The organism is Paenilisteria portnoyi, from assembly GCF_014322795.1.
GTDB lineage: Bacteria > Bacillota > Bacilli > Lactobacillales > Listeriaceae > Listeria_A > Listeria_A portnoyi.
Genome location: NZ_JAASTT010000020.1, coordinates 1 through 57,671 on the forward strand (window position 1 = coordinate 1; position 57,671 = coordinate 57,671).

The window sequence follows — 57,671 nt, forward strand, 5'->3', positions numbered from 1 at the left end:
TACAAAAAACTCCCTTATAAAGTAGATTTGGAATTTTTGTTTTTTCCATTGTCTACTCTATAGGGAGCATATCATTTAGGCCTGTCTACTGTTTTTTGTCATTATAAATCGGTATATTTTCCCGAATAAGAACATCATAATTCTGTTCTTGAGCCAAAATACGATGCAAAATTACTTTCTGCGTGCCCTCGCAAACTTCATAGAATACAAGATACGCCTTGCCAATCCTCATTTTCCGGTATTCTCGCTTGTACTTAGGATCTCTGAGCGCTACTCCCATCAGAGGAAATATCCTCAAACGTGCTTCCAACTTTTCGAGTTTTTGATATAATTTATCCTTCTGGCTTACGCTACAATATTGATATTCGAAGTAATGAAGAATCGCTGCTATATCTTCTTTAAAAGCGTCTGACCACTCTATTCGCAACGTGCTGCTCATTGTTCATTAGTAAATCCTAGTTCTGCCCAACCAACGCTCGATGCTATTGTACGACCATTTTCCACATCTTCTTGTGATTCTCTTAGCTTCTCAAAAATTTCTAATTCATCGTAAACAGTGATTCTTTCAAGTATTGGAGGAACGGCATAATTATTATTTTTTGTCATTTTCATCTCTCCTCATAATTTTAACTTCGGCTCATTTCTTCTCTTCTATCTTAACACGTTTTGCATTCTTTCGCCATCTTTTACTCAAAAAGTGCTAAAAAGATGTTTTAAGCCTACTTCACTATTTTTTTAGGCCTGCTTTTAGTCCAAAAAACAAAAAAAAAGAGGAGAAATACATCCCCTCAAACAACTATAAATCAAATATATTCATCTGCATCGGAGCGAGTCCTTCATACGAAATATCTAGCGCCTTCTGAAGCTCCTTCGCATTATCCGCTGCATCTCCGCCAGAATTATTGTTAAAAATCACGATAATCTCTTTCGACTGCTTCTGCAAATAACGAATATTCTCAGCCCAATAGTTAATTTCCTCCGCGTTGTACCGATAAAGCGTCCGAACTTCTCGCCATTCAGGGCTGTTCGCCTTCATCCACCCAGCGCTATTCCGACCATGAAGCCGTATCAACGTCATATCCTCGTTCGTCGCCTTAAGCACAATCGGCACGCTCCCATTACCAACTTGTGGCTCATCCACAACAGTATGAATAAATCCTAACTCTTTTAACAAATCCAGCGTCTGATCTCTAGTAGTTTCGGTATACCACGTCTTATTACGAAATTCAATCGCAACAGGAAGGTCTCCCATTTTCGCACGCACAGCACGTAAATAACGTACATTTTCCTGCGTACAACTAAAATACGGCGGAAACTGAAATAATATCGCTTTTAGCCGTCCTCGCTCACTCATTGGAGCAATCGCATCCATAAACCGACGATACATTTCCGTTTCTGAGTCATAATATTGCTGCCACTCTTTATGTTTCGTCATCGCCTGAAATGCCTTCACCACAAATAAAAAATCATCTGGCGTACGTTCCACCCAGCGCTCCGTCGTAGAAGGCGCAGGAATCGCATAAAAACTCGTATCCACCTCCACCATCGGAAAATTCCCCGCATAATCCTCTAACTTATGCTTACTCGTTCCTGAATAAATGGTATCATGGTCACTCCAGCCCGTCAGCCCAATCGTAATCATTAAAAATCTCCCCCTATCGTTTCGATTTCATCGCTCGCGTAACGTTCAAGTCTTCCCGATTCGCTAATTCCCGATATTCTGGGCTTTCCACCGCAACCAATTTTACATAACCATCCTGATTAAAATGCAGGCCCCAACCATATCGCTTTCCAAGTGGAGACGTCCGCATACACGCCTGACTTTTCCCCCAGAAAGCTTCTTTTTCCGCTTCACGCGCAGTCTCAGGAATATTTTTATGCAACATATGCGTTTCAAAAAGCACCTCTTCTTGCGTATACTTATAATCATTCCCATTCAAAAGTTCAAACTGAATCTCGCCAATCGTCTTTTTTGGGCGTTTTACACTCGGAAACTCACCGTGATCAGCCTTACTATCCTCCGCAACCAAAATAAACGTATCATAATAGTTCACATTCATTACTTACACCTACTTCTCCATCTTATAGTACAATAGCCAAAAGGAGGAATCTAATCATGATTTTAGAAAGCGCTCTGCTACAAGTAACACTCGGGGATACAAAACTATTCGAGAACGATTTTGCTACTGCATCCAAGTTTATCAGTTCCATCCCAGGCTACATCAGCCATGAATTACACCATTGCATCGAGAATCCTACTGATTATTTACTGCTTGTTCGTTGGGAAACATTAGAAGATCATACAGAAGGTTTTCGGAAATCGGAAGCCTATGAAGAGTGGAAAAAACTTCTCCACCACTATTATAACCCTTTCCCGAAAGTGAAGCACTTTACACGAATTATCTAACTAAAAATGCAAACTAAAACCCGAAAAGATAGTCCATTTATCTCCGCGGGTTTTACTGATTTAATTCAAAATAATGACCTTGCCAAAACTATGGCTACTCTCTAGATACGCGTGCGCTTCAGCCGTGTCCTCTAATGAAAAAATCTTTTCAGGCTTCACGTGAATACCATATTTACTTATATAATCTAGCAATTCATTTGTGCACTGCTAACATCTGTCCACCTAGTTGACCAGTACTGCAAACTATTCCCGCTTCTCCACTTAACTTTTTTATCATTGATATCACAGTAACATATAAAACGCTTTCTCAGTTACTTTAAATATAGACTTGTTTCACTACAAAAAAACTTTTCCCATCTAGAGACCGCTCCTCGTTTATTCTTCTGTCTTCTCCGCATACTCCAACATTTTAAAATGAGCGTCGAGCGCACTTTTAGCATTCTCATGTATGAGTTCCGATAACGCTTTCTTTTCGCCATTTTTGGGTACTCGTACTTTTATCCCTAGCGCCTTTGCCATTAATTTCGTATCCAGTCGTTCAGGTACAAGCAATTCCTTGGGCAACAAATGATTCGGATGATTGTAAAATGCCATTACAAAACTCTCCACCATCTCCGTCACATCTCCAACAATCTCAAAAACTTTCGCACTCCTCCCAACAATAGCCCCATTTCGAATAAAAAAGATCTGAATCGCACAAAACTGATCTTGTTCTGCAAAATGGATCATATCTCGATGTCCGAAATCACGCGCCATCACTTTTTGCTTTTCGGTAACCCGTTCTAACACATTCAAAAGTTCGTGAGTTTCCTTCGCACGCTCAAATTCGAGATTGTTTATTTGCTCATCCATCCGATTTTCAATGTCGCGTTTTACTTCTTTTTGCCCGCCGTTTAAGAAGTCACTAATTTTCTTAATTTGCGCGTCATATTCTTCTTTCGTCACATCACGGGCGCACGGACCAATGCACATGCCTAAGTGGTAGTAAAAACAAGGACGCCCCCTTTTCCCGTTACAATGACAAAGTGGGTATATCTTTTGAAGCAGTTCTTGCGTGGCTGTTGCTGTATGACGACTAGCGTAAGGACCAAAATAAGAAGCGCCGTCTTTCTCGATTTCTTTCGTGGTCTCGAGGTGCGGATTCGTTTCATTGGTAATTTTAAGATACACGTAGCGGATTTCATCTTTTAGCATCACGTTATACGGTGGTTGATATTTCATAATCAGCGTCATTTCAAGGAGTAATGCTTCTTGCTCTGTACTGGTAATAATCAGCTCAAAATCGTGAATATGATGGACTAGGCGCGCGGTTTTTCCGATTTGTGTTTTCGTAAAATAAGACTTCACACGTTGCTTGAGGTTCTTGGATTTTCCAATGTATAAAATAGTGCCCTTTTTGTCACGATATATGTAGCAACCTGGTGATTCAGGCAATGTTTTTAACTTTTGTTTCAAATCGGCTTCCATGAATAGCACCTCCAAAAACGTGTATTTATCCTCTTATTTTAGGCTTTACTAGATGTTTTGTAAAGCTGTGTCAACATTAAAAAGCCGAAATTCCACATGATTAGGAATCTCGGCTTTCTATTCAACGCACTTAGTTTCTTCTAAGCAAGCGATACGCGATTGTTATTAATCCTGCACCAGGAATGATAACATGTCTTCGTTTTCCTGTTGTGACTGGTAGTGTTTCTTCTGGTTCTGATAGTGCGCTCATCGATTCATCTTGATCGCTTGCTGCCTTCACTGTCGTTTGTTGTGTTGTATCGGAAGTTTGGGTTGTATTATTATCGGCAGCCGCTACTTCTTGGTTCACCGTCGCTGTTTTTTGAGGTGTTGTAGTTTCAGTCTTGGTTGCTCCAGACTGCGCTGTCGTTGTAGTCGTATCAGTAGTTGGAGCCACATTCACACTTCCTTCAGCTACCGTTGTTCCCCGTTGCGTTTCTTGCGTTGTTGTTCCATCGCTTATGATCTCGCTATTAGTGGTATCATCACTTGCTGCTGTACCGTTATTTCCCGTTCCATCATCTACAATAACAGGAGCCTCCAAAACGGTAACTTCACGTGTAAATGTTGTGGTATTTCCATCCGAATCTGTGACTTGATATATGACTTCATAATCACCAGCCTTACTCGTATCCACATCATTTTGCGTCACATCTATCAATGAGGTGATATCCCCATCCTCTTTATCATTTGCCTGCATACCTACCCTCGGATCAAAATCAGCATTAGCGTCCACCGTGGTATTTTTTTCACCCGTTATCGTCGGTGCCTCGGTAACAATCACCTCACGTGTAAAAGTCGTTGTATTCCCATGTGAATCGGTTACTGCGTACACAACATCGTAGTTCCCTGGTTGACTCGTATCCACTGGGTTCGAAGTAACGACTATTTGGCCTGTGAGGTCGCCATCTTCTTTATCCGTCGCCTTCATCGTATCCATTGGATCAAAGGTACTTCCCGGATTAATTTCTGTCACGCTTTCACCTGTAATGACTGGATCTTCCGTTCCGATAACGGTTGTAGAAACTTGCAAGCCACCGCTCACTTGGCTATCATGAACTGTAATTTCATCTCCAACTTCAAGCGCTTGGTCGGGAGTAACTTGATAACTATAATTACCATTTTCATCAACTAATATATTATTCGCAACTGATTTATTTTGCGTTATGTCAAGAATGCTTACGTAATGCCCTGGAATCCCTGTCCCTGAAATGAACTGATCAACATCATTCACCGAATTAACCGTAAGTTGTGCGCTCACTGGTGTCGTCATCGCTGTTACTGCTGGCACTTCCGCTGCGTTAGCTTCCGCACTTTCCAAAGATAGTGGCGTGATAATTAAAAAACTAGCGATTAAAAAATAAGAAATGGACTTTTTAGCATTCATTATTAACCAACCTCTTTCGCTCTTTTATGTTTAAATAATATCACGGAACGAGGCAAGCAAATTGTATTTTTTATACACTTTTTCAATCTAATTATGACCTTTTGCTCATCTTTATAAATCTACTCTAATGGTGTGCTTTTTCACCCTTTTGGCTAGTCATACTTTCAAACTTACGCCAACTGCATTCATCGCCTTGGGTACACAAAAACAGAGTCTTCTTAGGGAAGCCCAATATATAACTTCCAAAAAATAGACTCTGCGTTTATTTTTCATTTTAAATTAGCTTTATTATATAACAAATTCCCACGGTCCCCATTCACCTGCACCAGGAACGTCTCCTTGTGTCCACCATTTGGCTTTGTAAGTCTTCCCTTGGTATATGGCAGTATCTCCTGCAACATAAATGGAATCAGCTTTCCATGTATCTCCGGCTGGTAATGCGTTTACTGTGACTGCCACGGCATTACTTGTTACTGTACTAGTTCCTGTAGCCGAATTATCCGTGTTGGTTACAATGCAATAGTAATAACTTGTACCTACTACGCTTGTTGGTGCATTATAGGTTGCACTAGTTGCGCCACTTATTGCTGTGCCGCCAGTGTTCACTTTACTAGAAGCTTTATACCACTGGTAACTAAGCGCTCCTTGTGGTACAGTTGCCCCTATTGTAAGACCCGCTGCTCCGCTCAAAGTAGTTGACTTATCAGTTGGTTGGCTTGTAATCGTAGGTGTTGCTGCACTACTTGCAGCACTAACAACTACGGATACCGCACTACTTGTCGTTGTGGCCGTCTTGATTCCTGTCGCTGTATTGTCCGTATTGGTAACAACGCAGTAATAGTAATTGGTACCTTCCGCATTTGTTGGTGCATTGTATGTTGCGCTTGTTGCACCACTTATTGCTGTACCGCCAGTGTTCACTTTGCTAGAAGCTTTATACCACTGGTAACTAAGTGTCCCTTTCGATACAGAGCTGACTACCGTTAAATCTGCTGCGCCGCCTACTTTTATCGTTTTATCAGTTGGTTGGCTAGAGATTGTTGGAGCTTTAGCATCTGGTGACGGTTGAGTGGAATCATTTGCTGCTTTAATAATTGGCGCAATCGTATTTACAAAATTGTTTCCGTTCGCTTCATCCCAACCAATGGACCATGTCATAATTCCGCGGTAAGTAGGATATTTGGTAAGCAAGGTATTTAGGGCTGAAGCATAGACTGAAACGCTTTGCGCTCCATTACCTGCACCGTTCGTGGAAGGTACTCCAAAAGCAACTTGATCTGGTCGTAACCCTGCAAAAGTCCCTTTATCCATCGTTACAAATCCTGTAATGAGCATCTCAGAAAGGCGAGTATATCCTTCCGCAGAGTAAACTTGTGCAAAAGGTGCACCGGCGTTTGCTGATGGCTGTAACCAAGCGAAGTCGCCATTAAAACCGTTATAGTATTGCGGGTGAATGTATGTCAAAATATCACGAGTAGCGTTGAGAACGGGTAGAAATGCTCCGCCATTACCTGTACTAATTGCGCCATTTTGGACATAATTATACTCAGGAGCCGCAGAAATAATGAAGTCAGATCCGTAAGTAGTTTTCAGATTGCGAAGTAAGTATTCAAGATTTATGGACTGCTGTGAGGTAAGTTGGCCAATTTTGTCAGTATTCATAACAGCTATGGAACTGCCCTCGAAATCAACATCAAAGCCGTCAAATCCGTATTCATTAATAATACTTTTAACCCCGCTCAAGAAAGTATCTCGCTGCGCAGCATTATCCATATGAACAACACCATTTTGTCCACCGCAAGAAATAACAATTTTCTTACCTTGCGCTTGTAACGTTTTAATATCTGCTTTAAAAGCTGCTATTTGCTGCGCCTCTGTACCTGGATAGACTGCCGAAAGATCCATTGATAAATTTGGCGTATAGTAGTTTCCTTTCGTCTCGATAAATGAAACGTTGATGACATCCCAGCCCGAACTTGCTTGAGCTAATGTTTTTTTCGATCCACCGTTGCCACCCAGCCAGTAGCCTATGTTCACATGCGGTTTAAGCTGTGTACTCGATGCAGCGGACACATGCGTTGTGAATGCCATCACGGCGGAGAGTACTAGAATAATAGCTAATCCTGCTGTCAGAATATTCCTTTTCAATGATACGTTCATGAAAAAATCCCCCTAATATAATCATTATTATTACCGTGGTGAGATACTCTGATGCTATTTCCCTCTAAAATAATTCCCAACCTTAATAAGTGACTAAACAATACATTTTGTCCAAATAGTAAAAATCAAATCCTTTTTACTTATTATTTCAAAAATCACCCTTTCGTATCATTCTATTTTTCACTAGATTTCTTCTAGGTTGATTGGGAATTATCTTTGTATTAATGAATTAGAAGATGGTCATTTATTCTTATTAAACAAAAAAGAATCCGCTTCCAAAAATGTTATTATCAAAAATTCCCATATGTTCATATTAAAATAAAGTTATATAAATGTCAATTTTAACTTCTAATTGCTAATATGATGATGTAACAATTCTTTCTCTCCATGCATTGATACTCACTCATGCTACCATTTATAAGAAACTGGTGCAACATGGACCGATACACATGCCTACTCAATAGTAAAAACATGGCTGATTAGACTCTGCTGGAAGTTCTGTAAAGATACATAAAAATAGAGCCCGCTTAGAAGATATATAACTTCTTCTATTATGGGCTCTGCTTATATTATGAATAATTATTGAACACTTACTGCAATTCGATGGACTTCTTCGTGCTGAGCATTATACCCAATGATACGAATACTTGCATCTTCATCTGGTACAAGTGATGACATATTTATCAACGTAAATTGTCTTGTTGTTTTATCTAATTTCGCTGTTTGAACAATATTTCCTCCCACAGATAGCTTAATTTCTACAATATCTTTACCATATGCGCCTGTGAGTATCTCGTCCCCAAATGAATAGGACTCGGCAGTTAATAGATAGTTGAATACTCCATTGCCTGTAATATCAACATCTACACGGTTAATTTCATTGTATTGTTTATCTACTGCAACAATTTGTACAACATCCAGTGGACTAGTAATATACGATGCGATATTAGCAAATGAGTAGCTCCCAGAAGAAGTGGCTGCTTGTGTTATCACTTTTCCATTCACCCATAGACGGACTTTGAACACATCCTTACCGAAGTCACCAGATAGCGTTCCGTCTCCAATTCTGAATGTTGTTGGCACTGTAATTATATTATCAAAAGTCGATGTTCCTGTTATGGAAACGGTAATACGGTTCATTTCGTTGTATTGCGCATCCACGCCGACAATTTCTACTTTATCACCTGTCATCTTGATAAAACTTGCGACATTCGCAAAGGTATAACTACCATCTGGATTCAGTGTCGCTTGTGAAACGGCTTTTCCATTGACCCACAACCTTACTTTCGCAATATTTTTACCAAATGTACCAGTTAGATTATTGCTCCCCATTTGATACGCGACTGCAGTTAGTTTATCATCAAAAATGGATGTGCCAGATACCTTAACTGTTATCCGGTTTTTCTCTACATATTTTGAATCAACACCAACAACCTCTACTTTGTCTGTAGCTTTAAAGATATAGCTTGTAGCATTTAAAAATTCATAGGTGCCATCTGGATTGACTGTTGCTTGCGTTACCGCCTTACCATTTATCCAAAGTCTGACTTTAGAAATTGCTGACCCAAATGTTCCGCTTAACTTCGCGTCGCCTATTTTATAAGGTTTTGCTGTCAAGCCGTCTGTCGATAGCGGTGTTGTGATGTTGACTGAGATCATTTTGACTAAGCTTGGATTATCAACCGAGGTTACCGTAATAACTGCTTCTCCATCGCCTACTGCCTTCCAATTGCCTAGTGCATCTACTGTTATTACATCTGTATTGCTAGAATGGTAAACAGCAGCTTGATTTGCTCTAGAAGGGAAAATAGTCGTCGTCACGTGACCCGTAGCTCCATTCTTGGCTTGAACTTGATTCGTGCTTACTGCAATGGATGTTGCAGCCTCTTTTGGCAATAAAGCCTCATATTTATCTAGAAGTGTCCCCTTTAATGGCTCAGTCAAAGTTTCAATGGCGAGAACTAAATCATCCTTTAACTCCACATAATCGCTATTTACTAAAATAGGATCCCCTTGAATTTTACTAGCCAAGGCATCAATTTTAACAGTTAGTTCTGCTTCTGCGTTATTCTTAAGTTTTTCATTCACTAAGCCTGATTTTGTGATAATAAATGTGTTCGTTTTTTGTGAGGTATCTACAATTGGTAAATTATCTACTTTCAATCTACCTGGTTCCGCATGATAAATTCTTAACTTGTAGCCTATTTTAATATCAGGCATATCTATACTAGGAAGCGCACCCGAACCAATCATTGACTTCGTGTACACAACATTATTGTTTAGATCCAGCACTTCTAATTTAGCATATTCTGTAGAACCGAAGTAAGAATGTGGGTCAGCATATTTTAATTCCATAGCCAATTTCCCCGTATTTAAATCAACAATAGCTGTCGCAAATTCACCATCACCTAAACCTAAAAAATGAACTGTCTGACTTGTTAACGGACTTGCTTTTTTTATTGTGTAGTTGATTGTTACATCATTTGTCGCTTCTTTCACACGTAAATAATGCGTATCAAAACTATATTTAGTCGTCTTTCCTGTTGGTAAACCAATCGTGTAAATACCATTTGGTAAACTGCCAATATTCATATCCTTCGATGTGATTTTCATACGCTTGATTTCTTTAGAACCATTCGTTAAGATTAAATCTTGCCCTTCTACTTGTGAAAAATCATCAATTTTCAGATGCATCGTCGTACTTCCAGAAAGTCCACTTGATGCTAATTGCTCTGTGTCCACTAGTGAAAAAGGAGTTGCCAGTCCAAGCTTATTTTGAATAGTTGTTAACTGGGAAGCTGGTACTAATTCTGTTAATGGTGCCACTGGTTTATAAAGATGTAAGCGATTATCATCTTGTTGTTGCGCGGACATTGTTCCCCCGAGTGATAAGATAGTAGGCGTGAAATCAAAGCCGCTAGCCTGTCCATAATATTGGGAGATTAAATCAAATAGGTAGTGATTACTTGGCACAAAACCTGGTTGATTCGCAATTTTTCGATATTCTTTATTGAAAAGCGTAAAACCTTTGTCTCCAGCTTTATCTTGCAATGTAACAAGAGCAAGAAGCCTTGAGCGATGATCCCATTTCGTAACAGGAGTATGTGTCGTTTGCCACAAATTTGTAACCGTTCTCTCCACACCAGATTTATCGCCATAAGCAAATAACCAGCCATTTTGATACATTCCTGTTCCCATTGTCTTTTTCTCATAAGCTGCTGCATAGAGATTGTTCCAAACCTCTCCCGCGTCAAAACTGCTGTCACTCATAAATACGCCCTGATATCCGTGACCGATTTCGTGGAGACCGCCCCAACCTTTAGATAAATAAAAACCTGCCAATGTATCTCCATTCTGTGCAGTATGGCTGCCAGAATAATAAGCAGCACCGGATCCATGCGCATTTGCTTTCATGAAGTACTTGTTCGGAATATTTTTATCAGTTGGATTTTCAGGGGCAAACGATAAACCATCCAACTCGTTATACGTTTCAAAAACATCTGTATAGTAATTAATAAGCGCATCAATAGAGGTGAAATCTTTCATATTTTTCATGAATGCTTTATCTTTTTTCGGTGCGAATGTTTGAAAATATGGGGTAGAGATTAAAGCAAATTCCGCATCGGAACTATCCCACTTTTGAAAGAACGCTGTTTCGTCATCTCCCTTATGGTATACTGGTAATTCTTTCATTACATCTGTCACTTTATATTCAATAACAGGTTTCTCTTTTCCAAATGTCGTATCAATGAAAGGTACAGCTGTATATCCATGACTAATCGTTTGCCATGTAGAGGTAACGTTCACTGATTTCTCTTTCTGGGAATCATCATTTAGCAACTCCATTGTTAAATTTTCTTTAAAATTCGGATTCGTTTGTCTAATCTCAAGTTGCACATTAGCTGGTAAAATAATACCTAGATCTTGTTTATCATGGTAAATACCTTTTGAAACACCTGCTATATCTAGCCATGTCGGCTTTTCTAGTACGTATAAAGGCTTCGTCTGTATAGAATCTGCATGTACTTGTTGTGCAAAACCTCCTAACACTAGTAAAAACATTAATAATAAGATTGCTTGAACTTTTTTCATTTTTTTCTCCTTTTTTGTAGTTCTCTAAAAACTACTTCCTTTATATTTAGTCCTATAATTATGCGACTACTTTAAGTTTAGCATTTTGATTGCTTTAGAAAATACATTATTTCCACATACCGTAAAAATAAAATGTAGATTTAATGACAGTTTATCTATTTAAACTTACTTCCGTTTTATGTAAATAAAAAAGTAGCCTCACATGCAGAGACTACTTTTCCTATAAGACAGGTATTAACCAATCGAACCTTCCATTTCAAACTTAATCAAACGGTTCATTTCGACGGCATATTCCATTGGTAATTCTTTTGTGAATGGTTCAATGAAGCCCATGACGATCATTTCTGTTGCTTCTTCTTCTGTTACGCCACGACTCATCAGATAGAATAGTTGTTCCTCAGATACTTTAGAAACTTTCGCTTCGTGCTCTAGGGAAATATCGCTATTCAGGATTTCATTGTACGGAATCGTATCAGATGTGGACGCGTTATCCATAATCAACGTGTCACACTCGATATTCGAGCGAGATCCTGCTGAGTTACGGCCAAAGTGAACGATACCACGGTACGTTACGTTACCACCTTGTTTGGAGATTGATTTTGAGACGATAGTTGATGATGTGTTTGGTGCCAAGTGAAGCATTTTTGCTCCGGCGTCTTGGCGTTGGCCTTTACCAGCAATCGCGATGGAAAGTGTCATACCACGTGCTCCTTCACCGCGCAGATGAACAGCTGGGTATTTCATCGTTAATTTCGAACCGATATTTCCATCAATCCATTCCATTGTCGCATTTTCATCACAGAAAGTACGCTTGGTTACGAGATTGTAGACGTTGTTGGCCCAGTTTTGGATCGTTGTGTAACGGCAATAAGCATCGCGTTTAACAATGATTTCAACAACCGCCGAGTGAAGGGAATTCGTCGTGTAAACGGGAGCGGTACAGCCTTCTACGTAGTTTACGCTTGCGCCTTCATCCACAATAATTAGTGTACGCTCAAATTGTCCCATGTTCTCCGAGTTAATGCGGAAATAGGCTTGTAGCGGTGTATCCACTTTTACGCCTTTTGGAACGTAGATGAACGAGCCACCTGACCAAACTGCTGAGTTAAGCGCTGCGAATTTATTGTCGGTTGGCGGGATAACTTTTGAGAAATACTCGCGGAAAATATCTTCGTTTTCTTTGAGTGCTGAATCTGTATCTTTAAAGACGATTCCGATGTCTTCTAAGTCTTTTTTCAGGTTATGGTAAACTACTTCGGATTCGTACTGCGCGGAAGCTCCGGCAAGATATTTCTGCTCTGCTTCGGGAATTCCGAGTTTGTCGAAGGTGCGTTTGATTTCGTCGGGAACCTCGTCCCAATCGTTTACCGTGTGGTCCGATGGCTTCACGTAATAGCGAATATCTTCAAATTTCAGTTCGGATAAGTCGCCACCCCATTGCGGCATCGGCATTTTATAAAATTGTTCTAAAGACTTCAAGCGGAAATCAAGCATCCACTGAGGTTCTTCTTTAATACTTGAAATTTCTCTCACGATATCTTCTGTCAAGCCGCGTTCACTACGGAAAACGGATGTATCTTTATCATGAAAACCGTATTTATACTCGCCCATTTCTGGAATTTCAGTCATAGTCAAGATCCTCCTTTAAACTTCTTATTTCTTCCCTTCGAATTCAAAAATGGCACGTTCCATGGCTTTCCATGAAAGAGTTGCGCATTTGATTCGAGCTGGGAATTTAGCAACGCCTGATAAAGCTTCGACATCACCATTTTCGTCGATCACATCATGTTCGTGACCTTGTACCATTTCTGAAAAGTCACGCGACATTTTGAGGGCTTCTTTTTCTGATTTTCCGATAATACTCTCGGTCATCATGGAAGCACTCGCCATCGAGATCGAACATCCGCTACCTGTAAATTTGGCGCCAGTAATGATTTCATTTTCCACTTTGAGATGGAGATGAATTTCGTCACCGCACGTCGGGTTATTCAGGTCAATCGTGACACTTTCATCGTCGAGCGTGCCGTTGTTGCGCGGATTTTTGTAGTGATCCATAATAACTTGGCGATATAATTGATCTAATTTGCGACCACTCATAATCCGAAATACTCCTTTGTTAGCTTGAGGCCAGCGATAAACTGGTCGACCTCCTGCTTGGTATTATATACGTAAAAACTTACTCTGGCTGTGGAGGACGTATCCAACCACTTCATGAGCGGCTGTGCGCAATGATGTCCAGCGCGAATTGCAACGCCTTCTTCATCAAGCACTGTCGCGATATCATGGGGATGTGCTCCTTCTAAATTAAACGTAATCAGTCCGCAACGCTTTGTCGCGTCTAGTGGACCATATATCGTAATGCCGTCCAGCTTCTGCATTTCTGCCATCGCATAGGCGGTTAATTCTTCTTCGTGATTGTGAATCAGGTCAAAGCCAATCGTTTCCAAATAGTCAATCGCAGCGCCAAGACCAATCGCTCCTGCAATATTCGGCGTCCCTGCTTCCATTTTCCACGGCAGCTCTTTCCATGTTGAGTCATGTAACTCGACAAAATCGATCATTTCACCGCCAAATTCCGTCGGGTTCATCGCGTCAAGCAATTCCCGTTTCCCATAAAGCGCACCGATTCCAGTCGGCGCCATCATTTTATGCCCCGAAAAAGCGTAAAAATCAGCGTCCAATGCGAGTACGTCGACCTTCATATGCGGCACAGCCTGCGCACCATCAACAACGATAACCGCGCCAACTGAATGCGCCAAATCCGCAATCTCGCGAACCGGTGCAATCGAGCCGATCACATTAGAAACGTGAGCAATCGCAACAATCTTGGTTTTTTCATTGATCACTTTTGCAGCGTTGGCAAGCGTAATCGTCGCGTCCGCGTCCAATTCAATATAAACTAGCGTCGCGCCTGTCCGTTTCGCTAACTGTTGCCACGGAATCAAGTTACTATGATGCTCCAAGTGGGAAATCACAATCTCGTCTCCCGCTTGCAAATTCGCGTCACCATAACCGTTTGCAATCATATTAATCGCCGTCGTCGTCCCGCGCGTGAAAATAATTTCCGCCGTCTCGCGTGCACCGATAAAGCGCGCCACCTTCGCCCGGCTTCCTTCATAAGCATCCGTCGCGCGAGCCGCCAGCGTATGAACACCGCGGTGAACATTCGCATTTTCCCACTCATAATACTTCATGACTGCATCTAAGACCTGCTTCGGTTTTTGGGAAGTAGCCGCATTATCCAAGTAAGCAAGCGTTTTTTCGTTAATCTCTTGCTTTAAAATCGGGAAATCAGCCTGAATTTTTTGGGTTAGCGTCATGTTAGCGCACTTTCCCTTCGATAACTTCCTTCAATTGAAGTTTCACGCTTTCGATTGGTAATTGGCGTACAACTGGATCAAGGAAACCGTGAATAACAAGGCGTTCTGCTTCTTGTTTCGAAATTCCGCGACTCATTAGATAGAAAAGTTGCAACGGATCCACACGACCAACTGACGCCGCGTGTCCAGCTACTACATCATTTTCGTCAATTAAAAGAATCGGATTGGCATCTCCACGCGCTTTTGGACTAAGCATCAGCACGCGAGATTCTTGTTGCGCATCCGATTTCGACGCACCATGCTTAATATGACCAATACCATTGAAAATTGTCGTCGCGCTATCTTTCATCACACCATGTGACAAAATCGTACCTAGCGAAGCCAAGCCGTAATGCGTCACGCGTGTCGTAATGTTTTGCGTTTGCTTACCACGACCAACCGTCACCGTTTTCACATCGCTAACAGAGCCATTGCCCATCAAGTTCGTCGTATTTTCATTAATCGTGTCACCATCGTTCATCAAACCAAGCGCCCACTCCACACGGCTATCGTTTCCAACATGTCCACGGCGGCTAACATAAGTCGTCGCGCCACTTCCCAAGTTGTCCACCGCACCGAATTTAATTTGCGCATTGTTCTTTGCAACAACCTCAGCGACAATATTCACAATACCTTTATTCTCCGCGTTAAGCGTCACATAGTTCTCCACGTAAGTCACAGCGCTGTTATCATCCGCAACTAGCAACACATGATTCACAAGTGGAGAGCTCGCATTTTCATGTGCAAAAACCGCTTGAATCGGCTCTTTCACTTCCACGTTTTTCGGTACATACAAGAACAATCCACCGTTCACAAGCGCCGTATGGAAGGCCGTCAAACGACTTTCATCCACTTTTACCGCTTCGGTCATGAAATATTTCTGTACCAGTTCCGGATGTTCCTTCGCCGCCGTGATGATATCCGTAAAAATAACACCCGCATCAGCCAGTTCTTTGCTCAAATGAAGTCGCGCTGGGCGATTATCAATTTGAACATACACATTCGCGTCCTCAGCAACTAAAGCCTGCACACTCTCCGGTAACGCCTCATTCGTCACACCCTCTTGAAAAGCCGCATAAGCCTCAAACTTCGTGAAATTCCAACGATCAATCTTTGTTTTATCTACAAATGGCAATGCTAATTCCGAAGCTTGTTGCCATGCATTTATCCGTAGCTCTGTTAACCAGCCAGGCTCGCCTAAATCGCCTGAAAAAGCACGGATAAAATCATCTTTTACAGCTAAATTTTCTGTCATGATTTATCCCTCACTCTCTTATTTTTGGTCAACGGTTTCTTCTTCTTCGTCAAACTCGATACCAAGTTCTTGCTTAATCCAGTCATAACCTTCGCCCTCTAAGCGCTTCGCAAGTTCAGATCCGCCACTTTTCACGACTTTACCTTGCATCATTACGTGTACAAAATCAGGCTCGATATAGTTCAACAAACGTTGGTAATGGGTAATAATCAAGCAACCAAAACCTTCGCCACGCATTTCGTTAATTCCTTTAGAAACGACTTTCAGTGCATCGATGTCGAGTCCTGAATCGATTTCATCTAAAATCGCAATCGTTGGCTCAATCATCAATAATTGCAGAATTTCGTTACGTTTTTTCTCCCCGCCAGAGAAACCTTCATTCAAATAACGCTCAGCCATCTCTTCGTCCATTTCTAAAATAGCCATTTTTTCGTCTAATTTGCGGATATATTGCATGAGCGGAATTTCTTTACCTTCTTCACGACGGCTATTAATCGCAGCACGCATGAATTCGGCGTTTGTAACCCCACTAATTTCACTCGGATATTGCATGGCTAAAAATAGACCAGCACGAGCGCGTTCGTCTACTTCCATTTCCAGAACATCTTCCCCATCAAGTTCGATTGTTCCTTGCGTTACTTCATATTTAGGATGCCCCATTATTGCTGAGGATAGCGTCGATTTACCAGTTCCGTTAGGTCCCATTATTGCGTGGATTTCCCCAGTCGAAATTTCTAGGTTAACCCCTTTTAGAATCTCTTTACCTTCTATTTCAACATGTAAATCTTGAATTTTCAACGTTGACATTAAAAATTACCTCCTAATTTTTTCGCATTATTTTTCAGTACGTATGATTCTAGTTTAGTATAATTCTAATCTAATTACAACTATCCGAGACACATTCTTTTTAAATGGCTCCTAACTTTGCGTTAAAGCCTTGCTTCTCCCTCCATCGTTCATATTATCACTCATGGAATGACACTTGAGAAAATCGCCAATTAGCGTTCCCTATTAGTGTACCAAATTGCCACACCGAAAACACTCAAAAAGGTTTAAAAAAGGATTGTCGAAATGAAGTCGATATGCTATGGTTGTGTTAGTGTAACAATTCTGGAATACCCAAGATTATGGGAGGCATATTTAATATGAAGAAAGCCATCGTCGCCTTAGCTTTGATTGTCCTGTCGGTAGCCTTATTTTTAACGGCTTGCACATCGCCAAAATCAGAGTTCATGTCATCTTTTCGAAACACCGTAAAAAACAAACAATTTACAACTCTAATAACGCTGCAACCAACGGCAATATCAGGTTTTGAGGAACTTAACCAACTGAATCCGGATGCCTTAGTAGCAAGCAATATAACCGTCAAAACATCGCGTGACAGTGAACGCGATTTAACCTATAATACATTTGGCGTTCATGTCGGCGGCGTTCCAACAATGGATGTAACCGCCCATTCGTTCCAAAACGGCAGCACTGGCAAAATTTTTGTACCTGTCAATGATTTTTTCCAAACAGCAACACCTGTCACGAACCTGCTAGATTTAGCGACCAATTCAGTATTTTCCAAAGTACTCGCTGAAAACGCAGACTTAAAAGACAAACAACTTGACCTATTACAAACGTGGCAAAATGTAACCAATCAAGTCATCGATGAAAAAACGGTGGACGAGCAAGCCGATCAACTTCAAGCAATCGAAGGAAAAACCGCTTTCCTAATCTATGAAAACTTGAATAAATTAGATAAAAGTCACTATCAAACAGAAAATGGGACGATTAAACTCACGCTTAGCAAAAAAGAACTCGCTGAATTGGCAAATGCATGGCTAGAAGAATTCCGCTCCAATCATGACTTTATAAGTTTTTACGCAAACGTGTCGGGACTAAAAGAATCGCAAGCAAAGGAATCATGGAATGCTACTAGTAGCGATTTACAAGAAACACTTAAGTCACTCATTCAAAATAAGAACATCCAGCTGAACACCGTGATGACCTTACATCCTGACGCAGACAAAGGTATTAAAAAACTTATCATGTCCGTAGATTATGCTAATCAGGAAAACCATCAGAAACTAAAATTCGACTTTACGATGGAGCTCCGCGATTTTGAGAAAATTCCAGAGTCTCCAAATAAATCAGATATTATTACAAAAAAAGAACTCGATACTGTGATGACAGATGTTATACAAGCACAACGGAAATGATGGGATTAAATATATCCGCTTTCTTGATTTTCATGAAATTCTTAGATTCCCTTCCTTTTGTTTTCATCCGTTTTCTGTAATATAGTCTTTGTAAACAAGATAGCTTTTACGTTTCCCCCTTTTTTCGTAATTGACTATCCTATCCTTTTTTCAAGCTAGTTCCCCTGCTAGCTTGTTTTTTTATTTCTGGAACGATAAAAAATGCGTATCGAAAATCTGTAACTAGATTTTCGATACGCATTTTTCTCTTTTCACCGTCTCGCAATATTCACCGTCGTAAACACAAATTTATCATACCGATGACGCGACTTCGAATACTCAAACGCCATCCCATTATTCAAATAAACTGTCTGCTCGACTTCAATCACAGGATCCGTCTCCGAACAATCAAGATACTCAAAATCCAATTGTCCTGGCTTATCCGCCCGAATTTGCTTATAAGAACTCGCGATTTTCAAGTTCAAGCGTTCGCGAATATACGTATAAATCGAATGCTCCAATACTTCCTGCGTCACACCAGGAATCAACGCTACAGGCATGCACGTATGCTCCAAAACGTAAGGCTCTCCGTCCACAAGCCGCGCGCGAACAATATCATAGACCGGTGTTTCCAAATCAATATTTAATCGTTCCGCTACATATTTATCAGGAAATGTCACCTGGAACTGCACGATTTTACTTTCCACATCGCGCCCCTCTAGCAGCTTCGTAAAGCCGTTCACTTCCTGACTATGAATATTCAACCGATCCATATCGAGCGCCGACTTAATGATAAACGTTCCGTGCCCACGTTTCCGATACAGCAACCCTTCCAAAACAAGAACCTCAAGTGCCTTCTTCATCGTCATACGGCTACAATCAAATTCTTTTGCAAGTGTCATTTCATCTGGAATTGGTTTATCAAGCGGATATTCCTTTGCGAAAATACGCTTTTTCAACTCTTCCGCGATAAAACTATATTTTGTCTGATTATTTGCCATGACGCTAAACACCTCTTTTTTCTTCCTATTCTATCACAAAAATTACTCGGCGAAACCATGATTATCGGAAAGCTCTTTATACCAGCGCCCTGAGGACTTGACCGTACGTTTGTAATCTTGATCTAGATTAACTTCAACCAAGCCATAACGATTTTTGTATGCATTGGCCCACGACCAGCAATCCATGAATGTCCACAAATGGTATCCTTTACAGTTCGCGCCTTCTTCCATTGCCTTATGCAACCATTTCAAATGATCTTTAATAAATGCGATCCGGTAATGGTCATCAATGTAGCCATCCGCCGTACGATAACGATCTTCACCCTCAACGCCCATCCCATTTTCAGAAATGAAGAACGGAATGTTACCGTAATTATCACGCAGATTAATCGCAATATCATAAATCGCCTTCTCAAAAATTTCCCAACCCCGATACGGATTCATTTTGCGATAGGGCATTTCATAGTTATCAAATAAATGCTCTGGCATGAGTGGCGCATCTGGATGAGCCGCATACTCCTTCGCTTTTACACGACGCGGCTGATAATAATTCACGCCAAGAATATCGATAATATTGTTTTTAATAACCGCCAAATCTTCCTCCGTATACGTCGGCAAAATAGCATGTTCCTTCAAAATATCTACCAAATCAGCTGGAAATTCGCCTTTTGTCACAGGATCTAGGAAACTGCGATTAAAAATCAAATCGGCAATATGTGCTGCGCGAATGTCAGCTGGATTTTGGCTACGTGGATAAGATGGCGTCAAGTTCAAGATAATACCAATCTCCCCGCCTTGTTCAAGCGCATGATATTCCTTCACCGCAAGCGAATGCGCAACCGTCGTGTGATACGCCACTTGCACCGCCCGTTTGAAATCAACAACATTCGGATAATGCGCATCATATAAATAGCCCATCTCAACAGGAACAATCGGCTCGTTAAACGTAAACCAATGCTTCACTCGATTACCAAACAGCTCAAAACACGTTTTTGCAAAAGTAGCGTAGGCACTCACAACTTCCCGGTTTTCCCAGCCACCGATTTCCTGCATCGACATCGGCATGTCAAAATGATACAAGTTCATAAACGGCTCGACACCATTCGCTAGCATTTCGTCAATCACACGGTTATAAAAATCAACAGCTTTCGGGTTTACCGCTCCAATCCCATCAGGAATCAAGCGCGACCACTGAATCGATGTCCGGAACGAATTATGTCCCGTTTCCTTCATTAACTGGATATCCTCTTTATATTGATAATAGAAATTAGACGTGTTCGCAGGTCCGACATCATTGAAAAAACGACCCGGTTCAATGTCATACCAATGATCCCAAATGCTCGGTTTTCTGCCATCCACATCAGCAGCACCTTCCGTTTGTGGACCCGAAGCCGCACTACCCCACCAAAAATCTTGCGGAAATTCATATTTCATCATTTCTACCTCCAAGAGACGAGCATCAAACGCCCGTTTAATATCTTTATTATACCCTATTCATTTAAAAGTATAAACTTATAACTTGTCAAAGGTATATTTGATATGAAAGTAAAGTAAAAACACTCATTTGGACTAAATACAAACACCCAAATCGAGTGTTTTATTATATTTCAATTCGATTAGAGATATACATACTTCATCTTTCTTGTTATAATAAAATCAGTAGAGACGTAAAGATGGTGGCTATCAACATGAAGGTGGTGATGCTTATGAACATGAGCGCTAACCCTTTGGAAAGGATCAGCAATGTCTTTTGCAGAAGCACTCGCGCTCATGATCGGCTTTGGAAGCTTTTTAGTTTCCTTAATCGGTCTAGTAGTCAAGATTGCTAAAGCAGTACAACAAGACAAAGAATAGCCATCTACCTCAACTTTGACGGGTTGATAGATGGCTATTCTAGCATTTATAAATAAGTCACTGTTCTTGGAAATCTCTACTTGCGAAGAGGGTTGTGTTACTAGCACGACTCTCTTTTCATATTCATTATAACAAAATTCCTATTCCCACGCAACATTTCTTCTCCTCCCCTCTTGCTAACCGCCCCCAACTAGGCTAAAATATAAACATGTCGTATATGTCTAGGAATATGGCCCAGACGTTTCTACTTAGCTACCGTAAATGGCTAAACTACGAGCAATAGCATACTCGATTTCTGCTTTTTAGGCAGGGTCGGTTCTTTTTTGCGATGGCTCATCTTTGAAAAATGTGCGACAACACAATTCAGGGAGGCTTTTTTTAATGGAAAAATTGTTTAGACTGCGAGAAAATAAGACAACGATTAAAACAGAAATTTTGGCGGGGTTAACGACGTTTTTGTCAATGGCTTACATATTATTTGTGAATCCGTCCGCGTTAGCAACAACAGGGATGGACATGAGCGCGGTGTTCGTAGCTACGGCTCTTGCGGCTGTCGTCGGATCGTTACTCATGGGACTTATCGCGAACTATCCAATCGGGTTAGCGCCTGGAATCGGTCTTAGTTCCTTTTTTGCGTACACGGTTTGTGCACAGTGGGGCATTCCTTGGGAGACCGCACTATCTGGCGTTTTGGTTTCAGGTTGTGTATTTATCGTCCTAACTGTTACAGGAATTCGTGAAAAAATTATCAACGCAATTCCAACCGAGTTAAAATTCGCCGTGGGTGCAGGGATTGGTTTTTTCATCGCCTTTCTCGGTTTGAAAAACGCGGGGATTATCGTGGGGAATAAGGCGACACTCGTGGCACTGGGCGATTTGCATAATAGCGCTGTCCTGCTCGCCGTTTTTGGTATCGTTATTACCATTATTCTCATGACTTTAAATATAAATGGCGCGATATTCATCGGGATGGCAGCGACTGTCATTGTCGGTATGATTTGCCAACTAATCGATGTTCCGACTCAGGTCTTGGCACCGATTCCAGATATTTCACCTACTTTTGGACAAGCGCTCTTTCATCTCGGCGATATTTTCACACCACAGATGTTGATCGTCATTTTGACATTCTTCTTCATTGATTTCTTTGATACAGCTGGAACACTGGTGGCTGTTGCGAATCAAGCAGGATTCATGAAAGATAACAAAATACCGCGTGCTAGTCGTGCTTTGTTCGCCGATTCTTCTGCGACGATTGTTGGTTCAATTCTGGGGACTTCCACAACAACTTCTTATGTGGAATCGACGGCTGGCGTTGCGGTTGGTGGTAGGACTGGGTTAACTGCGATCGTCATTGCGATTTGTTTCGCATTATCGATGTTCTTCTCCCCACTTCTCGGCGTTATCACTAGCGCTGTAACGACTCCTGCACTGGTGATTGTCGGGATTTTAATGATTGGTAATGTTGCGCATATTGACTGGTCCAAATTCGAAATCGCTGTTCCATGTTTTATGGTTATTTTGATGATGGTTCTTAGCTTTTCAATTGCATCAGGGATTGCGTTAGGCTTTATTTTCTATCCAATTACGATGTTCTTCAAAGGCCGGTACAAAGAAGTCCACCCGATTATGTATCTATTAATGGTCTTATTTATTTGCTATTTCATATTTGTTGTTTAAAAAAGTTGGGCGCCGAGACGCCCAACTTTTTTAATGGTTTTCATAGTAGTCATAACCGCGTCCAACATCTGCCAAACTATGTGCGTCGGAACCATATACCAATTCAATCCCCAGCTCACGCGCCTCGTTCACCACATCAAGCGGTGGATACGTTTCTCCGCAAAACTCCTTGTAAAGTCCCGCCGTGTTCCAATCCAACTGGTATTCCCGCGCCTTGACATCCCTCAGTAAATCCAAAATCTGGCGTCGCGTACCCTTTTTCATTCCAGTCTCTTCATTTACAAAAAAGCGCTGAAACTTCTGGCAAAGTGAAATATGCCCCAGTCGCGTCGGCTTCGCTGGCCCCAAGTCGGCAAACAGCGATTCCCGAATCAATCCATAATATGCCTTCTGAACCGCCTCAAAACTGCCATAATGCCTCAAAATTCCCGCCTCAAAATCCTCCGCTGAAAAATCAATAAAGCGCCAACCACCGATACCTGGCATAAAGTGTAGCGACAAAACACCATCATCCATCTGCGAACCATACTCCCTAAGCAACGCCCGCGTATCCTGCTCAAACCCCGGCAAAAAATCCACTTCCAAACCGACATGAATCCGAATCTGATCTTTATATTTACGCTTCATAGCCTGCGCACGCTCAAAATAAGCATCTAATTGATCCCACCGAATTGCTGCTGTCGCAATGTCCTCCATCGAATTCGCAATATCTTCCTCAAACGCAGCCGGCATTGGTGGATGCTCCGTTATCGAATAATCCGTGAACCCCAGCCCAATTGCTTTTTCAATCATAGCCTCCACCTTGTCCCCTGAACCGTGTGGACAAAATTCCGTATGCGTATGCCCATCCCATTTTTTCATCCTGCATCGCTCCTTTTTTGTCCATTGTATCAAAAAAAGCCATGATAGTAACTACCATGACTTGATTTATTCTAATTCATTGTAACTGGTATCCGCTTGATCTCTTTAAAATTCGCATCTACCGCTACAATCTCTAATTTATCCGCATTGCTCGTAATTTTTTTGATAATCTCTGTACATGTGTAGGTTCCTGTTATTGGGTCCAAATCAGCTTGTTTCGCGACTTCACCATTCACAAAAAGGCGCACATATTTAATATCTTTACCGTATGTTCCTGTTAGTGTGAGGCTACCAAATGCATAGTCATCCGCTGTTAACGTAAGATCTAGCACAATCGGCTTCATTACAACTGTTGCGCGACCAACTTCTACATAAGCATCGTCTACTCCAACAACTTCCACCAAATCGCTATCTTTCAAAATGCTTTTCTTAGCATTCGCAAAAATATAGCTACGATCTTCGTTTATTGTGGCTTCTTGTACAGCTTTACCGTTGACCCAAAGACGTACTTTACTGATATTCTTACCAATCGTCCCGGTAAGTGGCAACATACCAAATTGATATGTGTCCGCTTTTATCCAGTTCTCTAGTGGGGAGCTCGTAACGGTTACTCTCACACGTTTCACTTCCGCGTTTTGTGCGTCAACACCAACGACTTCCACAAGGTCTTTCTTCGATGTTACAAATTGCGTGATGTTCTTTGCTTGATAAGTTCCATCTGGATTTGTTGTCGCTTGAGCCACTGATACACCATTGACCCAAAGAGAAACTTTTGCGATGTCTTTGCCGTAAGTGCCTTCGATGTTCGCCGCGTCCACCTGATATCCATTGGCTGTTAGTGCATAATCTTTGACGATGGAACCTGTAATTTTCACAGGAACGCGCATTAGTTCGACAAATTTAGAATCAACGGCTACGATTTCGACTTTGTCTGTTGGTGCCTTGACGTAATTCGCTGCCTTTTCGATCGTGAATGTGCCATCTGTGTTTAATGTGGCTTGTGTTACCGCAACCCCATTGACCCAAAGACGAACACGCGGGATATTTTTGCCGTATGTTCCTGTTATGGTTGCTTCGCCTAACTTGTAATCATTCGCAGAAAGTGTGATGTCAGCGCCTTTTGTCACATAAATGCTCGCCACATTCGCTTTACCATTTAGTGGTTTTGTGATGTATACGGTTAGACTCGTGTTAGCTGTTTGTTGTGGTATCGAGACACTATATTCTCCGTTCGCGTCCACCGTACTTGAGCCTAAAACAAGGGAACCATTTCGTACGACCACACCTGCATTCGGTTCACCAGTCCCTGTTACTTCTGTTGTGTTTGTTGTCACTGGATTAATCGTGATTGGCGCAATGACATTGAATTCACTTTTTGCCTTATCCAAATCTTTCTGGATCCTCGTTCTCGTTGTGTAGTCTATTATCAAATTAACCTGTGCCTGCGCTTTATTCAAGTCTGTTTGGTTTGTTGTTGGTTTGACATGGTTTGCAGGATTATTATCGATGAACAATTCATCCACCAACTGGCGTGCAAGTTCTTCTGGGGTTGGAACTGCTGTTACCCACAAGTCCGCGATTAAGTAGGATACGTTCTCTACTTGTGCCCAAATCGCAACCGTATCGCCAACTGCTAATGTGCTCGGCGATACAACATTTTTCGTATTTCCGCTTACCGTACTTGTTGTTGTCATCGCGTTATTATTTAATGTAAACTTGTAGGCATATTTCGCCTGTTCCGTATTATCTAACGCAAAAGTTGCCGCTTGATGATCGTCACTTAATGTGATTCCTTGGAACGCATCGCGCGCTCCAACTAGCGTTTCGGCTTTATTCAAGTAGCCCTGTAGCGTATCTTTTTCTGGAGATGCTTGTAGAATAGCTACTTTCATTTGCGCCTCCGTTACACTTGCTTTGCTGGCCGTTGTTGCTACCATTTTAGTCGGATTGCTATCCACAAACAAGCCTAAAACTGCCGCTTCTGCTTCTTCATACGGTATTCCGATGACATCCTGCGTTAAATCCGCAGCCATGAAACGTTGTCCTTTCGAATTCAGTAAATTCACGTAAATTTTGACTTTCATGCCTTTTTCTAAAGTCACCGCCCCCATATCGATCCATGAGCCGTCTTCATCGTACCGATTCACACGATTTAGCGCTACCTTGTATGTATTGTCTGCTGATGCCATGCCTGTTGTCATCGCGATTCTCGTGCCAGTCGCATTATAAACCTCTGCGATGAAAACCGTCTGTGATTCGAGTCTTCCAGTGATTCCCGTTGCTCCTTTTAAAGCGCTATCGATGGTTAAAGTGGATTGGATTTTCGTGGTTAGTTGGCTGATCGCCTTATCCAGAATCAATCGTAACTCGGCTTGCTGGATTGGATCTTCTAAACGGGCCACATCTGCAATCGCATCGTTGACTGGCGTTTGATCTAGTCCCGCTCTGATATCATTTTTTGGGTCTTTCCCTACAAACAATGCGTTGACTTCCGCTTTCACATTTCCGTAGATTGAGCCTTGTACTGCTTGGTTCGCCGCTTGTGCCCCAACTGGTGCCGTCGCGATAACCGATCCTGCAAAAACATTCGTTGCTAAAAAAAGTAATGCTGTTTTCTTCATTATTTCATTCATTCTTTTCGCCCCTTTGTGATTTATTTGTTCATAGTTCTACTTCAATCCTAGCAGTGTCCGCCTCGAAAAAAATACAATATTTCCGCTTTTTGATGAAAATTCCTGACAATTTAGACATATTTAGACGATTCAGCTCACTTATTTCTAGAATATTCTATGAACTTATTGGTATACTAGATATATTCTTCCTTTTATATTTACAAAAACGCTTTAGTCTGCTAATATGGTAATACAATAAAGTTAACGTGAAAAGGAGCTCAGAAATATGAAATGGAATCGAAATTTACCTACTGGAACCAGAGATAAACTTTTTAAAGAAGCGGCGTCGGCTTATGATATGGAGCATCTGGTGAATCGGTCGTTTCATGCGCGCGGGTATCAGAGAATTGAAACGCCTGTCATCGAATTTGATGATGTTTTCTCGGCGATTAATGATGTAAATCTGTACCGTTTTTTCGATAAAAAGGGGCGTTTGACGGTTTTGCGGCCAGATATGACGTCGCCGATTGGTCGGGTGATTAGTACGACAGGTGTGACGCCGCCGCTCAAGCTTTCGTATAGCGGTAAGGTGTTTCGAGCGAATGAGGAATTGGCTGGGGAACGCAATGAAATGACGCAGGCTGGGATTGAAATTATCGGGTTTGCTTCTATTAAAGCGGAGATTGAGTGCATTACGAGTGCGATTGTGGTTTTGAAGCAGCTGGGGATTAGTGATTTTCAAATTGAGATTGGACACGCGGCGATTTATCAGGCGGTGATTCAGACGCTGGATTTGCAAGGTAGCGACGAGGAAGCTTTTCGCCAAGTGTTGCAGAATAAGAGTTTGTTTGGGATTCGGGCGTTTGTGGCTAGCCACCCGAGCGTGATGGATGATTTTATTTTGGCATTGCCGCGCTTGTTTGGTTCGGTGGACACGATTCGGGAGGCTCGGGCGTTGACGGACAATGTCGTTATTTTGGAGGCATTGGCGCAGATGGAGACGATTATTGAGGTCGTGGATGTGCCGGAGCATTTGTCGGTGGATATTGGCTTGGTGCAGGAGCTTCATTATTATACGGGCGCGATTTTCCGTGGTTATGCGGATATGTCGGCGGTTCATTTCTTGAGCGGCGGTCGTTATGATTCGCTTTTCGCCGAGTTTGGGGAGGATAATTGGCCTGCGGTTGGGCTAGCGCTGAATCTGGATGAGATTGTGTCACTGAAACGGCGGTCGTTGAAAGAGGACGAGCCGGACGCGAAAACGTTTATTCATTATTCGCTTGCGACGACGCATCTGGCGGAAGAAATTCTGGCTAAGACGCCGAACAGTTCGCTTAGCTTTTTTGATCAATTGTCGGAGAGCGTTGCCTTTGCGAAGAGATGGCAATTTAGTCGAATCATTGATGTGAGCGATCATACGGTACGCGAGATTGATCCAGAAAAGGAGGTTTTGACGTGAAATCACTGCAAATTGCCTTGACGAAAGGTCGCTTGGAGAAGTCTGCGGTTGCGCTTTTGGAACGGGCGGGAGTGGATTGCGCGATGCTACATGAGAAGAGTCGGAAGCTTATTTTTAAAAGTGAGGACGCGCCGTATTCGTTTATTTTGGCGAAAGCGCCGGATGTGACGACGTATGTGAAGCATGGCGTTGCGGATATTGGGATTGTTGGGAAGGACGTGTTGATGGAGCAGGACAAAGAGCATTATGAGATGCTGGATTTGAAAATTGGGCAGTGTCAGTTCTGTTTGGCATCGACGCCGAGCTACGATCCTAGTGATTATAGGCGCAAAATTATCGCGACGAAATATCCGACGGTGGCGACGAAATATTTTCGCGAACGTGGTGAGGATGTCGAGATTATCAAGATTGAGGGCTCTGTTGAGATGGCGCCTATTTTGGGACTTGCCGATGCGATTATTGATATTGTAGAAACTGGTTCGACACTGCGTGAGAATGGCTTGGTTATTTTTGATACGATGTACGATATTTCGGCGCGGCTCATCGTGAATAAGGCGTCGCTGAAACGGAATAAGGCGCAAATTTTTGAGTTGATTGATTTGTTGGAGAGAACGCTTGAGGAGGACGCGAAATGAGGTTTATTTCTGGAGATAAAAAGGCGATATTGGAGCAATTACATAGCGCGACGAGTACGGATACGCAAGTCGAGACCGAGGCGGCTGTCAAAGCGATTATTGCGGATGTGAAAGCGAATGGTGACGCGGCGCTTTTTAGACTGACGGAGCAATTTGACGGGGTTCGATTAACGGATTTTCGAGTGGCGCAAAGTTTACTGGATAATGCTTTAGACCATGTGGAATCTGATTTTATCAAGGCGTTGGAACAGGCAAAGGCGAATATTTTGTCTTACCACCAGAAGCAGAAGCAATCCGGGTTTGTGGACACGGAGAAACACGGCGTGATGCGCGGTCAGCTCGTTCGTCCGCTTGAAACGGCTGGGATTTATGTTCCTGGTGGCACGGCGGCTTATCCGTCCTCAGTTTTAATGAACATTTTACCAGCTAAAATCGCTGGTGTGCCGCGGATTATCATGGTGACACCGCCTGGAAAAGATGGCTTAAATCCGCATATTCTAGCTGCTGCGAAAATTGCGGGCGCGGATGAAGTGTATCAAATCGGTGGCGCGCAAGCCATTGCTGCTCTCGCGTTTGGGACTGAATCGATTCCAAAAGTGGATAAAATTGTTGGACCGGGTAATATTTTTGTGGCGCTAGCGAAACGGGAAGTGTTTGGTATCGTGGATATCGATATGATTGCGGGACCTTCGGAGGTTGTCGTGATCGCGGACGCCACGGCGAATCCTCGTTTTGTTGCTGCGGATTTATTGTCGCAAGCGGAACATGATACGTTGGCGCGCGCGATTCTTATTACGACGAGTGCGGCGTTTGGCCAAGCCGTTGCTTCCGAAGTGGAAAAACAGCTTCAAACCCTGCCACGCGAAGAGATTGCTCGGGCTTCGATTGCCAATTTTGGACAGGTAATTGTCGCTGAATCTGTGGAAATCGCGTTCGATATTATGAATGAGATTGCGCCGGAGCATCTCGAAATCCAGTTGGAGAACCCGATGGATTATCTGAGTTATGTTAAAAATGCTGGCTCGGTTTTCTTGGGCGCTTATGCCTCCGAACCGCTTGGTGACTATTTTGCAGGACCGAATCACGTGTTGCCGACGAGTGGAACGGCGCGATTCTTCTCCCCGCTCGGTGTCGCTGATTTCTGCAAACGTACCTCGTTTATTTCTTACACAAAAGACGCGCTGGCGAAGGAAAAAGATGCGATTGTACTGCTCGCTGAAAAAGAAGGATTGACAGCGCATGCTCGCGCTATCGAAATTCGATTTGAGGAGGATGACGAAAATGAGAACAGCTAAAATAGAACGGAAAACCGCGGAAACATCGATTAAAATGGAGGTTTATTTGGATCAGCCGGAGAAATGTGAGATTAACACTGGGGTTGGTTTTCTTGATCATATGTTGACTTTATTTGCACGGCACAGTCGGATTGGGTTTGTTTGTGAGGCAATTGGGGATTTGGACGTTGATTCGCACCACACCGCGGAAGATGTCGGGATTGTGCTGGGGCAATGTTTGAAGGAAGCGCTCGGCGATAAAGCTGGGATTAATCGTTATGGTTCGGAGTACGTGCCGATGGATGAGTCACTTGGCTTTGTGGCGCTTGATCTCAGCGGGCGTTCGTATCTCGTTTTTGATGCTTCTTTCGATAATCCGAAACTTGGTGATTTCGATACGGAATTGGTGGAGGAATTTTTCCAAGCGGTGGCGTTTAATGCTGCCATGAACCTGCATTGTCGCGTGCTTTACGGCAAAAATACGCATCACAAAATTGAGGCGCTGTTTAAAGCGTTTGGCCGGGCTTTGCGTCAAGCGATTACGGTGAATCCGGATATCAAAGGGGTCAACTCAACGAAAGGTGTGCTGTAAATGCAGATCGCGATTATCGATTATGACGCTGGCAATACGAAGAGTGTGAGCAAGGCGCTCGATTTTATTGGGATTGAAAATACGATAACAGCTGTGAAAAAGACGATTTTGGAGGCGGATGGCATTATTTTGCCGGGTGTTGGTGCGTTTCCGCAAGCGATGGCGGCACTCGAAGAACGCGATTTAATTGCAGTTTTGCAAGAGGCTGTCGCGCACGGAAAACCGCTACTTGGTGTGTGTCTCGGAATGCAATTATTGCTTGATTCTAGCGAAGAATTTGGCTATACGCAGGGACTTGGACTCATTCCTGGTCATGTGAAATTGCTACCGGATACGGCGAAAATTCCGCATATGGGCTGGAATCAGTTGGAAGTGAAGCAGAACTCGCCGTTAACGCGAGATCAGGACGGTAATTTTGTGTATTACGTGCATTCTTATTACGCGGTTTGCGATGCTAAATACGTGATGGCATCCAGCGATTATTCCGTGGAAATTCCCGGTATTATCGCCAATGAGAACGTGTATGGCGCCCAGTTTCATCCCGAAAAAAGTGGACAAGCAGGACTCGAAATATTACAAGGATTTAAGGAGGTAATCACATGCGCATCTTCCCAGCAATAGATTTGAAAAACGGTCGTTGTGTGCGGCTATATCAAGGCGACTTCACACAGGAAACCGTTGTAAACCCTGACCCAATCGCCCAAGCCACCGCGTTTAGTGAACAAGGCGCAACCTATTTACATATTGTCGATTTGGATGGGACGCTTGAAGGGAAACCAATTAATCTAGACGTGATCCGCGCCATGAAAAAAGCAGCTGGACTCCCCGTCCAAGTTGGTGGCGGGATTCGAACGATGAAGCAAATCACGTTTTATCTCGAAGACGCTGGTATTGATCGTGTTATTATCGGTTCGGCGGCACTGGAAAACCCGGATTTAGTTCGTGATGCGGTGAAGCTTTATGGTGATAAAATTGCGGTCGGAATTGACGCGAAAAATGGTTTTGTCGCAACGTCTGGCTGGCTCGATGTGAGCGCCACGGATTACTTGACGTTCGCAAAAGAAGTCGAAAAAAGCGGCGTCCAAACGATTATTTTTACGGATATCGCAAAAGACGGTACGCTCGAAGGTCCGAATTTGAAGCAACTTCAAGCTTTGCAAAACGCAGTGGACGTTGATATTATCGCATCTGGTGGCGTGAGTAATAAACAGGATTTGGTGCAACTTTCCGAGCTCGGTTTGTACGGTGCAATCTGCGGTAAAGCTTTGTATAACGGCAATATTTCGATGGCAGAAATTACGGAGGTGGAGAATCTTGCTAACTAAACGAATCATTCCATGCCTAGACGTGACGGATGGACGCGTCGTAAAAGGCATCAATTTCGTATCGCTAACCGATGTCGGTGATCCTGTCGAAATCGCCAAAGCTTATAATGAAGCTGGCGCGGACGAGCTTGTTTTCCTTGATATCACCGCAACCCATGAAGAACGCCGCACGATGATCGATGTCGTCGAACGCACCGCAGAACAAGTCTTCATCCCGCTTACTGTCGGCGGTGGCATCCATTCCGTCGCGAATATGAGAGCCCTGCTTCAAGCTGGCGCGGACAAGATTTCACTGAATTCAGCCGCCCTCAAAAATCCCGATTTAATTGCGGAAGGCGCTGCCAAATTCGGCAATCAATGCATCGTCGTTGCCATCGATGCCAAATATCATGCGGATGATGATTCATGGCACGTTTATAGTCGTGGCGGACGTGAGGATACTGGTCTTGACGCCATCCAGTGGGCAAAAAAAGCGGTCTCGCTCGGCGCTGGCGAAATCCTGCTAACGAGCATGGACGGTGATGGTACCAAGGACGGTTACGACATCGCGCTCACCGACGCGATTTGTAAAGCTGTCTCAGTTCCCGTCATCGCATCAGGCGGTTGCGGAAACGCCGATCACATGGCAGAAGTATTCGCCAAAACAGGCGCTGACGCCGCACTTGCCGCTTCGATTTTCCATTACGGCGAAATGACGATTCCAGAAGTCAAACAAATTTTGCAAGAGAAAGGAGTTGCGATTCGGCCATGACACTCGATTTTTCCAAAGGTCTCATCCCCGCAATTATCGTGGAGGACACGACTGGCGACGTCCTCATGCTTGCCTATATGAACGCAGAAAGCTATCAGAAAACGCTCGACACGAACACGACTTGGTTTTTCTCCCGTTCTCGTAACGAACTCTGGAATAAAGGCGCGACATCCGGCCATTTCCAGCACGTCAAAGAAATCCGCTCCGACTGCGACAATGACACGCTCCTAATCCGCGTCGACCAAATCGGAGCCGCCTGCCACACTGGCGCGCACAGCTGTTTCTTCAATCTAGAAAAGGAAGTGACCGAAAAATGACGATTCTAACCGAGCTTTACAACCAAATCAACGACCGCAAAACCACGCCAAAAGAAGGCTCCTACACCAATTACCTATTCGACCGCGGACTCGATAAAATTTTGAAAAAAGTGGGCGAAGAGACAACCGAGGTAGTCATCGCTGCGAAAAATAACGACAACGCGGAACTCACATCCGAGCTCGCCGACCTGACCTACCACGTCCTCGTTTTGCTGGCAGAGCAAGGCCTAACACCCGACGACATCGCACGCGAACTCGAAAAACGCGAAGGCAAAATCAGCGTCACGAAAGACCGCAAGCCAATCGACGAATTATAAGGAGGCTCACACATGGTAAAATCATCACTAAACACCCTATCCGCCTATAAACCAGGCAAACCATTAGAAGAAGTCCGCCGCGAACTCGGACTCAAAAAAATCACAAAACTAGCATCCAATGAAAACCCGTTCGGCACATCAAAAGCCGTCACACGCATCCTTAGAGAAGGCGCGATGGATCTATCCTACTATCCCGATGGTGCCGGCCGAATTTTGCGCGAAAACATCGCCACTTTTCATAGCGTCCCGACAGATAATATCCTGCTCGGTTCTGGCCTTGATGACGTTATCCAAATCATCTCGCGCGCCATCCTAGAAGCTGGCGACAACATCATCGAAGCCGCGCCGACCTTCTCCCAATACTCCCTTCATGCCACAATCGAAGGCGCCGAAACGCAGCGCATCCCAGTCGATGAGACAACCGGAAAATCCGACCTCATCGCCATGGCAAGCGCCGTCAATTCGCGCACAAAAATCATCTGGCTCTGCAATCCAAATAACCCGACAGGCACGATTTCCAGCCAACAAGAAGTCCTAACCCTACTCGAATCCGTACCCAAAGACGTCCTCGTAATCAGCGACGAAGCCTATTTCGAATACGCCACGACCGCAGAATACCCAGACACATTCGCGCTCCTAGACCAATTTCCAAATCTCATCATCATGCGCACCTTTTCCAAAATTTACGGTTTAGCAGGCTTGCGCATCGGATACGCCATCATCCCAGACGCCCTAAAAGACCCCCTCAACATCGTGCGGCTCCCATTCAACACATCATCGATCGCCCAATCCGCCGCAACCGCCGCACTCGCCGACCAAACCTTCGTCGAAAAATGTGTCACGGCCAACACCGAAGGCCTAAAGCAATGGTACGACTTCTTAAAAACACGCGGCCTAGCCTACTACAAATCCGACGCCAACTTCATCTTTTTCGACACCCAGCGCGATGCCGCCGAACTTTTCAACCAACTACTCCAAAAAGGCTACATCGTGCGCGCCGGACTAAAATCAAATTGGCTACGAATCACCATCGGATCCGAAATAGAAAACCGCGAATGCATCCAAGCCCTAGCATCTATTTTAGACAATAAATAATACACTCTAACACGTCTCTAAGCTTACTCTCATCACATTTTAATCCAAGTAGACCAACCTGACAAAACTGTCACATTGCCGTTTCAAAATGTAAGCCAAAGCGATGTTACAACTCCCGAATTCACGTTATACTTGTTTTATTGGAGCAAGTCATCTTTTCCCCAAGATGATGTGGCGGCGACGATAAATAAAAATGAGCTTTCTTTTAAAGACCTAATACACGCTTCAAAAGAAAACTCATTTCCTATTCAAAATAGACGAGCATTACTCGCTTTGCTCCATATGGAGAATACCCCTATACCATAAAATTTCCCTGATATCCCTTTTATATCGTCGCCACCACACACTCCTAAAAACTCCCTATAGGCACATGCGGTTCCCCCCGTGTGTGTTTTTTTGTTGATGCACTTAGGAAGTGAGCAGGTAATCCTTCAGTGGTTCTTGTAAAGCGTACTATGCTGAATTAGAATCTCAGTAGTCTCTAAACATTATCTCTTCAATAAGGCTTAGGCAAGCCCTACTCTAATTTTTCAATTTCTGAAACAGACTTATCCACATCAAACTTTGCCAACTCGCCTAATTCTGCCGATACAACTACTCCATTTTCAAAATGTTTATCATAAAGACTAGCGCTAAAATCCAATTTTTCATCCCCATTAGCATAGCCGTCAATATAATCTGTTCCCATTGGGTTAGTTCCTACATCCGTTATCGTGATATTATGTATATCTTTGTAATTATATTTAAAATATATTTCGATTCTCTCTTTTTCAATTGCAATTCTATCGCTTTGTTTTTTTTCAATGCTGTTGTTAACCATAAATACTCCCCCTATTACTATAACTATCAGTATGCATACACAACCACTAATGACTAAGCCTTTTTTCATCTCATCACCTCTCAGATAATTATACCATATTCCTTAATCTTCTGTTATAATAAAAATAATTGCCACGAAATGCTAATAAGCTTGCCAAAGGAGAGTTTGTCCAAATGATTACAGATGAAATGAATTTTGAACTTTCTAGTACAGTTTACGGAGATAAATCACTAAAAATTGGCGCTAATATCAACTTACAAAACGAAAAATGGATAACACTAGATTCAATAAACACCAAAGATAGCCTACAGGCCGTTGCGGTTGTTCCACTAAACGAATATAAAGTTTGGAAATCAGGAAAACTAAAAGAATTCTCCCATATTATTTTTGCATCGCGAGGTTCTCAGGAGGCAAAAGACTTTGTCGTTGATGCGAAATTAGCCACGCCATCCAAGCCAGAATCAGGAGATCAATTTTATGATTACGACCAATTTGTCAGCAAAACCATTAACAAATATACAACGAAAGATTATAGTTTTACTGGTCACAGTTTAGGTGGTGCGCTTGCTCAATATGAATCTGTAAAACTTCTAAAGCCCGCAACTACTTTTGCAGCAGCCAGAAGTTTCAATAAACTAACTGATGAAGAACAAGCAAAAGCAAAGAATGGCGACTATTGGTCCTTAATCAAAGACTATAGCCATACGGACGATTGGGTTGGTGCACTGCCACCGAACGCTTCCGTTTTCTATCAGCAATTTTCCATGGATCGCAATGATAACAAGCACTCTATCCTGGATATTTTTAATCTATCTGGACATATGCCTAACACTTTTACAGGGCGTTTCAATTCTAACGGCTCTGCAAAACTAGCTATTTCACCTGATGATATTCAACAACTAGGCAACCGCATTAAAAATTTATCACTACATATAGATAATATGATACGTTCCCTTGAAGATGCCCGTGACTTTGAAGAAAGTAAAATACGCTCACTCAAAAACAAAATGTATAATGAAACATACAGCGGTAAGTATGATCGCTTAACCGAATATGATGTAGATGATATGTTACAAGATCTATCAAAAAATAAAGCAGGGGGCATTTACCGGCTCCATGACGATGAAGAATTAGTCGATTTTGTTAGCCGCTTAAGAAAAATAAAACAAGAACTATATGAATTCGGTGATAACGTTGGCTATGCTGGGTATAAATTCAAAGAACAAGATGCTGACCTTGGCAATATTCTATCAAGGATTTTATCATAGAATAGGAGTTAATAATGGATTATTCAAATATGTTAGCCGATATAGATAAAGCACTGGAAAACGCAATTGCACTCGGTTCTAAGCAAGCTATCGACAGCTTGCAATCTGAGAAAACATACATCGAGCGTCAAGCGCAATTAACTCTCTTACGTGCAGAATTAGAACAAAAAACAAAGAAGATTTCGACTGAAACTAAAGAGATACTTAACGGCAACACACAGCTTTTTGAAGAATGGTTCCATGAATTGACAAATATAGAAAATCAACTGAAAATTTCTTTCGAGAGTAAAACAGGGAAAGCCATTGGAACTTCACTCATGGACAAACGAAACAAACTTTGTCAATATTACAGTCAAGACTATCGCGAGTTACAGAGCAGCTTTAAAGTCAGAACGTTTTAAAGAAAATAAGCGATTAATCGTCATTCCGCGTGATTACTCGCTTATTCTAGTCCATCAAAGCGGCTTCACAACAGTCGGCTGATAATCAATCAAAATCATCGACCGCTCCCCAGCCTCGTCATCCTCACCCTTATGCACCGCGCTCACATAATGGCTCACCGCCACATCCGCAACCCCATAAGACTCCAAGCTTTTAGTCAACGCAAAATCCGCAAAAATATGCCCCGCATCGATATATTCTGGGAACTGATCCACATCATCCACCGTCGCAATCACGTTCTCTCCACCGACAACATTCCGACGCTTCACTAAATGCGCAAACGTAAACGGCTCACCGTCTCGATGCAAACAATTCGGCGACGAAACCGCCTCGTCCCCATCCTGCTCCACCTTCAACTTCACGAAATGAACGCCCACATTCACCGGCATCACCATATCCCGCGCCTCCCAATATGTCTGCGCAAAATCAAACTGAATAATCCGTTTCAAAAGCTCATTTTCAAGCATCTCCTGTTGCAACATCGGAAAACTACGATACGCATCCTTAAACTCCGGATTAAACGCCCCTTGAAAATACTCCGCAACTGCTTCCCCGTCCTCATTCACCATCGCCGGCAACCATTCCACTTGACCCGACCACGGCAAAATAACCGCACGCGAAAAACGGCGATAACGATGAAGTCCAGCTGCATAAGCATCCACCGGCAAATCCTCAAAAGCCCGCTCAATCTCGGCAAACTGTTCCGCAATCCATTTCGCATCCTTCTTATATAAATGACCAATATCCGCTCCCGCATCGAACCGAATAAAGCCTTTTTCTAACATATCATTTTTGTACACTATTCATTCCCTCATTTCTTTTCAAAACTCCCTCTCATTGTAACATTCCGAAGCAACTCAAAGAAAGCGTTTATAAATTGCGCACCTTGTTAAAAAAATCAGAAAAATCGTTTTTTTACCTTGTATCCTTGACCTTTTTCATGTAAACTAACATTATAAGTGAAATTTCAGAACAACGAACCCCTGAAAAATAAGAAGAAGCACAAGTATCTATATCCCATTCAATGATACGTTTATTCTCACTTAAAATAAAACCACAAGGAGCGATTCAATATGGTTCAATCAACAACACTGTCAAAAGAAGTCGAGGCTGCCGAAAGCTACACGGCACGTATCTTTGAAACAGTAAAAAAACGCAACCCTTCCGAGAGCGAGTTCCATCAAGCCGTTGAAGAATTTTTACAATCCTTAGTCCCTGTTTTAGCAAAAGAGCCAAAATATGAGGCAGCTGGAATTCTAGAAAGATTGACCGAGCCCGAACGACTCATCACATTCCGCGTCCCTTGGGTAGACGATAACGGCAATGTCAAAGTCAACCGTGGTTTCCGCGTGCAATTCAATAGCGCTATCGGTCCATATAAAGGCGGACTTCGTTTTCACCCATCTGTAAACGGCAGCATCGTCAAATTTCTTGGGTTCGAGCAAATCTTTAAAAACTCCTTAACTGGCTTGCCAATCGGTGGCGGTAAAGGTGGTTCCGACTTTGATCCTAAAGGCAAATCAGACAATGAAGTCATGCGTTTCTGCCAAAGCTTCATGTCCGAATTACAGAAATATATCGGGCCAAATACCGACGTTCCAGCTGGTGACATCGGTGTCGGAGCCCGCGAAATCGGCTTCCTATTTGGCCAATACAAACGCCTAAACGCCTTCGATGCTGGCACGTTAACAGGTAAAGGCCTGAATTACGGCGGAAGTTTAACACGTACCGAAGCAACAGGTTACGGCGTCGTCTATTTCACACAAGAAATGCTCCAAGACAAAGGCGACTCCCTAAAAGGCAAAAAAGTCCTCGTATCTGGTTCAGGTAACGTCGCGATCTACGCCATCCAAAAAGCCCACGAACTCGGCGCAACCGTCATTGCCTGTAGCGATTCAAGCGGCTACATCCTAGACGAAAACGGCATCAACATCGCAACCGTAAAACAATTAAAAGAGCAAGAACGCAAACGCATCAGCGAATACACCAAACATCATCCAAATGCCACTTTTGTCGCAAAAGGAGATATTTGGTCCATACCGGCTGACATTGCCCTACCTTGCGCAACACAAAACGAAATCAACGCAGATCAAGCTGCAACACTCGTTAAAAATGGCGTCATCGCAGTAGCAGAAGGCGCGAACATGCCATCCACACTCGATGCAGTCGCTGTATTCCAAGAAAATGATGTGTTATTCGGACCTGCCAAAGCCGCAAATGCTGGCGGAGTTGCCGTATCAGCGCTAGAAATGGCTCAAAACAGCATCCGGATGAGCTGGACATTTGAAGAAGTCGATTCTCACTTGAAATCCATCATGAAAAATATTTACAAAAACGCTAGCGCCACAGCAAGTGCGTACGATGAAGTTGGAAATCTTGTAGTTGGTTCTAACATCCCTGGCTTCCTCAAAGTTGCCGATAGCATGTTGACAGAAGGTATCATTTAATAATTTTAAGTAGGTATACTTCCGTTCACTATACGTAATAGTTCATCATAAAAGCCTCATATTGATTGGAAGATCTCTTTATACCCAATCAGCGTGAGGCTTTTATGTGTTCAAATCTACAGTATATGTGTGATAGAAAAAGATTACTTTTTTAAGAGTATTTCCTCATTTCTAATTTTAGACCACATAGTTGGTGAGGAATAGCTAACGTACTAATTCAGCTATAATTGTTCCTTATGGTATTGATAAGATTTTTTTATAAATTCATTTAGATCATTTTTATAAGCACATTTTTTCACTTGGTCTACCGATTCTGCAATTAATTCATTTTTATAATCTAAAATGCAATTATAGTCCATTTTCCCTCTTGAGTTCAGGTACCACGTGCAAATTTATGATAATTTTCAATTACTAAATTTTGCGGTTTATCAGGTAAAATGAACTCCATATACTTAATAAGAGTCCTATTGTATGTCAGCAAAAGTATTTTATCATTAGGATAAGTTTTTGCCATTTTTACAGCTCTTAATAAAGCGATAGTTGTTTTCCCACTTCCGGCAGTTCCTAATACTACAATATTGTCTACATCAGAAAGGTATAAAATCTCATTTTGCTTTCCTTCTGGCTTTGGCAACACCATAAAATCACGTCCATTCTATTAGTTATCAATACATTTATTATTTCAACATATTTGAAAGCGATTCCAAAGCAGAAAGTGATATATCCAATAGAATGTCGGATTTCTTCATTCAGATTCCTTTTCTATCATTATATCAATAAAAACCGAGAAAACAAATCACTATTACGTGACCTGCTTCCTCGTTCTCATAGGGAGTTTGTGCAAAAATATATGTGATGAGTTACTCATTCTTGTGATGCAATCCTACTTACTTCACAACTTTCACTCTTGTTGCAAAAAACTTATTTTACGTTTAAGAATTGTGTACCCACATATCCTGTTTGGCCTTTATATATTACTTTGCTCCAGCCATACTTATCTTCAACAAATGTTACTTTTTCACCTTTTTTAAGCGTGCCTAAGATCTTAGATGTTTTGCTTTGGCTAGCACGAACATAAACAGCTGATTTAGCAGTTACTGTTTTTGTTGCCGTTTTTTTCACTACTGGCGCTGTTTTTGATGCTACTTTTGTTGGTACTGGTTTCACTGCTGGTGCTACTTTCTTAGCTGTATCAACTTGTTTGCCTGGAATGTTTAGGAATCTAGTTCCAACATAGCCCGTTTTACCTTTGTATGTTACTTTACTCCAACCGTAGTTATCTTTTACAAAGTATACTTTTTCACCTTTTTAAGTGTTCCGAGTACTTTAGAGCTTGTATTTTCACCGGCGCGTACATTTACTGCTGATTTCACGGTTACCATTTGTGGTTTTGCTGTGTAATGAGTAGTTTGTGTTGCTGCCTCTGCTGTGAATGCTCCTGCTGCAACTGTTGTGAATGCCAATGTCAATGCTAGCCCTGCTACTGCCACAATTTTAGTTGTTTTATTGTTCCATACGTTGTTCATCATAATCTCTCCTTCAAATTTAGGTTTTATTAATAATTGGATAATTGCAGTTTTATAAGTTTTCTAAGGGGCGCCCTTTCGATACCTTTATATTACACCACGATAATTTCAAAGTCAATAATTTTATTACATTTATGTTACAAATATTTATGAATTGTATCAAAAAAAGAGTGAATCTTACAGTGAAACAGCCTATTTAAGCTTATTTTTAGCAACAAATTCGCATTACATCAAGCAAAAGACATCTCTTGGTTACATTTTCGTAACATTAATGTAATATAGGTTTATTAGGCTATCCTTTTCCCTAGCTATGATATAATAATAGAGACTAGAACGCTTAAAGGAGGAAATGATTTATGGCTAACAAAGAAGCAATTGCCTACATTGGTACATACACCAAAGTAGAAAGCGAAGGAATTTATCGCCTTCATATTGATAAAAAAACAGGTGAAATTACGCAGAATAAGCTTGCCGGAAAAATGGATAATCCGACTTATCTGAAATTAACAGACGATCAAAAACATCTTTATTCGGTAGCGAAAGACGGTGACAAAGGTGGCGTTGCTGCTTTTGCGATTAAAGAAGATGGCTCTCTTGAACATTTGAACCAAGAAGTCCAAGCTGGAAATCCTCCTTGTTATGTCGATGCATCTAAAGACGGCGCTTATGTCGTATCAGCGAATTATCATTTAGGAACGATTGTTGCCTACCCGACTGAAAAAAATGGTGCGTTAAAAGCTCCGAGCTCGTCGGTGCAACACATCGGTACTGGCCCAAACAAAGAGCGTCAAGAAAAAGCCCATGCTCATTTTGCAGGGTTCACGCCAGATGAGAAATTTGTCATCACGTGTGACCTTGGAACGGATCATGTAACAACGTATGCTTTAAACGACGGAATCCTTGACAAAGTAAGCGATTTGAAGGTGGCCGGTGGTAGCGGTCCTCGTAATCTTGTTTTCCATCCGAACGACAAAATTGCGTACATTATGACTGAAATGGCGGCTGACGTTGTGGTTGCTACTTATGATGAAGCAACTGGCGCGTTAACTGAGATTCAAAGCATTGCTTCTTTGCCAGCTGATTTTAGCGGTGAAAATAAAGGTAGCGCGATTCACATTTCCAACGATGGTCGCTTCCTCTACGTTTCCAATCGTGGACAAGACGCGGTTGTGACTTTTGCGATTGATGCGGAAGGTAAATTGAGCTTGGCGGCTACTACTCCCGTGGAAGGCGTTGGTCCTCGTGACTTCGACCTTGATCCAAGCGGTGAAATTTTGCTAGTATCCAACGAAAACACGAACAACGTCACAGTATTTGGTGTGAATAAAGAAACTGGCGCGCTGACTTTACTTCAAAAAAATATCCACGTTCCAGAGCCAGTTTGCGTGAAATTTATTAACGAGTAATAAAAAAAGAGGCCCCAGCGCGCAAACGTTCGGAGCCTCTTTATTAGGAGGAAGATTTATGACTTTAACTATTGGTTATATCGGATTTGGGAAAAGTACGACGCGGTATCATATGCCTTATACGCCGATTCGCGACAATATCCGGATTAAAACGATCTACAATCATCGCCGTAAACCAGAGCTTGAGGCGGAGTACGCGACGCATCATATTCAATTCACGGATCAACTTGAGGAAATTCTGCAAGACGAGGAAATTCAATTGCTCAGCATCTGTACACCCGCAAGCACGCATTACGAACTCGCTAAAAAAGCGTTAGAAAACGGCAAAAATGTACTCGTTGAAAAACCGTTTTGCACGACTTCGGAGGAAGCGGAAGAACTATTCGCGCTCGCTAAATCTAAAAGCTTAATCGCGATGGCGTACCAAAATCGTCGTTTCGATAGCGATTTCCTGGCTGTCAAAGAAGTACTAGCCAGCGGTAAATTGGGCAATCTTGTCGAACTCGAATCTCATATGGATTACTACCGTCCAGAAGCTCCCGACGCGCCCGGCGAATATTATGACGGTGCTTTTTACGGACTTGGCGTTCATATGATGGACCAGATTATCGATCTATTCGGCCGTCCAGAGGAAGTCAGCTACGACATTCGTTCCGTCCGCAATCCGAACAATCCTGATGACACATTCGAAGTGCAATTCTTCTATCCAGCCTTGAAAGTCATCGTCAAAACGAGCCATTTAGTGAACATTCCCTATCCAAAATTCATCCTTCACGGCACAAAAGGCAGTTTTGTCAAATACGGAATCGATCAACAAGAAACGTATCTAAAAGCTGGCGTGATGCCGGGTGAGCCTGATTTTGGTGTCGATCCAGAAAGCAGTTATGGCACACTCATTTACGTCGATGCAAACGGCGAAACACAAGAAGAAATCGTACCAACACCACTCGGCGACTACGGCCGACTTTACGACCAACTTCACGACGCCATCCTAAACGGCACACCAAAACTAGTCAGCGATGAAGAAACGCTAACCAACATGACTATTCTAGAACAAGGTTTCACCGGCAAAAATCCACGCGTGATAACTTTATAAATTCTTATTTGTCAAATTAAGCGAGACACATCGGCATGCTGCAGAAAACACGCAATGGGTGTCAAATAGTCCAGCGATTTTCTAGGTAAATTATTTCGAGCCGTAGTAATCTCGTTGACTTCCTGTTGAGAAATCGTGTTAAAATCCATTTTTTTAGGCAAACCGTTTCTTCGAAGAATCCCGTTGGAATTCTCATTGAGTGGACGTTGACAAGGTTTCCCTGCATCGGCAAAGAAGATGTCCATGTCATGTTGATTAGCCGTCTGCTTCCACCTAGAGAATTCCTTTCCGTTGTCAAAGGTGATGGCTTTAAAAAAATGGGAAGGGAAGCCAGACAACCATTGATGCAAGGCCTCTTCGATAGAGACAGCCTTACGACTAACGACTTTTAACACAATGATGGCTTTAGATGTCCGTTCCACCAGTGTAATCAACGCACTTTTATGATCTTTTCCGACAATCGTATCGCCTTCAAGGTGCCCAAACTCTGTGTCGAAACCAAGAAAAGCAACTGCTCTGTCTCCCAACCGACGTTTAAAGGCCTCTTTTCCTCGCTTCTCCTGATGCCCGTTTGGTTTGCGTTTCCCTTTCATAGGCAACTGTTTTTTATCAAATATGCCTTCGGAAAACATACGATACAAGGTTTTCATCGAACACGGAAAGGGTTTGGTATTAGCCGTAGGCTTGGGGCTAGCAATGGTATCCGGTGTCCAACCAAGTCCAACACACGTGCTGTCGTTTCTGAATCGAGTGAAATAGGCTTACGTCCACATTTTTTCTTGTTGCGTTGGTACTGTAAGAAAATAGCCGGAGCGAAAAGACCAGCCTGTAACTGCCGAAGAATGCGGTAAATGCATTCCTTACTACGGCCTAATTTTTGAGCAATATGACGGGCGGAAAATCCGTTGTTGGTATATTCCTCTATAAAAATAAGTTCATTTCTGGTAAGATGGTGATAAGACATGTTTGATACACTCCTTTGTGGACTTTTGTCGGTTTCATTGAGTATATCATATCATGTCTCTTTTTGTGTCTCGCTTAATTATACAATTCAAGAAAAGCATATCGAATTTATTACGCTTTTGGCAGCTCTCACAACATATTTGCCCTACAACTAGAAGCTACAGCCTCATAATCATCTTTTAGAAGCTCCTGCACCTTTTTTCGCTTCTCTCCAAACTCGCTAGCAACCATTGCACCCGCGTGAGATTCAAAAGAATATCTTAACTTGTCATTCAAGCGTTGCCCCTCGTATCCCAATATCTCAAATCTATCCATGCCTTTATGTAACATCTGTTTACCGTCCTCCGCTATTTTTTCCGCGTCTCGGTATAACTCTTGGTACAGTTTTGTACGTTGAAGTTGCTTCTCAAATTCTGTTTTCATCCCCGTTAAATCATCAGCTACTGCTTCACTGCCCTCTGCCAGCGCTTTCTTAATATCCAAGTCTAATTGCTGTATTTCTCTTTGGAAATCAATCATCTTATTTTCTCCCCTTCTACGCTCAAGAACGTATCATGCCCGACAAGTCTGTCCTTAATATACGTGCTAGTTCTCCGTCGTTTCTCTCAATGGAATTGCCTGCATATACAACGCGTCTTCCAAAGTCTTGCCACGCCACTTTTTCATGCTGCAATTGCCCTAAAACATTTTCTAGCATAGCCACATCAAAAACCACAGGTACACCATTCGACCTACTTTGGGCAACATCACGAAGGGCATCTTCGATTTCATATTCCGTTAGTAAATGTAAATCTCCCGATAATCTACCTATATATTTTCTTTTTAGCTCTCGCATACGGAGTTCTTGCTCGCTTCTGAAAAATGTAAGAAACCGCTCGATATCGCTCAAGCAATCCGTTCCGATTTGCTGAATAGATGTACCAACCCTACGAATATCATCTGGTTTATACAACATTTCGGCGGAACCATTAGCGCCAAAACATCCTTCAAACGTGCCTGCTAAATGCCCGCCAATTCCCGCTTTATCCAAAAGAGACGCTGATTGATTGCGTTCCATGAAATATGTAGGATAAAATAATAGCGCATTAGGTGGAAGAGAACCAACCACATCGTCCTTATGTCTTAAATCTTTAATAAGATTCCAATAGTCCCCTTTTTTTGCTTTTGCTTGCTCGGCGTCCGTTAACTTATTATAAGCTCGTGCTGCGGCGAAAGTGGTGGCAGGTTTTATATGCTTTACGGCTTCATATTGTGCTAAAGCACCACCCAACGAATGTCCTGTGAAACTGTAGTCCTTGACATCATATTTTTTCAATGTAGTATGAACAAACCGATCGTAATCGTCAAATTGCCCTTCGGTCTTGGACGATAGCAACCCTACATCCGTTTTGATATCCTTTAACTTCGTTGGTTCCGTACCACGACTAACAAACACCATGTTATCATAGGATTTTGTTTTTCCAGCTTTGAAATCTTTATATTCCTTTAACGGAACAAAACTAACTGCCTGCAAACCACTTTCCTTGCTATTAATAGAGTTCACAGCAACAAATTGCCCTTCGCTTGTACTTATCCGTGTACCTTTATCCAAATATTTATCGTCATACACCAACTGGGACAATTTAAAATAACTCTCATCCGTTAATTTCATTTCTCTTTTCCTCCTTTTTCTGGTAGAATTATGATGAGGTGAATACATATGAAGAAAATTCTAATCATAACTGCACTAGGTCTTTTTATTATTATATCAGGAGGATGCCAAAATATGAAACAAGATACTAAAAAAGTCCAAAAAACGTCGGAAAACCAGACACTTATGCACGCCCAAAAACAAAATATTGAGCTCTATCTAAAATACAATTATAAAGATATTGAAAATGTAACATTGACCGATGTAGAAGATACACCGATGGGGAAACTTATAAATGGTTACGTCAATGACAACACCAAACTATTTTTTACAGCTACCATATCAGGCGATACCTTTGATAACGGTATCGGATTATCTGGAGAATTAGGAGATTTAGCAAAATACGACAAAGATAAGTCCGTTACTGAAATAAAGGATGAGCAAAACAAAAAATAAAACTTTCAAAACAGAGTCTGGAGCGTGGAAGCTAGAGTGACGACTCCTGTACCAAACACCCTAGCTGTTCTCGTAGCTAGGGTGTTTGGTATATTGGCCAACATATCTTTTATACTATTTGGGATATCTAGCCTGATATGTCGATGATTTTACTACGTAATGAAAATAATGATTCTTCCTCTTCTAGTAGCGTCTGCTCCTTTGCTTCCATTTCTTCTATCTCCGCATCAAATTGTTTTCGGAATTTCTGTAAAGCATGGCGATGACTTGCCTGCTCTTCGTGAAGGAAACCTTCCATCTGCTAGTGTTCCAAAATAATACTGGATATATACAAAAAGGTCTCTCTCACTACAAGTGTCCTTGATATGGGTACCATTGTACTCCTTTCATTGTCTTTTAAATGTCTTATTTATTGACGCCTATCCACTGTCTAACCCCTTCATATTACTCCAGTAACATAAATAATTACTTTCAGCCATCCATTTCTATCATTTTCGCTTTATCAATGTGCAAATTAGACTATAATGCTTCAAAATACGTCTATTATGTGTCTCATCTTCAATGTTATATATATATCACCAATATTCTTTTGAATTAAATTAATATTTGGGATATAATTCTAAATAGGGATATTTTTCTTTTTAACCATATTCCCAAATAAAAAGGAGGAATTTTTATGTTTATGATGGAGAAGATGAAAAAGAAAAGCTTATTATTTTTGCTAGGGACCATACTTTTTGGTAGTTGCATAATTTTTTCAGGACATCTTGAAGTTCATGCTGCCGATATAACATCTAAGAAATTAATTGCACAGCCTACAGCTACACAAATTGTCACATTTGAGGATTTAGGTAATCAGCCATGGTTACAAGATATGAGTGAACATTACACTGGCAAAAAAGTAGGAAGTACATTAACGTTTGCAGACTTGGAGTCTATCACTACTTTAGCGCCCTATGAAGATTTTAAATACTCAAGCAGTTCAAATACAAATAATATACCTCCAGAAATTAAATATTTTAAGAATTTGGAAACGATTTCAAATTCCCCGTCTATCACTGGTTTAGGAATCAGTTCGATGCAGTTTGATGGACCAATACCCACAGAAATTGGAACCTTAAAGAAATTGAAGACACTCGACCTTGGCCATTCTAACTTATCTGGATCTATTCCTAAAGAAATTGGGAATTTAGTCAGTTTAGAAATATTTAAAGCACCTGGTGTTTTTTTTACGGGTTCAATTCCTGCTTCTATCGGGAAATTGAGTAACTTGAAAGTATTGAATCTAGGTTCTAAAAATTTGTCGGGAACTATTCCTTCACAAATCGGAAACTTAACAAATTTAGTAGAATTAGTGTTAGAAGGATCCCCTTTTGAGAACGATCCTGAGGGATTGACAGGTCAAATTCCCGCTTCTATCGGAAAATTGAGCAATTTGGAAAATTTGGAACTAGATAATAACGCATTATCTGGTTCAATCCCAACCTCACTTGGTAACTTAAATCACTTAAAAAAACTTTCCATAAATTTCAATAAAATTACTGGCTCAATTCCTACATCTTTGGGTAAACTAGCAAGCCTAAAAGAGCTTCGGTTATTCGACAATCAATTATCTGGAACTATTCCTGGCAGTCTCTCTAAGCTGTCTAACCTAACACTATTAAGATTATCTCAAAATCAATTATCCGGAACTATTCCTCCATCTCTCGGTAGATTGACTAATTTAACTGAATTAAATTTATTTGACAATCAATTGACAGGGGTTATTCCTCCTAACCTAGTCAAATTAACTAATTTAGAAAGTCTCGTTCTATCATTTAACCAACTAACAGGGGAAATACCATCCAAATTAACAACATTAACTAACTTGAAAGAACTTATAATTGGGGGAAATCAATTAACAGGTAGCATTCCTAAAGGTATCGGCAATTTAACCAAATTAACATCCTTAGCCGTTAATTTAAATCAATTAACTGGAGAGATACCTGCTGAAATTGGAAATTTAACCAAACTCACTCGGCTGTATCTAAATAATAACCAATTTACAGGTGGAGTTCCTCGCGAGTTGTTTAGTTTGCCTAATCTCATTGATTTTTATTATTAGAGTATATAAAAATGTAAAAACACGTCAATTGGTAGCATCATATTCGACTCCACGGTACCTTAAATGATCAATGTCCCGTTAGTTTTCGCATCGCGAAATCCATTAGGAATGGCACTTAAAACTAACTCATTTCTAAGATACAAATTTAATCGATTGACACTTTATAAATTTTGTTTGAAAAAGGGTTGCCATTCCAGCGCTAAAATTCATGTAAGTGGCATGAAAGAAAGTCCACCGCTCTTCTTTTTCTCGAGAACGGTGGACTTTTTCCTAGTTTACCAGACTAATTGCCATGTTACGCCGAATTTATCGGTTACCCATGTCACTTTTTTGAATGGTGGAAGTTCGATTGGTCCCATCATCACCGAGCCACCTTCAGAAAATGCAGCGAACAAGCGATCAAATTCTGGCTCGTCTTTGCATTGTACTAGAATCGAAAACGACCACGCAAACGGTGTCGCGTACTCTGCCTCCATGTCCATCACCATAAATGATTGACCACGAATTTCGAACGTACCATTCATCAGTTTCCCCGTATCACCGCGATCATTTTCACCAATGTACGTCTTGCCTAATGTCTTTACATCATCACCAAACAGCCCCACATAAAAGTCCATCGCTGCTTCTGCTTCCCCACTAAACGTCAAAAAAGTGGAAACCGTACTATTTTTATCAAGTTCCATTTTGCATTCCTCCATCTCACTTATTTATTACATCACACCGATTAATAGCAACAAGAAGAAAATAATCCAGAACACGATATACGCCATCGAAATAATAAATCCGATAATTGGGAAAAAATTGCGTTCTCGCTCGCTGGCAATTCCTGAAATCGATACAATCAGCGTTAGTACCGCCACACCAAAAACTACAATAAACCAATTACTCGCCGTGACAAATCCAATCTCCACTGGCTTTATAAAAATCATAACAATACATAGAATTCCTAGTAAAAATGCCATAAAGCCTAAGAAAGTTGTTCGTTTTTTGATCGGTACTTCTTCCATGTCATTCATTGTTCTTCATCCCTTTATCCTAATTTTTAACGACACCGCGTGCTACGTATTGCATATCATTCGCTGATTCCACCGTGTATTTTCCGTCTTCATAGCTGATTTTAGTCACACTCGCATTTTCAATTGGCCCATCGACACGCGTTGGGTCAAGCAGCGAAAGCAAGATATTAATGACCATCCCGTGACAAATCACAAGCACATTGCCATTCGTTTGCTCGCTACAAATCAAATCAAGCGACTGCAACAACCGCTCCGTGAAAATATCCCAATTCTCCGCCATACCAGTCTCATCCATGTCGGCTACCGCATCGATCATCACCCGCGGCGCATCATGCTTATGTACGTCAAAAAATGCCTCCACAGAATCAAATCCGTGCATTTTACTCACCGTTTCCCACATAAACAAGTTATATTCGCCTTCAAATTTACCAAAACCGAACTCGCGCAATCCTTTCAACTGATTCGCAGGCAATTCAAAAGCACCATGACGCATCACAATATCCGCCGTTTCAAGCGTGCGCCCGCGATCACTCGTATAAAGCGCTTCAAATTTAGTATCCGCGAGGCCTCGTCCTAACTGCTCCGCCACAAGAACGCCCTCTGCTGTCAGCGGCGAATCTGCCCAACCTTGCACACGCTCCGTCGTATTTAACATTGTTTTCCCGTGCCTCGTCACATATAAAGTCACTTTTTCAGCCATTTTCAAAAAGCACCACCGTTTCTTACAAGATAACCTTAGTGTATCAAGCAACGCCGCGTTTTGCAATAAAACAAAGCGCCTTTCTTGCAATAAGAAAAACGCTAAGTCGTATAATTAATCCACGCCACGCATGTATTTTTTCAAAAGTGGTGCGCCGAGGAATAGTAAAACCGCAAAGGCCACAGCACCAAATCCGAAAAGCCCGAAATACAAAATCTCCGTATCAGCATTGAAGTACTGCGTCGTTTGCGCGTTAAACGCCTGCGCCATCGAGTCTGACAAGAACCAGACACTCATTGTTTGCGAGGCGAATGCCACTGGCGCTAGTTTTGTCGTCGCTGATAACCCAACTGGTGACAAGCACATCTCACCTACGATACAAAGGAAGAAACTGAGCACAAGCCACATCGGACTCACTGCTGTCGTCGTATTTCCCGCAAGTATCCCAGGTAGCATCATAATCACGAACGATAGACCCGCAAAAAACAGACCTAGCGCAAATTTTCGTGGTGTTCCTGGTTGCCGTTTTCCAAGCTTCGTCCAAATCCATGCGAAGATTGGCGACAATATGATGATAAACATCGGATTCAATGATTGGAACACACCTGGAGATAGCTCGAAACTGCCGATGCTGAGATCTGTTCGATTCGCAGCAAACAAGGCAAGCGTCGTCGATCCTTGTTCTTCAATCATCCAAAACATCACCGCAATGAGGAACAGAGGTATGTAAGCAGTAAGTCGCGAGCGCTCCTCTTTCGTCGTTTTCTTACTCGTCATCATGACAATGAAATAAATGAGTGGGATGATAACTCCCAAAACCGTAACCGTCATAATAACCGTCTCTAATGAAAATTCGCCTTGAAGCCATGAAATGACGAACATGATCAACGTAATTCCGACAGCCAAAGCCAGCACTAATCCAGACATTTTTTTCTTCTCAGCACTTTTTAGCGGGTTCGGCACTTTTTTCCCAGCATCGCGCAAATACATTTTCCCCGTAATCACGTATACAATAAGTCCCAAAGCCATCCCGACAGCAGCGACACCAAACCCAGCGTGGTAACTATTCGCGGAATTCGACACTTGCGTCACGATAAATGGCGCGATAAAGGCCCCCAAGTTAATCCCCATGTAAAAAATACTAAACCCTGCGTCACGTTTCTGATCCCCTTTTGGATAAAGATCACCTACAACATTCGACACGTTCGGTTTTAAAAAGCCGGTACCAATGATAATAAAGAACATCGATAGAAAAAGTGCCGACGCGCCTCCAGGAAATGACAAGACAATATGCCCCACCATGATCAGAACACCACCGTAAAAAATCGTGCGACGCGGTCCTAAAATCCGATCCGCCGTCCAGCCACCGATAACGCCAGACATGTAAACAAGCGAACCGTAAATCGACATAATCGCCGTCGCTGTCGCCTGAGAAAATCCGAGCCCACCGTCAACAACCGCCGTATACATGTAGAAAATAAGAATAGCTCGCATTCCATAATAAGAAAAACGCTCCCAGAATTCCGTAAAGAACAGCGTCGCGAGCCCTCTAGGATGTCCGAAAAACGTCTTACCACTACTGTCTTTGATCTCCATCGCCCTAACCTCCCTTTTTCCTAGTTAAAAATAGGACGCCAAACCTAAAAATCGCCCAGCGTCCCAAAATCACCAACATAATCAGCCGATATTACAAGGCATTTTTATAAATTTCACGACTTACGTCAAGCGTCTGATCGCCACGTTCGGAAACAGCCGTCAAACCATGTTTTTCAAGTTGTGACACGAGCGCGTCCACAACTTCTTCACCAAGCTCGTAATCCTTGAAATGCGTCGGCGCGCCTAGCGACTCAAAGAAAGCACGCGTTTTATCAATAGCCGCTTGAATTTTTTCATCATCCGTTCCATCCGTAATATGCCAAACACGCTCTGCATATTGCAACAACTTCGCGCCCTTCTGCTCTTTACGAATCTCAAGCAACGAAGGCAACACAATTGCCAGCGTCCGCGCATGGTCAATATGATACAGCGCCGTAATCTCATGACCCAAACCGTGGCTCGACCAGTCACCCGGAACCCCTTTGTTCAGCGTCCCGTTCAGCGCATAAGTCGCCGCCCACATAAAGTTCGCCCGCAGATTGTAGTCATGATTCGACTCATCCACCACGTCCGGCCCAATCTCAATCAGCGTCTCAAGCAAGCCTTCCGCAAACCGATCCTGCACCATTCCGCCGACCGGATACGTCATATACTGCTCCATAATATGCACAAACGAATCAATCACACCATTCGCCAATTGGCGCTTCGGCAACGTATATGTCAACTGCGGATCAAGAATCGAAAATTGCGGGAACGTCACAGCACTACCGAATCCGAGTTTCGCCTTTTTCTCAACGATACTCACGACACCGCCACTGTTCATCTCAGACCCCGTCGCAGGAAGCGTCAACACCGTACCAAACGGCAAAGCCTCCTTAATCGGAATACCTTCACCAATCCCACTACCAAAAATATTAATCGGCTCACTGTCAAAAAGCGCGCCCGCCGCAACGAATTTCGTTCCATCAATAACAGAACCACCGCCGACAGCCAGCAAATAATTATAGCCATCCTTCTTCACCAGCTCAATCGCACGTAAAAGCGTCGCGTATGTAGGATTCGCTTCAATCCCACCAAACTCACCAAATGTGTGTCCAGTCAGCGCCACGCGTACCTTCGCAAGCGTACCAAAACGCTCCACACTGCCGCCACCATAAAGCACTAACACCTTCTTGTCCGTCGGAATCAGTGTCGCCAGTTCGCCAATCCGGTCTTTTCCAAACACAATGTGCGTTGGGTTATAATAATCAAAATTTGCAATTCCTTTATTCATTGTATAAAGTCCCCGCTTTCTTTTTGCCTTAGATTTTGTCACGTATCCATATTATCACAAATACCACCATCTGTAACGAATAGACCACTACACTATAAATACACCTTTTTAGAACAATTTAAACAAAAAAAAACAGAAACCCCGAAAGATTCCTGTCTAAACTTTGATCATATCATACGACCCAGTCTGCCTCGTAACAACCAATTCCGAGCCACCGCCCCCACCAGTCCGCTTCATTTCACGGTGGAAATCACGATGTTGCTTCATCCACACCGTAAATTGCTCCTTCGACGCCCAACGCGACACATTCATCACCGTTGACTTCCGCGCGCCTTCCTTCAACCAAACCTCATATCCTAAAAAGCCTTCAAATTCGGCCATTTCTTCACGATGATGCGCTACAGATTGCAACATTTTCTCCTTATTACCAGTTTCAAACTCAATACTCACTGTTTCAATATGCATAACGTCACCTATTCTTTCTCACTGATAATCATTATCAGTTATATTTTCTCTATTTTAAAGGACACCTCCTCTGCCTGTCAACTAATTCATACAGTCATTTCTATACAAATGCAACAACTTGGGTTAGAATAAAAGAGACGTATCCTATACTAAAGAGATTGGAGTGACCGAAATATGTTGATTAAAAATCTTTGCATCCCTAAAATCAACCTAACGACCATTACCGAAACCGCAACACTCAAAGAAACGCTGGACATTTTGGAAGAAGCCGGCTATCGTTGCGTTCCCGTTCTAGATAATAAAGGTGAGAAATTCATCGGGAATATTTACAAAATGCATATTTATCGTCATGCCGCAAACGGAGGCGACTTATCAGATCCTGTCACAAGTCTCATCAAAAACCGAACAAAACACATCGGCATTAATTCTTCTTTTTTCGAGGTTTTCTTCACGATCAAAGAACTTCCATACATCGCTGTTTTAAATGAACAAGGCGATTTTTATGGTATTTTAACACACGGTAAATTGCTCGGTGTCTTGCAAGATGCTTGGAATATCGATTCTGGAAGCTACGTTCTAACCATCGCAACCGGCGAAGTCCCTGGCTCTCTAACCAAAATCACAAAAATCATCGACAAGCACACAACGATCGCCAGTCTGATTACGATGGATTCTCAAGTAGAAGATTACATCCGCCGCGTTCTCGTGACGTTACCAGCAGGTATCTCAGAAGCAGAAAAAGACACGATTATCGCCAACCTTGAACGAAAAGGCCTACGCGTCATCGAAGTCGAACATTTGAAACTCAGGAAATAAACAAGCTATACATACAAAAGTCGGGTCAACAGATTCGGCTTTTTGTGTGCGCAAAAAATTATTTTCCCAAACCCCTTGAATAATCCCCACACTACCTCTATAATTATCTTATTGAGAATAGTTTTCAATTACAGGAGGTTTAAGGATGAAAAAGAAAAGATTCACAGCACTTCTACTCGTTATTTTAACGTTAGGACTCGTACTTGCAGCATGTGGCGATTCAGGCTCGAGTGATGAGGCGAAGACAGAAGACAAGGCACGCACACTAACCGATGCACTCGATCGTAAAGTGGTATTACCAGCAACACCGAAAAAAATCGTGGCCATTCAAAACACAGGGGAACTTTACGCGCTAGACATTAAACCACTTGCCACAACGGATTATTACATGGGAATCTACCCAGACTTCCTAAAAGGCGTTGAAAATATCGGTGGCGACAAGCCAAATGTGGAAAAAATCGCTTCCCTAAAACCCGATTTAATCATTATTTCCGATTACCAAAAAGACATGTTGACGAATCTGGAAAAAATCGCGCCCGTTTACGCAACAAAATTCGGCGTGACACCAGACGAGCAACTTGCTGATATCGCTAATTTAGTCAATGCCAAAGACGCCGAAAAAGCGTATCAAGAAAAATACGCAAAAGAATCCAAAGAAGCCAAAGCAACACTAAAAGACGCGGGCATCGAGAATCAAAAAGCTGCTGTGATCCAATTTTGGGGTAAAGAAATCTACATCCATGACCCAATCGTGTTCGACGGTCTTTACACTGGCGCAGGTTTCACACCACCAGAAGCAGCTAAAAAGAATAAAGAAACGAAAGCCATCTCCTCAGAAGCCATTCCAGACTACGTTAGCGATGCCGATCAACTATTCATCCTAACACCAGAAGGCAAATCAACCGATGAACTAAACACGCTTCTAACAGGAATTTGGAAAGACATCCCAGCAGTTAAAGCAAAACACGTTTACCCTGTTAACAGCGATGAATGGAGTAACTATACAGCACCATCCAGAGAATACCAAATGCAAGATGCGATTGACAAAATTACAAATAAATAAAGCAAAAGATCAGATGCGCCCCCAAAACGCATCTGATCTTTTTTAATTGTTCAAAATCTGGTAAATCCGATTATTCACCTTACCAAATGATTTAATGTTATTTTGAATATTCGATAGTAGCACCACAACCGTTTTCCCACTATGGCTAAAGCTATTCGATACATTCCAGCCACTCAAAACCCCGTGACTATTATAGCTTCCAGGATCCGCATAAAATCCCATGCCATACCCCGAAGCACTTCCCGCCGTGAACATCTTCTCGAAACTCGCGTCATTAATTAATTTCCGTTCTGACAACGCGCGGTCAAACAAATACATATCCGTCGCGCTCATGTACATATCGCCACATCCATAAAGTTGCGATAAATCTGGTAAATACGGCGTCTCGTAAGCTCCATCCTTATGAATACTATACCCAACCGATGGCTTCTTTTCCTTCTCAAAGGTCGTATAAATTCCCGAATGCGTCATCCCCGCAGGTTCAAAAATGTTCTTTTGCACGTAGGTTAGCAATTTTTCCCCACTCAACTGCTCCACAATAAAAGCTAACACGCTATAATTTGAATCATTATAATCCCATTTTCCCGGCTGTCGCTTAATCCCTTGTGACTCAATATCCTTGATCAAGTCCTCCGGTGTAATTTTTGCATTCGTCTCCGTGTGCCCGACAATGCCTGACGTGTGGTTCAGCAAGTTTCGGAGCGTTATCCGACTCCCATTCGGAAAATCCGGTAAGTAAGTGGCGACCGTATCATCAACATTCAGCTTGCCACGCTCTTCTAACTGCAATATCGCTGTTGCAATGACCGCTTTCTGAGAGGATCCAATATAATATACGGTATCCGGCGTATTGGCCACATCCGTATCCCGATTCGCCACTTTATACCCCTTATTCAGCACAATCTTACCCTCACGATACACAAGCGCCGTCCCACTAAAACCTAGCCCCTCTAGATATTCGTCAATTTCCTTGTTATCAGCAACCGTCGCCGTTTCCTTCTCCACCTGTTTTTTCGGTGGTACTTGCTTTGGCTTCACGGCTGCCTTTTCCACACTCTTCTTCTCGTCTGCTTTTTCCAATTCCGCTGGCGTTATCCATTTCACAGCCACAAAAATCGCTAGCAACAATACGAAAATCAACCCAATACCAATATAAAAATCACGTTTCTTTTTGTTGCGCCGTTTGGAAGAGCGACTCAATTGCCGATTTGCCATGCCTTTGCCCTCATTTCTAACATAGAATTGCTCGCTTCGTCCCCACGAATTTTGACACAATACAATCCCCCAATTTGCACAACTCCTACCCAAAATACTAGACCATTCACGTCGAAAATGCAACCAGATTCCCAAATTATTTTGCATATAACAATTTCGGTGTTAAAATAAGGTGTGTAAGGACAGGATTCAAAGAGCAAATCTAGGTTTGCGCCCCATTTTATCAGGGTATTGTAATGAGGTATGCGTTCTAATAGAAAAAGAAAGAAGGAGATTAGAGTTATGGTACAAATTACAAAAGGTAAATTCGATGGCTTACAAAGACTTTCCAATGATAAAGGAATTATTGCTGCACTAGCAATTGACCAACGCGGCTCCCTCAAGAAAATGATTCAAGAGGCAAAAGGTTCTGAAAGCGACAAAGATGTAGAGGATTTCAAACAAATGGTCTCCGAAGAGCTGACACCATACGCATCCGCGATTCTCCTGGATCTTCAATACGGTACGCCAGCTATCAAAGCGCGTAATGAGAACTGTGGCTTGCTGACATCTTACGAAAAAACGGGTTACGATGCCACAACTCCAGGCAAACTTCCCGATTTAATCGCTGACCTATCCGCACTCCGTATCAAAGAAAGCGGCGGCGATGCAGTGAAAATTTTAGTATATTATGATCCAGATGAGCCTGCTGAAATCAACGAAATTAAATACGCGTTCCTAGAAAGAATCGGCGCTGAGTGTAAAGAAGTCGATATCCCATTCTTCTTAGAACCAATTACGTACGATGCTAAAGTAACCGATTCAGCCAGCGCCGAATACGCGAAACTGAAACCTGCGAAAGTCAAAGCATCAATCAAAGAATTCTCCAAACCGCGTTATGGTGTGGATGTACTTAAACTCGAGGTTCCAGTGAACTTCAAATATGTAGAAGGCTTCACGGACGGCGAAACCGTTTATTCAATAGAAGAAGCAGGACGCCATTTTGAAGAATGTTCCGATTTAAGCCCACTGCCATTCATTTATTTAAGTGCTGGCGTGACGGCAGAACTTTTCCATAAAACGATTGCTTTTGCGAATGAACATAAAGTACAATATAGTGGCGTGCTTTGTGGTCGCGCAACTTGGAAAGACGGTATTGAAGTCTACGGCAAACAAGGTGACGATGCATTGCGCGAGTGGTTGCGCACGCAAGGTAAGGAAAATATCACATCACTTGACGGCTTACTAAACGCTGGAGCATCTCCATGGTGG

57 protein-coding genes, 1 pseudogene and 1 riboswitch (1 of these 59 running past the window's edge) are annotated in these 57,671 nt (G+C 42.3%); of the genes and pseudogenes, 24 read left to right on the forward strand and 34 right to left on the reverse strand.

The genetic code is table 11. From position 1 onward, the window contains the following. Positions 1-85: 85 nt before the first annotated feature. The 4 genes from HCJ66_RS12500 to HCJ66_RS12515 form a co-directional block, all read right to left on the reverse strand. Positions 86-439, reverse strand: coding sequence for a type II toxin-antitoxin system RelE/ParE family toxin (locus HCJ66_RS12500; RefSeq protein WP_187133439.1), 354 nt, complete (start codon positions 437-439; stop codon positions 86-88). Then, positions 436-606, reverse strand: coding sequence for a hypothetical protein (locus HCJ66_RS12505; protein ID WP_187133440.1), 171 nt, complete (start codon positions 604-606; stop codon positions 436-438). Before HCJ66_RS12505 ends, HCJ66_RS12500 begins: the two co-directional genes overlap by 4 nt. A gap of 190 nt (positions 607-796) precedes the next feature. Beyond that, on the reverse strand, positions 797-1,642 hold the full coding sequence (locus HCJ66_RS12510; protein WP_187133441.1) for a DUF72 domain-containing protein: 846 nt from the start codon (positions 1,640-1,642) through the stop codon (positions 797-799). A gap of 13 nt (positions 1,643-1,655) precedes the next feature. Then, a complete protein-coding gene (locus HCJ66_RS12515) occupies positions 1,656-2,060 on the reverse strand; it encodes a DUF6157 family protein (protein ID WP_187133442.1) in 405 nt (134 codons plus the stop codon). 56 nt (positions 2,061-2,116) lie between these two features. On the opposite strand from HCJ66_RS12515, the gene HCJ66_RS12520 reads away from it, so the two are divergent. After that, on the forward strand, positions 2,117-2,407 hold the full coding sequence (locus tag HCJ66_RS12520) for an antibiotic biosynthesis monooxygenase family protein (RefSeq protein ID WP_187133443.1): 291 nt from the start codon (positions 2,117-2,119) through the stop codon (positions 2,405-2,407). Positions 2,408-2,467: 60 nt separating this feature from the next. Here the strand turns inward: HCJ66_RS12520 and HCJ66_RS16505 are convergent, their stop codons facing one another. From HCJ66_RS16505 to sufC, 10 genes are all read right to left on the reverse strand, one after another. Next, complete coding sequence (locus tag HCJ66_RS16505) at positions 2,468-2,599, reverse strand: zinc-binding dehydrogenase (RefSeq protein ID WP_222717499.1); 132 nt, start codon at positions 2,597-2,599, stop codon at positions 2,468-2,470. Positions 2,600-2,782: 183 nt separating this feature from the next. Beyond that, the gene (gene uvrC / locus HCJ66_RS12530) at positions 2,783-3,874 is read right to left on the reverse strand and encodes an excinuclease ABC subunit UvrC (protein WP_187133444.1); all 1,092 of its coding nucleotides are present in this window, start codon (positions 3,872-3,874) and stop codon (positions 2,783-2,785) included. Positions 3,875-4,004: 130 nt separating this feature from the next. Continuing rightward, positions 4,005-5,300, reverse strand: coding sequence for an immunoglobulin-like domain-containing protein (locus HCJ66_RS12535; protein WP_187133445.1), 1,296 nt, complete (start codon positions 5,298-5,300; stop codon positions 4,005-4,007). A gap of 288 nt (positions 5,301-5,588) precedes the next feature. After that, positions 5,589-7,460, reverse strand: coding sequence for a glycosyl hydrolase family 18 protein (locus HCJ66_RS12540; RefSeq protein WP_187133446.1), 1,872 nt, complete (start codon positions 7,458-7,460; stop codon positions 5,589-5,591). A gap of 579 nt (positions 7,461-8,039) precedes the next feature. Further along, positions 8,040-11,552, reverse strand: a complete 3,513-nt coding sequence (locus HCJ66_RS12545; RefSeq protein WP_187133447.1) for an immunoglobulin-like domain-containing protein — start codon at positions 11,550-11,552, stop codon at positions 8,040-8,042. A 234-nt stretch (positions 11,553-11,786) separates the two neighbouring features. Beyond that, a complete protein-coding gene (gene sufB, locus HCJ66_RS12550; RefSeq protein WP_036065803.1) occupies positions 11,787-13,181 on the reverse strand; it encodes a Fe-S cluster assembly protein SufB in 1,395 nt (464 codons plus the stop codon). Positions 13,182-13,205: 24 nt separating this feature from the next. Further along, the gene (gene sufU, locus HCJ66_RS12555) at positions 13,206-13,649 is read right to left on the reverse strand and encodes a Fe-S cluster assembly sulfur transfer protein SufU (RefSeq protein WP_181676849.1); all 444 of its coding nucleotides are present in this window, start codon (positions 13,647-13,649) and stop codon (positions 13,206-13,208) included. Continuing rightward, complete coding sequence (locus HCJ66_RS12560) at positions 13,646-14,872, reverse strand: cysteine desulfurase (protein ID WP_187133448.1); 1,227 nt, start codon at positions 14,870-14,872, stop codon at positions 13,646-13,648. The genes sufU and HCJ66_RS12560 overlap by 4 nt, the downstream gene beginning before the upstream one ends. A gap of 1 nt (position 14,873) precedes the next feature. Continuing rightward, positions 14,874-16,166, reverse strand: a complete 1,293-nt coding sequence (gene sufD, locus HCJ66_RS12565; protein WP_187133449.1) for a Fe-S cluster assembly protein SufD — start codon at positions 16,164-16,166, stop codon at positions 14,874-14,876. A gap of 18 nt (positions 16,167-16,184) precedes the next feature. Beyond that, the gene (gene sufC, locus HCJ66_RS12570) at positions 16,185-16,973 is read right to left on the reverse strand and encodes a Fe-S cluster assembly ATPase SufC (protein ID WP_036065799.1); all 789 of its coding nucleotides are present in this window, start codon (positions 16,971-16,973) and stop codon (positions 16,185-16,187) included. A gap of 338 nt (positions 16,974-17,311) precedes the next feature. Here sufC and HCJ66_RS12575 point away from each other — a divergent pair, with 338 nt between their 5' ends. After that, positions 17,312-18,370: an Lmo2079 family surface lipoprotein gene (locus tag HCJ66_RS12575; RefSeq protein WP_187133450.1), complete on the forward strand. Its 1,059-nt coding sequence runs from the start codon at positions 17,312-17,314 to the stop codon at positions 18,368-18,370. Positions 18,371-18,621: 251 nt separating this feature from the next. Here the strand turns inward: HCJ66_RS12575 and HCJ66_RS12580 are convergent, their stop codons facing one another. Further along, positions 18,622-19,350: a GntR family transcriptional regulator gene (locus HCJ66_RS12580; RefSeq protein ID WP_187133451.1), complete on the reverse strand. Its 729-nt coding sequence runs from the start codon at positions 19,348-19,350 to the stop codon at positions 18,622-18,624. 42 nt (positions 19,351-19,392) lie between these two features. Continuing rightward, positions 19,393-20,784 (reverse strand): glycoside hydrolase family 1 protein, encoded by a 1,392-nt coding sequence (locus tag HCJ66_RS12585; protein ID WP_187133497.1) that lies wholly within the window; start codon positions 20,782-20,784, stop codon positions 19,393-19,395. Positions 20,785-21,093: 309 nt separating this feature from the next. Here HCJ66_RS12585 and HCJ66_RS12590 point away from each other — a divergent pair, with 309 nt between their 5' ends. Beyond that, complete coding sequence (locus HCJ66_RS12590; protein WP_187133452.1) at positions 21,094-21,204, forward strand: putative holin-like toxin; 111 nt, start codon at positions 21,094-21,096, stop codon at positions 21,202-21,204. 191 nt (positions 21,205-21,395) lie between these two features. Then, positions 21,396-21,497, forward strand: a riboswitch (purine riboswitch). 88 nt (positions 21,498-21,585) lie between these two features. Continuing rightward, entirely contained in the window at positions 21,586-22,881 is a 1,296-nt protein-coding gene (locus HCJ66_RS12595; protein WP_187133453.1) for an NCS2 family permease, read from the forward strand. Positions 22,882-22,911: 30 nt separating this feature from the next. Here HCJ66_RS12595 and hisJ read toward each other — a convergent pair whose 3' ends face one another. Both hisJ and HCJ66_RS12605 read right to left on the reverse strand, forming a co-directional pair. Beyond that, positions 22,912-23,742: a histidinol-phosphatase HisJ gene (hisJ, locus tag HCJ66_RS12600; RefSeq protein ID WP_187133454.1), complete on the reverse strand. Its 831-nt coding sequence runs from the start codon at positions 23,740-23,742 to the stop codon at positions 22,912-22,914. A gap of 71 nt (positions 23,743-23,813) precedes the next feature. Beyond that, positions 23,814-26,375, reverse strand: coding sequence for an immunoglobulin-like domain-containing protein (locus HCJ66_RS12605; protein WP_187133455.1), 2,562 nt, complete (start codon positions 26,373-26,375; stop codon positions 23,814-23,816). Between the two features lie 265 nt (positions 26,376-26,640). Between HCJ66_RS12605 and hisZ the strand changes: the two genes are divergently transcribed. Genes hisZ through hisC form a run of 10 tightly spaced genes read left to right on the forward strand, consistent with a single transcriptional unit; the run spans position 26,641 to position 34,119 of the window. Beyond that, positions 26,641-27,813: an ATP phosphoribosyltransferase regulatory subunit gene (gene hisZ / locus HCJ66_RS12610; protein ID WP_187133456.1), complete on the forward strand. Its 1,173-nt coding sequence runs from the start codon at positions 26,641-26,643 to the stop codon at positions 27,811-27,813. Next, positions 27,810-28,448, forward strand: a complete 639-nt coding sequence (hisG, locus tag HCJ66_RS12615; RefSeq protein ID WP_187133457.1) for an ATP phosphoribosyltransferase — start codon at positions 27,810-27,812, stop codon at positions 28,446-28,448. Before hisZ ends, hisG begins: the two co-directional genes overlap by 4 nt. Next, positions 28,445-29,743, forward strand: coding sequence for a histidinol dehydrogenase (gene hisD / locus HCJ66_RS12620; protein WP_187133458.1), 1,299 nt, complete (start codon positions 28,445-28,447; stop codon positions 29,741-29,743). The genes hisG and hisD overlap by 4 nt, the downstream gene beginning before the upstream one ends. Further along, positions 29,730-30,314: an imidazoleglycerol-phosphate dehydratase HisB gene (gene hisB / locus HCJ66_RS12625; RefSeq protein WP_187133459.1), complete on the forward strand. Its 585-nt coding sequence runs from the start codon at positions 29,730-29,732 to the stop codon at positions 30,312-30,314. The genes hisD and hisB overlap by 14 nt, the downstream gene beginning before the upstream one ends. Continuing rightward, positions 30,315-30,935 (forward strand): imidazole glycerol phosphate synthase subunit HisH, encoded by a 621-nt coding sequence (gene hisH / locus HCJ66_RS12630; protein WP_187133460.1) that lies wholly within the window; start codon positions 30,315-30,317, stop codon positions 30,933-30,935. Then, entirely contained in the window at positions 30,914-31,639 is a 726-nt protein-coding gene (hisA, locus tag HCJ66_RS12635; RefSeq protein WP_187133461.1) for a 1-(5-phosphoribosyl)-5-[(5-phosphoribosylamino)methylideneamino]imidazole-4-carboxamide isomerase, read from the forward strand. The genes hisH and hisA overlap by 22 nt, the downstream gene beginning before the upstream one ends. Continuing rightward, on the forward strand, positions 31,629-32,390 hold the full coding sequence (hisF, locus tag HCJ66_RS12640; RefSeq protein ID WP_187133462.1) for an imidazole glycerol phosphate synthase subunit HisF: 762 nt from the start codon (positions 31,629-31,631) through the stop codon (positions 32,388-32,390). The genes hisA and hisF overlap by 11 nt, the downstream gene beginning before the upstream one ends. Continuing rightward, positions 32,387-32,707 (forward strand): phosphoribosyl-AMP cyclohydrolase, encoded by a 321-nt coding sequence (gene hisI, locus HCJ66_RS12645; RefSeq protein WP_181676837.1) that lies wholly within the window; start codon positions 32,387-32,389, stop codon positions 32,705-32,707. The genes hisF and hisI overlap by 4 nt, the downstream gene beginning before the upstream one ends. Positions 32,708-32,709: 2 nt before the next feature. After that, complete coding sequence (gene hisE / locus HCJ66_RS12650) at positions 32,710-33,024, forward strand: phosphoribosyl-ATP diphosphatase (RefSeq protein ID WP_187133498.1); 315 nt, start codon at positions 32,710-32,712, stop codon at positions 33,022-33,024. A gap of 12 nt (positions 33,025-33,036) precedes the next feature. Continuing rightward, the gene (gene hisC / locus HCJ66_RS12655) at positions 33,037-34,119 is read left to right on the forward strand and encodes a histidinol-phosphate transaminase (RefSeq protein WP_187133463.1); all 1,083 of its coding nucleotides are present in this window, start codon (positions 33,037-33,039) and stop codon (positions 34,117-34,119) included. 517 nt (positions 34,120-34,636) lie between these two features. Here hisC and HCJ66_RS12660 read toward each other — a convergent pair. Continuing rightward, complete coding sequence (locus tag HCJ66_RS12660; RefSeq protein ID WP_187133464.1) at positions 34,637-35,008, reverse strand: DUF1433 domain-containing protein; 372 nt, start codon at positions 35,006-35,008, stop codon at positions 34,637-34,639. A gap of 104 nt (positions 35,009-35,112) precedes the next feature. Between HCJ66_RS12660 and HCJ66_RS12665 the strand changes: the two genes are divergently transcribed. Together HCJ66_RS12665 and HCJ66_RS12670 are read left to right on the forward strand one after the other, a co-directional pair. Next, positions 35,113-36,207: a Tle-like phospholipase domain-containing protein gene (locus HCJ66_RS12665; protein ID WP_187133465.1), complete on the forward strand. Its 1,095-nt coding sequence runs from the start codon at positions 35,113-35,115 to the stop codon at positions 36,205-36,207. 14 nt (positions 36,208-36,221) lie between these two features. Further along, entirely contained in the window at positions 36,222-36,608 is a 387-nt protein-coding gene (locus tag HCJ66_RS12670; protein WP_187133466.1) for a hypothetical protein, read from the forward strand. A gap of 54 nt (positions 36,609-36,662) precedes the next feature. On the opposite strand, the gene HCJ66_RS12675 is transcribed toward HCJ66_RS12670, so the two are convergent. Continuing rightward, positions 36,663-37,448, reverse strand: coding sequence for a 2OG-Fe dioxygenase family protein (locus tag HCJ66_RS12675; protein ID WP_187133467.1), 786 nt, complete (start codon positions 37,446-37,448; stop codon positions 36,663-36,665). 273 nt (positions 37,449-37,721) lie between these two features. Between HCJ66_RS12675 and gdhA the strand changes: the two genes are divergently transcribed. Next, positions 37,722-39,095, forward strand: a complete 1,374-nt coding sequence (gene gdhA, locus HCJ66_RS12680; RefSeq protein WP_187133468.1) for an NADP-specific glutamate dehydrogenase — start codon at positions 37,722-37,724, stop codon at positions 39,093-39,095. Positions 39,096-39,468: 373 nt separating this feature from the next. Here gdhA and HCJ66_RS12685 read toward each other — a convergent pair whose 3' ends face one another. The 3 genes from HCJ66_RS12685 to HCJ66_RS12695 all read right to left on the reverse strand — a co-directional run bounded on the left by HCJ66_RS12685 (position 39,469) and on the right by HCJ66_RS12695 (position 40,621). Continuing rightward, entirely contained in the window at positions 39,469-39,735 is a 267-nt protein-coding gene (locus HCJ66_RS12685; protein WP_187133469.1) for a PhoH family protein, read from the reverse strand. A gap of 281 nt (positions 39,736-40,016) precedes the next feature. Continuing rightward, positions 40,017-40,262, reverse strand: coding sequence for an SH3 domain-containing protein (locus tag HCJ66_RS16440; protein ID WP_187133470.1), 246 nt, complete (start codon positions 40,260-40,262; stop codon positions 40,017-40,019). A gap of 116 nt (positions 40,263-40,378) precedes the next feature. Continuing rightward, positions 40,379-40,621 (reverse strand): hypothetical protein, encoded by a 243-nt coding sequence (locus tag HCJ66_RS12695; protein WP_222717501.1) that lies wholly within the window; start codon positions 40,619-40,621, stop codon positions 40,379-40,381. 356 nt (positions 40,622-40,977) lie between these two features. Here HCJ66_RS12695 and HCJ66_RS12700 point away from each other — a divergent pair, with 356 nt between their 5' ends. Both HCJ66_RS12700 and HCJ66_RS12705 read left to right on the forward strand, forming a co-directional pair. After that, positions 40,978-42,027 carry a lactonase family protein gene (locus HCJ66_RS12700; protein ID WP_187133472.1) on the forward strand — a complete coding sequence of 350 codons (1,050 nt, stop codon included), beginning with the start codon at positions 40,978-40,980 and terminating at the stop codon, positions 42,025-42,027. Between the two features lie 58 nt (positions 42,028-42,085). Then, positions 42,086-43,123 (forward strand): oxidoreductase, encoded by a 1,038-nt coding sequence (locus tag HCJ66_RS12705; RefSeq protein WP_187133473.1) that lies wholly within the window; start codon positions 42,086-42,088, stop codon positions 43,121-43,123. A gap of 11 nt (positions 43,124-43,134) precedes the next feature. Here HCJ66_RS12705 and HCJ66_RS12710 read toward each other — a convergent pair. The 3 genes and pseudogenes from HCJ66_RS12710 to HCJ66_RS12720 all read right to left on the reverse strand — a co-directional run bounded on the left by HCJ66_RS12710 (position 43,135) and on the right by HCJ66_RS12720 (position 45,737). Then, positions 43,135-44,087, reverse strand: a pseudogene (locus HCJ66_RS12710) (IS30 family transposase). Positions 44,088-44,215: 128 nt separating this feature from the next. Continuing rightward, positions 44,216-44,605: a hypothetical protein gene (locus HCJ66_RS12715; protein WP_187133474.1), complete on the reverse strand. Its 390-nt coding sequence runs from the start codon at positions 44,603-44,605 to the stop codon at positions 44,216-44,218. A gap of 22 nt (positions 44,606-44,627) precedes the next feature. After that, the gene (locus tag HCJ66_RS12720; RefSeq protein WP_187133475.1) at positions 44,628-45,737 is read right to left on the reverse strand and encodes a Tle-like phospholipase domain-containing protein; all 1,110 of its coding nucleotides are present in this window, start codon (positions 45,735-45,737) and stop codon (positions 44,628-44,630) included. Between the two features lie 114 nt (positions 45,738-45,851). Between HCJ66_RS12720 and HCJ66_RS12725 the strand changes: the two genes are divergently transcribed. Then, a complete protein-coding gene (locus tag HCJ66_RS12725) occupies positions 45,852-46,172 on the forward strand; it encodes a DUF1433 domain-containing protein (RefSeq protein WP_187133476.1) in 321 nt (106 codons plus the stop codon). A 127-nt stretch (positions 46,173-46,299) separates the two neighbouring features. On the opposite strand, the gene HCJ66_RS12730 is transcribed toward HCJ66_RS12725, so the two are convergent. Beyond that, positions 46,300-46,470 (reverse strand): hypothetical protein, encoded by a 171-nt coding sequence (locus HCJ66_RS12730; RefSeq protein WP_187133477.1) that lies wholly within the window; start codon positions 46,468-46,470, stop codon positions 46,300-46,302. Between the two features lie 378 nt (positions 46,471-46,848). Between HCJ66_RS12730 and HCJ66_RS12735 the strand changes: the two genes are divergently transcribed. After that, entirely contained in the window at positions 46,849-48,276 is a 1,428-nt protein-coding gene (locus HCJ66_RS12735; protein WP_187133478.1) for a leucine-rich repeat domain-containing protein, read from the forward strand. A 275-nt stretch (positions 48,277-48,551) separates the two neighbouring features. Here HCJ66_RS12735 and HCJ66_RS12740 read toward each other — a convergent pair whose 3' ends face one another. The 6 genes from HCJ66_RS12740 to HCJ66_RS12765 form a co-directional block, all read right to left on the reverse strand. Continuing rightward, complete coding sequence (locus tag HCJ66_RS12740) at positions 48,552-48,959, reverse strand: VOC family protein (protein WP_181676810.1); 408 nt, start codon at positions 48,957-48,959, stop codon at positions 48,552-48,554. A gap of 27 nt (positions 48,960-48,986) precedes the next feature. Next, positions 48,987-49,292 carry a hypothetical protein gene (locus HCJ66_RS12745; protein WP_187133479.1) on the reverse strand — a complete coding sequence of 102 codons (306 nt, stop codon included), beginning with the start codon at positions 49,290-49,292 and terminating at the stop codon, positions 48,987-48,989. A 19-nt stretch (positions 49,293-49,311) separates the two neighbouring features. Beyond that, positions 49,312-49,998, reverse strand: coding sequence for a histidine phosphatase family protein (locus tag HCJ66_RS12750; protein WP_425489667.1), 687 nt, complete (start codon positions 49,996-49,998; stop codon positions 49,312-49,314). Positions 49,999-50,106: 108 nt separating this feature from the next. Continuing rightward, a complete protein-coding gene (locus tag HCJ66_RS12755) occupies positions 50,107-51,588 on the reverse strand; it encodes a peptide MFS transporter (protein WP_187133481.1) in 1,482 nt (493 codons plus the stop codon). A 91-nt stretch (positions 51,589-51,679) separates the two neighbouring features. Next, positions 51,680-52,861, reverse strand: a complete 1,182-nt coding sequence (locus HCJ66_RS12760) for an iron-containing alcohol dehydrogenase (protein ID WP_187133482.1) — start codon at positions 52,859-52,861, stop codon at positions 51,680-51,682. 156 nt (positions 52,862-53,017) lie between these two features. Then, positions 53,018-53,326, reverse strand: coding sequence for an antibiotic biosynthesis monooxygenase family protein (locus HCJ66_RS12765; protein ID WP_187133483.1), 309 nt, complete (start codon positions 53,324-53,326; stop codon positions 53,018-53,020). Positions 53,327-53,500: 174 nt separating this feature from the next. Here HCJ66_RS12765 and cbpA point away from each other — a divergent pair, with 174 nt between their 5' ends. Together cbpA and HCJ66_RS12775 are read left to right on the forward strand one after the other, a co-directional pair. Next, positions 53,501-54,142, forward strand: a complete 642-nt coding sequence (cbpA, locus tag HCJ66_RS12770) for a cyclic di-AMP binding protein CbpA (RefSeq protein WP_187133484.1) — start codon at positions 53,501-53,503, stop codon at positions 54,140-54,142. 145 nt (positions 54,143-54,287) lie between these two features. Next, positions 54,288-55,205 (forward strand): ABC transporter substrate-binding protein, encoded by a 918-nt coding sequence (locus tag HCJ66_RS12775; protein ID WP_187133485.1) that lies wholly within the window; start codon positions 54,288-54,290, stop codon positions 55,203-55,205. A 42-nt stretch (positions 55,206-55,247) separates the two neighbouring features. Here HCJ66_RS12775 and HCJ66_RS12780 read toward each other — a convergent pair whose 3' ends face one another. After that, positions 55,248-56,405 carry a serine hydrolase domain-containing protein gene (locus tag HCJ66_RS12780; RefSeq protein ID WP_425489669.1) on the reverse strand — a complete coding sequence of 386 codons (1,158 nt, stop codon included), beginning with the start codon at positions 56,403-56,405 and terminating at the stop codon, positions 55,248-55,250. 297 nt (positions 56,406-56,702) lie between these two features. Here HCJ66_RS12780 and HCJ66_RS12785 point away from each other — a divergent pair, with 297 nt between their 5' ends. Further along, positions 56,703-57,671 carry the 5' portion of a tagatose-bisphosphate aldolase gene (locus tag HCJ66_RS12785; RefSeq protein ID WP_187133487.1) on the forward strand. Its footprint extends 45 nt past the window's final position, so the window shows 969 of its 1,014 coding nt (coding positions 1-969); it begins with the start codon at positions 56,703-56,705; its stop codon lies off the right edge, out of view.

What these genes read in the sequence shown, in the direction of transcription:
- sufU (WP_181676849.1), bottom strand. Translation starts at nt 13,649, where the DNA reads ATGAGTGGTCGCAAATTAGATCAATTATATCGCCAAGTTATTATGGAT.
- HCJ66_RS12510 (WP_187133441.1), bottom strand. Translation starts at nt 1,642, where the DNA reads ATGATTACGATTGGGCTGACGGGCTGGAGTGACCATGATACCATTTAT.
- hisB (WP_187133459.1), top strand. Translation starts at nt 29,730, where the DNA reads ATGAGAACAGCTAAAATAGAACGGAAAACCGCGGAAACATCGATTAAA.
- HCJ66_RS12755 (WP_187133481.1), bottom strand. Translation starts at nt 51,588, where the DNA reads ATGGAGATCAAAGACAGTAGTGGTAAGACGTTTTTCGGACATCCTAGA.
- HCJ66_RS12585 (WP_187133497.1), bottom strand. Translation starts at nt 20,784, where the DNA reads ATGAAATATGAATTTCCGCAAGATTTTTGGTGGGGTAGTGCGGCTTCG.
- HCJ66_RS12545 (WP_187133447.1), bottom strand. Translation starts at nt 11,552, where the DNA reads ATGAAAAAAGTTCAAGCAATCTTATTATTAATGTTTTTACTAGTGTTA.
- hisC (WP_187133463.1), top strand. Translation starts at nt 33,037, where the DNA reads ATGGTAAAATCATCACTAAACACCCTATCCGCCTATAAACCAGGCAAA.
- HCJ66_RS12535 (WP_187133445.1), bottom strand. Translation starts at nt 5,300, where the DNA reads ATGAATGCTAAAAAGTCCATTTCTTATTTTTTAATCGCTAGTTTTTTA.
- HCJ66_RS12515 (WP_187133442.1), bottom strand. Translation starts at nt 2,060, where the DNA reads ATGAATGTGAACTATTATGATACGTTTATTTTGGTTGCGGAGGATAGT.
- hisZ (WP_187133456.1), top strand. Translation starts at nt 26,641, where the DNA reads ATGAAATGGAATCGAAATTTACCTACTGGAACCAGAGATAAACTTTTT.
- sufC (WP_036065799.1), bottom strand. Translation starts at nt 16,973, where the DNA reads ATGTCAACGTTGAAAATTCAAGATTTACATGTTGAAATAGAAGGTAAA.
- cbpA (WP_187133484.1), top strand. Translation starts at nt 53,501, where the DNA reads ATGTTGATTAAAAATCTTTGCATCCCTAAAATCAACCTAACGACCATT.
- HCJ66_RS12765 (WP_187133483.1), bottom strand. Translation starts at nt 53,326, where the DNA reads ATGCATATTGAAACAGTGAGTATTGAGTTTGAAACTGGTAATAAGGAG.
- HCJ66_RS12715 (WP_187133474.1), bottom strand. Translation starts at nt 44,605, where the DNA reads ATGATTGATTTCCAAAGAGAAATACAGCAATTAGACTTGGATATTAAG.
- HCJ66_RS12595 (WP_187133453.1), top strand. Translation starts at nt 21,586, where the DNA reads ATGGAAAAATTGTTTAGACTGCGAGAAAATAAGACAACGATTAAAACA.
- HCJ66_RS12695 (WP_222717501.1), bottom strand. Translation starts at nt 40,621, where the DNA reads ATGAACAACGTATGGAACAATAAAACAACTAAAATTGTGGCAGTAGCA.
- gdhA (WP_187133468.1), top strand. Translation starts at nt 37,722, where the DNA reads ATGGTTCAATCAACAACACTGTCAAAAGAAGTCGAGGCTGCCGAAAGC.
- hisA (WP_187133461.1), top strand. Translation starts at nt 30,914, where the DNA reads ATGCGCATCTTCCCAGCAATAGATTTGAAAAACGGTCGTTGTGTGCGG.
- HCJ66_RS12605 (WP_187133455.1), bottom strand. Translation starts at nt 26,375, where the DNA reads ATGAATGAAATAATGAAGAAAACAGCATTACTTTTTTTAGCAACGAAT.
- HCJ66_RS12745 (WP_187133479.1), bottom strand. Translation starts at nt 49,292, where the DNA reads ATGAATGACATGGAAGAAGTACCGATCAAAAAACGAACAACTTTCTTA.
- HCJ66_RS12685 (WP_187133469.1), bottom strand. Translation starts at nt 39,735, where the DNA reads ATGGTGTTGCCAAAGCCAGAAGGAAAGCAAAATGAGATTTTATACCTT.
- hisJ (WP_187133454.1), bottom strand. Translation starts at nt 23,742, where the DNA reads ATGAAAAAATGGGATGGGCATACGCATACGGAATTTTGTCCACACGGT.
- HCJ66_RS12670 (WP_187133466.1), top strand. Translation starts at nt 36,222, where the DNA reads ATGGATTATTCAAATATGTTAGCCGATATAGATAAAGCACTGGAAAAC.
- HCJ66_RS12665 (WP_187133465.1), top strand. Translation starts at nt 35,113, where the DNA reads ATGATTACAGATGAAATGAATTTTGAACTTTCTAGTACAGTTTACGGA.
- sufD (WP_187133449.1), bottom strand. Translation starts at nt 16,166, where the DNA reads ATGACAGAAAATTTAGCTGTAAAAGATGATTTTATCCGTGCTTTTTCA.
- HCJ66_RS12540 (WP_187133446.1), bottom strand. Translation starts at nt 7,460, where the DNA reads ATGAACGTATCATTGAAAAGGAATATTCTGACAGCAGGATTAGCTATT.
- hisH (WP_187133460.1), top strand. Translation starts at nt 30,315, where the DNA reads ATGCAGATCGCGATTATCGATTATGACGCTGGCAATACGAAGAGTGTG.
- HCJ66_RS12500 (WP_187133439.1), bottom strand. Translation starts at nt 439, where the DNA reads ATGAGCAGCACGTTGCGAATAGAGTGGTCAGACGCTTTTAAAGAAGAT.
- hisI (WP_181676837.1), top strand. Translation starts at nt 32,387, where the DNA reads ATGACACTCGATTTTTCCAAAGGTCTCATCCCCGCAATTATCGTGGAG.
- hisD (WP_187133458.1), top strand. Translation starts at nt 28,445, where the DNA reads ATGAGGTTTATTTCTGGAGATAAAAAGGCGATATTGGAGCAATTACAT.
- HCJ66_RS12660 (WP_187133464.1), bottom strand. Translation starts at nt 35,008, where the DNA reads ATGAAAAAAGGCTTAGTCATTAGTGGTTGTGTATGCATACTGATAGTT.
- uvrC (WP_187133444.1), bottom strand. Translation starts at nt 3,874, where the DNA reads ATGGAAGCCGATTTGAAACAAAAGTTAAAAACATTGCCTGAATCACCA.
- HCJ66_RS12575 (WP_187133450.1), top strand. Translation starts at nt 17,312, where the DNA reads ATGAAGAAAGCCATCGTCGCCTTAGCTTTGATTGTCCTGTCGGTAGCC.
- HCJ66_RS12730 (WP_187133477.1), bottom strand. Translation starts at nt 46,470, where the DNA reads ATGGAAGGTTTCCTTCACGAAGAGCAGGCAAGTCATCGCCATGCTTTA.
- HCJ66_RS12705 (WP_187133473.1), top strand. Translation starts at nt 42,086, where the DNA reads ATGACTTTAACTATTGGTTATATCGGATTTGGGAAAAGTACGACGCGG.
- HCJ66_RS12580 (WP_187133451.1), bottom strand. Translation starts at nt 19,350, where the DNA reads ATGGCAAATAATCAGACAAAATATAGTTTTATCGCGGAAGAGTTGAAA.
- HCJ66_RS12775 (WP_187133485.1), top strand. Translation starts at nt 54,288, where the DNA reads ATGAAAAAGAAAAGATTCACAGCACTTCTACTCGTTATTTTAACGTTA.
- HCJ66_RS12725 (WP_187133476.1), top strand. Translation starts at nt 45,852, where the DNA reads ATGAAACAAGATACTAAAAAAGTCCAAAAAACGTCGGAAAACCAGACA.
- HCJ66_RS12735 (WP_187133478.1), top strand. Translation starts at nt 46,849, where the DNA reads ATGTTTATGATGGAGAAGATGAAAAAGAAAAGCTTATTATTTTTGCTA.
- HCJ66_RS12760 (WP_187133482.1), bottom strand. Translation starts at nt 52,861, where the DNA reads ATGAATAAAGGAATTGCAAATTTTGATTATTATAACCCAACGCACATT.
- HCJ66_RS12520 (WP_187133443.1), top strand. Translation starts at nt 2,117, where the DNA reads ATGATTTTAGAAAGCGCTCTGCTACAAGTAACACTCGGGGATACAAAA.
- sufB (WP_036065803.1), bottom strand. Translation starts at nt 13,181, where the DNA reads ATGACTGAAATTCCAGAAATGGGCGAGTATAAATACGGTTTTCATGAT.
- HCJ66_RS12560 (WP_187133448.1), bottom strand. Translation starts at nt 14,872, where the DNA reads ATGACGCTAACCCAAAAAATTCAGGCTGATTTCCCGATTTTAAAGCAA.
- HCJ66_RS12590 (WP_187133452.1), top strand. Translation starts at nt 21,094, where the DNA reads ATGTCTTTTGCAGAAGCACTCGCGCTCATGATCGGCTTTGGAAGCTTT.
- HCJ66_RS12700 (WP_187133472.1), top strand. Translation starts at nt 40,978, where the DNA reads ATGGCTAACAAAGAAGCAATTGCCTACATTGGTACATACACCAAAGTA.
- HCJ66_RS12740 (WP_181676810.1), bottom strand. Translation starts at nt 48,959, where the DNA reads ATGGAACTTGATAAAAATAGTACGGTTTCCACTTTTTTGACGTTTAGT.
- HCJ66_RS12720 (WP_187133475.1), bottom strand. Translation starts at nt 45,737, where the DNA reads ATGAAATTAACGGATGAGAGTTATTTTAAATTGTCCCAGTTGGTGTAT.
- HCJ66_RS12505 (WP_187133440.1), bottom strand. Translation starts at nt 606, where the DNA reads ATGACAAAAAATAATAATTATGCCGTTCCTCCAATACTTGAAAGAATC.